The organism is Marinilabilia salmonicolor (assembly GCF_003003035.1).
Lineage (GTDB): Bacteria > Bacteroidota > Bacteroidia > Bacteroidales > Marinilabiliaceae > Marinilabilia > Marinilabilia salmonicolor_A.
Genome location: NZ_PVTS01000018.1, coordinates 57,672 through 113,970, shown reverse-complemented (window position 1 = coordinate 113,970; position 56,299 = coordinate 57,672). Strand labels below are relative to the sequence as shown.

Sequence of the window (56,299 nt, the reverse complement as noted above, 5' to 3'; positions counted from 1 at the left end):
GGTCACGAGAAGTGCTGTAAAGAATGTAAACGTAGTGTGGCATAAGGAGAAGGGTTTAATGAAAAAAGGGTTAAAACTGTTAAGTTCTAACCCTTCGTAGCGAGAGGCGGGCTTGAACCGCCGACCTCATGATTATGAATCATGCGCTCTAACCAGCTGAGCTACCTCGCCATTATTGTTTTCTTTTCTTGGCTTTGTTCAGCCGACCTTCCCGATTTTAATCGGGACGCTCTAACCAGCTGAGCTACCTCGCCATTATTGTTTTCTTTTCTTGGCTTTGTTCAGCCGACCTTCCCGATTTTAATCGGGACGCTCTAACCAGCTAAACAACCTCGCCATTACTTCCGCAAACCGTTTATTTCCGTTTTGCGGTTGCAAATGTAGGTGATTTGGTGATATTCTCCAATTTTAATACTGGAAAAAATTTCCTTTTTTTCTCCACATAACCCTAATACTCTCTATTATCGACACTTGAATACCTTATTTTTTCTGCCATACTTCTCTCCACTTTTTAACCAGCTTTTCTTCTTCATTGGTTAATTCTGTCGGAATCTCAACTTTTAACCGAAGCAATAAGTCACCATTTACACCTGATTGCCTTTGATTTGGCATCCCCTTACCACGGAGGCGCAGTGTGCGCCCGGGCTGTGTTCCTTTGGGAATGGTCACATTGACCACCCCTCCGGGAGTGTTTACCCGCAGCTTTCCGCCCAACGTTGCGGTAAAGAAGTCAACAGGAACCTCTTTTATTATATTGCGCCCATCAATTCTGTATTCTGTGTCGGACTGAATTTTAATTCTCAGATAAATATCCCCATTTTGGCCACCAGCTACTCCGGCAGCTCCCCTACCTTTAATCCGTAACTCCTGGCCCTCATAAGCTCCCGGTTTTATATTAACCCTGAGTTTTCTCCCATTCACATTCAGGATGCGGGTAGTCCCGTGATAAGCCTCGCTAACAGACAAATCCAGATCGGCTTTCAAGTCCTGTCCTTTAGCAGCACGAGAACCTCCAAACCCTGTGGTTCCGGCTCCTCCCATTCCTCCAAAAAACATATTGAAGAAATCGGAGAAACCTCCCGAGCTGCCAAACACATCTCCCATATCACCTCCAAAAGAATAGGAACGTCCACCTCCGGGCTGCCCTCCAAACTGCGACCAGTCAAATCCACCAAAACCGGCACCCTGTGATCCACCATATCCGGCGTTTTCATACTGCTTCCAATTGGAGCCCAACTGATCATATTTCTTCCGTTTTTCGGGATCCTTCAATACCTCATAAGCCTCATTTATTTCCTTAAATTTGTTCTCAGTTTCTTTATTGTCAGGATTCTTGTCAGGATGGTATTTTACCGCCAGCTTCCGATATGCCTTTTTAATCTCATCCTGAGTAGCATCTTTTGATACACCTAATGTTTTATAGTAATTCTTATATTGCATTTTGGTATGGTTTTTTCTTCAGATCAATGCAAAGTCTGCGCCAGCCTTAAGAAGAAATCAAACATCCGACAAAATGACCAAAAACACAGATAATCAGATACCTGAAGTTGACAAAATGACATCAAAACCCGACGTTCAAAAGACAGAATTATGCACCATAATTTTCCTGAAAAAAGTATCAACCGGAAAGTAACCACAGGCTTCTTTCTTTTTCTGATCATTGCTGTTCTGGCTTTCTTCATCAGCTATACCGGCATTATCCGTTATCTGCACGAAAGCCGGAAGGAAGATCCTTTAAACAAGCGCCTGATGGCCCTTAACGAACTGATGTTTCACCTTCAGGAATCCGAGGGAAAAGCAAGGAGTTACCGCATAAAAGGGATTTCAAAAGAACAAAAAGCATATCTGAGTTTACAGGACTCACTCCGTCAAAGTCTGGACAACCTGCGAAAGCTATTTGCCGACAGCTCTTACCTGGCTTATACAGATACTCTTGAAAACCTGATTAACAAAAAACACCAACAAACTCAAAACATTTTTGAACTAAGTGAAATCAACCGATATCGCCAGCGTTATGGTGAAATTGTTCCATTACTTCCGGATAGCTTAAGCATTCAAATCAATAAAATTACCTGGTCCAGCATCCACGTTGCCGATTCTGTGGAAACGATTCCATCAGCTCCTGACCAGAAAGGTTTCTTTGGCCGCATAGCCAGTTTCCTTTCGGGCGAAAAAAACGATCAGGAGGCACTGCCGGTTAAAACGCCTAACATTGCTCAAGTTGTGGATTCATCCATTACAACACGAACAATTGAAGGTCCGGCTTTGAAAGAAGTAAAACAGCAACTGCAAAAAATAGAGGAACAAGACAAACACTTTTCCAATCTCTTGTCCAGACGCGAACAGGGATTGATACTTCTGGAGAACCAACTTACCGGAACCATCAGAACCTTTGTAAAAAAGCTGGAAGAACAAGCGATTAAAGAATCAGAAAATCACCAGGCACAACTGGAGCACCTAAAAACAGACATCTTCTTAAAAGTCATCGTATTAGGGTTATCAGGTCTTTTAATCATTCTGAGCTTCATCATCCGGATTGGAAATGATTTGAAAAGAAGTCGCCGATATAAAGAAGAACTCATTGCATCCCGGGAAAAAATTGCTTCCCTTATGAAAGTAAAGGAAAAATTCCTGGCCAATATGAGCCATGAAATCCGCACCCCTCTAACCGCAATCATCGGATTCTCAGAACTCATGCAGAATGAAAGCGAGTCCGCCTCCATCATTCACAATTCCGCGCTGCATTTGCTTTCGCTGGTAAATGACATCCTGGATTATTCAACACTCCAGGAAGGCAAACTTCAGTTACAAAAAGAGCAGATTACTTCCGGCAAATTGATAGAGGAAACATACCTGACATTAAAGCCCAAAGCCGAACAAAAACATCTGGATTTCACCTACTCCGCAACCCCGAAGGATCTTGATTTTTGGGGAGATCGTACAAGGTTAAAACAAATACTCTTCAACCTGACAGGAAATGCCATAAAATTCACAGACCATGGCAGAGTCCACCTGAGTTTTACCACCCGCAACAACCAGTTGTATTTTGAGGTGAGTGACACCGGCCCGGGCATCCCAAAAGAGAAAACACAGTATATCTTTGATGAATTCAAGCAATTCACTCCTCAAAAAAATCCTGAGAAAGGCACCGGACTTGGGCTGGCCATCAGCAAAAAACTAACCGAGGCCATGGGCGGCCGGATAAGTGCAGAAAGTGAACCGGGAAAAGGAAGCATATTTCATTTTTCCATCCCTTTTCAAAAGGAGAAACAAACCACCGAAAAAAAGAACGATACCCCAGCAAAAACATTTAACGAAGGGAAAATCCTGATTGTGGACGATGACCCTCTTATTGAAAAACTGGTCAGAGGCTTTTTAGGCGAAAAAGTTCAGGTTACCGGATACAGAAGCCCCGTTGAAGCTCTAAAACACCTGGAATCCGAGCGTTTCTCACTAATTATTACGGACCTGAGAATGCCTGAAATCAATGGCATCCAATTCATTAAGAAAGTGCGCGAAAGTCATTCCACCCCTATCCTGCTGTTATCTGCAGCCGTGAATGAACATGCCTCCACAGAGGATCTGAAGAAAACAGACCAGGTCTTTATTCTGCCCAAACCATTTTCAAAAGAAGACCTTCTAAAAAGAATATCACGAATTCAGGACAAAAAAGAACCCGGAGAAAATAAAATTAAAAAAAACAACGCTTCACATTCAGATGTCCCGAATCGTCAAAGCTTCGATCTCGCCGGAGTCACTTCCTTTACAGGGGATGACATGGAGTTTCTGACTTCCATAACAGAGACATTTATTTCAGATACAAAAAAGAATCTTTCGGAATTGTCAAAACTCATTTCAGCAAAAAAACACGGAGAAATAGCTGAACACGCTCATAAAATGCAGACAGGATTCAGGCAATTTGGCATTTCCAAAGGTTCCGTAATCCTTAAAGGCATCGAAATCCTTGGAAAGAAACCGGGAAATACCCCCGAGCTGAAAAGGGGACTAAAGCGTTTGAAAAAGCACTGGAACATGGTTGAAAAAGAGCTGTCTGAAGCAATATTTGCAAAAGACTAATAATCTATGTTCAGCTTTTGCATTTTATTGTACAATGTTTTTCGATCCATCCCCAGCAATCTGGCTGTTTCACTCTTATTGTGGCGCGTTTTCACAAGAACTTCCTCTATCATCTGCTTTTCAGTTGCATTACGCGCATCCGATAAATTTAGTTCCTGATCTGTTTTTCCAGAGGGTATTTCCAGTTCAGGAGGGATTGATGCTTTTTCTACAAAATCGCCCTGAGTAAGCAAAACCGACCGACGTACAACATTGCGTAACTCCCTTAAGTTACCGGGCCATTCATAGCGTTCAAAAATCCCAAGTACGGCTTCTGAAAATCCTTCAATCTCTTTCCCAAACTCCGCTGCTGCCTTCTCCCTAAAATAGTTGGCATATTTTAAAAGATCATCACGCCTGGCCCGCAAAGGAGGCACTGAAATCTGAAACTCATTTAAACGGTGATAAAGATCCTCTCTGAATGATCCGTTCATCGAACTGTTCCTCAGGTCATCATTGGTCGCCGCAACAATACGGGCTTCAATGGCAAATTCAGTGTTACTTCCCAGTCGTCTTGCCTTTCTTTCCTGAATTGCTCTTAGCAGCTTGACCTGTACTTCATAACTTAAATTTCCTACCTCATCCAAAAAGATGGTCCCCCTGCCCACGCTTTCAAAATGGCCTGTTTTATTATCCACTGCACCCGTAAAACTCCCCTTTATGTGGCCAAACAGTTCACTGGAAGCAATTTCGGGCGTTAATGCACCACAATCAACAGCGACAAATGGTGCATCGGCATGATTGCTCAACTGATGAATTCGCCGGGCCACATACTCCTTCCCTGTGCCGCTTTCCCCCTGAATAAGCACAGCCACTTCGGTGGGGGCAACCAGCCGGATATGTTCCTCCATACGACGGGCTTCCTCCCCGTTACCGGATATATATTCAGAATTGGAAGATGGACTCTTACGATTATTCTTAAAAGCTTTGGTTACCACATGTAAAAGTTCATCAGCATTTACCGGCTTGGTAATGTATTCGTAAGCACCTTTTTTTATGGCATCCACAGCGACTCTGATTTCAGAATAAGCAGTAATCAACACCACCGGAGTATTCGAAGAAAACTGTTTACTTTTTTCCAACACATCCATTCCGGTACCGTCAGGAAGCCGGTAATCCGTTAGGACCAAATCGAAAGTTTCTTTCTTTAGATGGTCAACTGCCCCGAAAACATTCCCGGAAAGAACGGAGTCATGTCCCTTCTTTTTCAAAAAACCACTGACCATCATGCCAAATGATGTATCGTCGTCAACAATAAGAATTTTCTTTTGCATACCCTGTAAAAGTTCTTTTACAGCTTTAAAGATAATGAATTTTACCCCTTCCTCCGAATAAAGCAACAAAAAGGCGCACCCGGAAATCCGGATACGCCCTAACCTGCTTTATTCATGAATTGTTGTGATGAGATATTCAAATATTAAGAAATACAACCAACCGCAGGCAAAATGGATGCAGGAAATAATAGATTATTTTCAAATCCATTTTGTTGAGGACGGCTGTATTTCACAGGTAGTTGAACATCGTACTAAATAAATTATGAATAAAGCAGGTTCATTGCCAGAAAGGGGCCTGGTGTTAAAATTCAATTAATTAACCGCATTTAAAGTGTCAAGAAGTAAATCTATGCCTCAGGAACATAACTGTCCCCATTGCTGTTGTAAAGACCGGTCTGGTTAACACCATCAGCATCTTTTACAACAATCTTGTAGATCTTTTCTCCGGACACTTCAGCAACCTGTGCTTTTTCCACTTCAGTTCCGGGAAACTCCTTCTTGGCAGCTTCGATTACTTCTGAAGGAACTTCGCTTACCTCAATGTCGGTAAAGGTCAACTCCTGCTCAACAGCAGTTGTTACATCGTCCATAGTCATTGCAGAAACAAATGGAGTTACTGCCAAAAAAAACACACTTGTCAATACAAATAAAAATTTCCTTTTCATAACTTTTACTTTTAGGTTAAACATCTAAAATTATATTTGTTTGTTGTCTTTTGTATTGAAAAGAGTGTGCCAGGACAAAATAAGGCAACCAAAAAACACACCTAAAAATATGACTTACAGAACATAAACTCAATAATCCGGAAATTCAATACAAAGTCAGGCCATGGTAAATTGGGGAACAATATCCACACCCTGTGGAAATCTGAAACATTTATCCTCAAAGTAAAGTTCCTCCGGTTATTAGTCGCTAAAAAACTATATTTGCAGAAAGACTCATTAGTTATGGAAAAAAAGAAAATATTATTTGTTTGCTTAGGAAATATTTGTCGTTCTCCAAGTGCTGAAGCGGTTTTTAACGGATTGATTGAGCGGGACGGTCTCCAGGATTTTTTTGTGGTCGATTCGGCAGGAATCACGGACTACCATGCCGGAAGTCCTGCTGATGCTCGGATGCAAAGACATGCAATAAAAAGAGGCTACAACCTTACCAGCATAAGTCGTCCGGTTGACCCGGTAACAGATTTCAGGGAGTTTGACATGATTATCGGAATGGATAATCAGAATATTCGTGACCTGGAACAACTTGCCACCGGATCGGATGCTGTCAGTAAAATTTTTAAAATGACTGACTTCTGCAACAACTGCAATCACGACGAAGTTCCTGATCCTTATTACGGGGGTGATGAGGGATTCGAACTGGTATTAGACCTTCTTGAATCGGCCTGTAAAGGATTACTCGGATTTTTGAAAAACCAAAAATAAATCTAGGATATGAATACGGACAAGCTGACAAAGATTCTCGGTGAAGAACCTTTAAGCATGTCCTCTGTAGGAGGGGGATGCATAGCTGATTCTCAAATCATTTCCACCCGATCGGGCAAAAAATATTTTCTCAAACAGGGTTTTAGCAACGGAATGTTTGAAAAAGAGGCTAACGGACTCCGGGAGCTTGCAAGCGCCGATGTAATCAGAGTTCCGGAGGTTATACATACAAGCAAAGATTGCCTGATAATTGAATACATTAAAAACGGATCCAAAAAAAAGGACTTTTTCGAATATTTCGGCCACAAACTGGCACTTCTTCACCAACGAACAGCAGAAGGATATGGTTTCTTCGAAGACAATTTCATAGGCTCCACCCCTCAAATAAACCTGGCTTCTGAAGAAGAAAAAAACAACTGGCCCTTGTTTTATTGGAACAAAAGAATCCTTTACCAGTTTCGTTTGGCTGAAAAAAATGGTTATGCCGATAAAACCCTTACATCTCTGATTTCAAAACTGGAATCCGTATTGGAGGATATACTCAGTGCCGGAGCAGAGCCCCCGGCTCTGCTGCACGGAGATTTATGGGGAGGAAACTACATGGTAGATGAATCGGGCAGTCCTGTATTGATTGATCCCGCAGTTTATTACGGACATCGCGAAGCTGACCTTGCGATGACCAAATTATTTGGCGGCTTTTCAGAAGATTTCTACCGGGCATACCAGCAGACATATCCACTAAAGGCAGGTGCTTCAGAGCGTGAACCTGCCTATTTGCTATACCACGTTTTAAATCATCTCAATCTTTTTGGTTCAGGCTATTACGGACAAGCCATTCAGCTACTCCGTAAATTGACAAAAAAATAAGGAAAATAATCCGGGTTAAACAACAAATCCCCGGGATTCGGCCAGAATAACGATGGATTCAATGATTTCCTCATCAGACAGGGTTGCACAGTTAAAGAAAATATCGAAATAATCAATATCAGGGCGTTCTTTTTCAAAATAATTGCGGAACATAGCCCTGCGATGATCCATTTCCATGGCTTCTTTACGGGCTTCCTGAATGGTCATCCCCTGCATTTCGGCAACACGTTCTGCTCGCCAGGACAGGGGCGCCTGAATCTTAATATGAAGTGAATTGGTAAAGTTCTTAGTAATCGCTTCAGCGGCACGCCCCACAATAACAACATTACCCTCGGTAGAGGCATTGAAAATAAATTTGGCAATGGTGTTTTTGATTTTAACATCACCGGGGTAGTACTCATCAGAGAAGAACAAGGCAAGATTCTCGAAAAATCCACGCTCCCTGTATTCTGATAAATCCTCCATCATACCTGGAGAAAGTTTGAGTTCACGAGCTGATTCTTCAATAATTTCCTTGCTGATCCAGCGCCAGTCACGATTGTTCCCCTGCGCCCGATTTTTTGCAGTAAGGGTTTCAGCTAACTGCCGTGCTATCCGGCGGCCCGGACAGCCATATTCCCTTGAAATGGTAATTACCGGTCCGGGAGATTCGAAACTGGGCCCCTGAGCGGTTTTCTTCCGACCGGTGCGCTCGCGCATGTATTTTAAAAACAGATTATCCATAACAAATGTTATTTGGCAGCCCCGTCAAACCGGTAAAACTGCTATCTGCCTTTAAATTTAAAGATTTTTCCCGGAAAAATAAAATAAAAAAAGGGCAGAATATTCTGCCCTTTCCCTTTAAATCAGCATTTGCTAACCAAATCCAAGTCTATGAAAAAAATCTACAGTGCAAATATCGGTGTTTTTTGTATTAACAACACTAAAACGGGTTTAAAGCTTGTTAAACTTTTGATCTTATAAAATAAAAAAGGACAGTGAAATAATTTTCGCCTGTCCTTTTCCCTTAAATCAGCTTTGTTAACCAAATCCAAATCTATGAAAAAAAATCTATTACAAATCTAACTCACAATTCACTTAAAAACACACAATCATAGTTAAATGAAGTTAAAAAAACAACTGGAAAAGAAAGAAGAAAACTCCTTTCTTTAATCCAGTCATTTTAAATCCAAGTTTTATGAAAAAATCCCTGATACAAATATGACTAATTGAGTGTAAAATGGACAATTTGAGTAGTTAATAAAAGTTAATTGCTTCTCATTTTTTAAAATTTACACCATTTTCCTTAATAATTCCACTCTGTCAGTCCGTCTGTTCTCCCCGTTTCAAAATTTTCCGGGCTATCAAATAAAAAACAAGTAACGAAACACCTCCGAAAAGGAAAATCATGGAAATATAAGCTATCCACTCTGTCACAGAGCCTGCCAAAGCCATCAAATCGCCAACAATAAACCCAATGGCCAGACCAACCAAAAAGATTCCGTACTTCAGAGAACTCAGTTTGGCTTTATCGTCCTCTTCCTTAAAGATGGAAGCATCACGGCCTGATGAAATCAATGCCATTCGTTCCATTCTCTTGTTGCGGTAATAAGTTACCAAAACTACTATTCCGAAGATCATCCCAAAGAATGCAACGGGTACGACTATTTCTACACTATTCATAACGTTAATTTTAATTGGTTTTGCCCGTTGGACGCCACCACGTTTTAATCGGTTACAAACTGGACTCAGTTTTTTTTTAATATTAACTTGTAACCATCTTACAGGAGAAGGCGTCATACCATCACAATGAAAACCGGAGACGAAAAGCAAATAATAAAGAAGATAAAGCAGGGCGATGTGGGTGCCTACTCGATACTAATCGACAAGTACCGTCACATGGTTTATACGCTGGCACTTCAGGTTTTAAAAAACGAACCGGATGCTGAAGAAGTTGCTCAGGATACGTTTTTCAAAGCATACAAAGCTCTGGACTCATTTGAAGGACGTTCGGCTTTCTCAACCTGGATATACCGGATTGCTTACCGACAGGCCATTTCCAGATTGAGAAAAACAAAAAACAGAGAGGTACCGATAAACGAAACAACCTTTCACCCGGAGGAAAGTCAGAACCCGGGAGACATCCTGTTTGACGGTGACAGAAGCAAATTTTTAAAAGAGGCTCTGAAAAGATTAAAGGGAGATGAGGCCACCATTTTGACTCTTTACTATTATGAAGATAACAAAGTGGACGAAATTGCAGAAATTACCGGACTATCCCCTGCCAACGTAAAAGTTAAACTTTTCAGAGGCAGACAAAACCTTCACAAAATGTTGCAGTCAATTCTCAACAAGGAGGTTGATTCACTGATTTAAGGAGAAAAAGCCATGAAGAAATACAATGAAGAAATAGAAGACCGGGAAATCAGAGAGCTGTTTCATACTGAATTCCAGCCCGATCACATTCCATCCAGCGATTTCAATCGGAAGGTAATGAATCAGGTAATGGCCGACTGGGTTTCTCAACCCCGTTTTTACAAACCCATTGTGGATAAGCAAAACCGCTGGTGGATTGTCCCGGCCGTATTGGTTCTTTTTGCTTTGGGCTATATGTATGATGCGGGACTCTTCACCGGAGAAAGCCAGTTTCAATGGGTTCATAACCTCGGCGGAGCTTTCCAGTCGCTCTATTCCTGGATAGAGCCGGTTCATCTCCTGGTTTTAGGATCCACCCTTGCTGTCGGACTTTTGCTTGCTGTGGATCAGCTACTGCAAAAATTATCAAACATATAATCCTGTTCTGATTTTGGCTTTTCAATAGATCGTTAGATTATTAGAAATTAGAGGTTAGAAAAGTCATATAATACTGACGATCTGAATTTTATCAAAAATCATTTAAACTTAAAGCAATAATTGCCAGAACCTTGAAAAAGTTTAACGGATTATTGACTTTGCCAAATATCAATATATGGAGAGTGCCTTTGGTCGCCATACAATCTCAGCTTTAAACAACAAAACCAGGATTGCTCAATATCCCAGGTAAGTGATAAAGACAAAGATCAGGTGAGCCACTATACCGGCAACCACTCCCCCCAGGGTATGCGCCAAAAGAGCTTTTGACGTAAGTTCCCTATAGCCCAACGTGTCGAGCATGGCTGTGTGGGTACTCAAATAGCCACTCCAGCACATTCCCATGGCAGTAAATACAGCAATCTCGTTACCACCGGCAATACCCTGGGCAACAAAGGCTTTAACCATTGACAAGGCAGCTCCGACTGCCCCCAAAGAAGTAACCGGAAAAGCAATTAGCTCAGGATGTTCAAAACCAAACAAAAATTCAAAAACCCCTGAAAAATAACCGGCAAGGCGCGGCAACACCGGGACTCCCTCATAGGCCAGCCCCTGATAACCAACCGATGGATCACTCACCGAAAAAGTAACGACCATAATAAATGTGCTGATAACCAAAACTCCCGGAATAATTGACAATCCAAGATCAACCCCCGATTTCCCTCCATCGAGCACCGCATTCAGAAAACGTTGAAAAACGGGCCCTTTAGAATCGAAACGAACCTTTTCTAAATTTCCGTCTTTCTTTGATATTTCCTCATTTCCTTCGGGAAGTCCTTTCAAAAGATACTGCATCATGCGGGTACTGACAATCGCCCCTGCCACGGCTCCAACCAATCCAATCATGGCTCCTTTAAAGAATCCCAAACTACTCATAAAAGCAAGTACAATCAGCCCCATCCCAAAAGCGGTTCCAAAGTTTGTAAGAGAAAGTAATTCCTTTTTCTTAAAAAAACGGTTAAAATGCTTATCGTTAGCAAGACTGATAATTGCCGGATTGTCGGAAAAAAAAGTCATCAAACCTGCCAGCGAAGCAACTCCGGGAAGTTTAAAGAGCGGCCGCATAAGAGGTGCCAGCAACAACTCAAGCAAACGCACCACGCCAAATTCAATCATCAGTTTCCCTAAAGCACCGGTAAGCACAGTAATTCCTAATATAAACAACACGGTATTCATCAACAAATCATGGGCTGTCCGCATCAGGGTGTTTAACAAATTGGCCATTCCCATTTCGCTGCCCAGAAACCCGAAAAACAGCCCCGACACTAACAAAAATACTACTGCCTCATATCGCCGGCGCTCCAAAAATCCACGCTCTCTGAGTTTACTAACAGCCCCCATTTTCATCCATATTTTAATAGAAAATTTACAATTGAATCACGGTGCTAATTTAAGAGGTGACAACATCAAAAAAACAGACGATTCTCATTATTTGACAGTTCTCTCACATGAATTATATCAGCATTTTAACACACCCGGGTGCATGAACAGCCCAATCTTTTATTTAATTTTGCAGCAAAAGAGATCATTGTGATATATCCGGATACATTTGAACAAAAACTTTATTTCAATAAGATAAGAGCCTTCATAACAGAGGGCTGCCTGAGTGAGATGGGACGCGAACGTGCCGAAAAAATGACTTTCTCAAATCATTATGAGAATGTCACCAACTGGCTGAAGCAAACCCATGAAATGATGCATATCTCAGATGACGGTCGCGAAATGCCGGCCGGCAACTTCTTTGACGTTCGTAAACCACTGAAAAAACTGAGAGTGGAAGGGCTTTTTCTGGAAGTCAGCGAACTTTTTGATTTACGCAGGGCACTGGGTAGTGTAAGGGAAATTCTGCGATTCATCGAGTCGAAAGAAAAAGAGGAATTCCCTGCGCTTTACAATCTTGCCGAACCGGTAATGATCTACCCCGCCGTGCTGGACAAAATCGACACCATCATTAATAAACAAGGAGAGGTAAGAGACAATGCATCCCCGGAATTACAACGCATCCGCAGGGAAATCAAAAGTAAGCAGGGCAGTATATCGGGTAAAATGTCTGCCATACTAAAAAGGGCTCAGCAAGAAGGCATTGTGGATCCGGACGCCACCATCTCCATCCGCGATGGTCGTGCTGTCATCCCTGTTCTATCAGCCAATAAACGTAAAATCTCAGGAATCGTACAGGATGAATCGGCCACCGGTAAAACCTCTTACATCGAACCCACCGAAATTGTCGAAATTAACAACGAAATAAGAGAACTCAACTACGCCGAACGCCGTGAGTTGGTTAAAATTCTTTCTGAACTATCGGTTTTTCTCCGTCCCTACATGGAAGAGATGTTATATGCCTTCAGATTTCTGGGTATTATCGATTTTATCAGGGCTAAAGCAATGTTCGCCAGAAGGATAGACGGAACAGTTCCCAAAGTTCACCAAAAAACTGCCTTTTTATGGGAAAAGGCCATGCACCCACTCCTCTATCTTCAAAACAAGGCGGCAGAAAAACCGGTGATACCACTGGACATTGAACTAAATGAAGAACAACGTATTCTGCTTATATCCGGCCCCAATGCCGGAGGTAAGTCTGTATGTCTTCAAACAGTAGGATTACTTCAATATATGCTTCAGTGCGGCCTGCCTGTTCCGGTAAGTGAAAACTCCCAGATGGGATTCTTTAACAGCATTTTCATGGATATCGGAGACGAACAATCTATTGAAAATGACCTGAGTACCTACAGTTCCCACTTGCTGAATATGAAAAACTTCATCCGCCACTGTGATGAAAAATCACTTCTGCTTATTGATGAGTTTGGAACAGGAACTGAGCCCATGCTGGGAGGTGCCATCGCTGAAGCGGTACTGGAACAGCTCAACAATCAACAGGTTTACGGAGTCATTACCACCCATTACACCAACCTGAAACATTTTGCATCGGAAAATTCCGGCATCATCAATGGGGCCATGCTTTTTGACACCCATCTTATTCAGCCACTCTTTAAACTGGAAATGGGACAGCCGGGAAGCTCATTTGCCTTTGAAATTGCCAGAAAAACCGGGCTGCCGGAAAACATTCTGGAAAAAGCAAAAAACCGCCTGGGGGAAGAACACATCAATTTTGACAAGCATCTGCGTGAGATCATCCGTGACAAAAGATATTGGGAAAAGAAGCGACAGTCTGTTCGTGATCGGGACAAACAACTGGAAAGCATTACCTCCAGATATGAACACGATCTGGAAAAACTGAAAACCGAACGAAACAAAATATTGGAGGCTGCAAAGAAAGAGGCCAACGAAATACTTGCATCCGCCAACCGGGAGATTGAGAAAACCATCAGGGAAATCCGGGAAGCACAGGCTGAGAAAGAAAAAACAAAATCGCTTCGCAAAAACCTGAACGATTTTAAAGAGCAGGTAGAACAAACCGGCATTGATGAAGAACTGCAAAGGAAGCTGGACAAGAAAATTAAGAAAATCAAGGATCGGCAGTCAGGAAAGAAAAAAAGTAAAGAGACAGGCACCGAAACCTCATTGAAAAAAGAGTCTCCCGAAAAAAAAGCTGAACCCAACAAACCATTTGAACCGGGTGATGCAGTGCTTTTGGAAGGACAAAGTGTACCCGGACAAATCATTGAAGTCAATGGGAAGGATGCAGTGGTGGCCTTTGGGCAACTGATTACCACCATCAAAATCGTCAGGTTAAAACGCATCAGTAAAAACGATTATAAAAAATCACTCCGGCAAAGCGCAACACGCAGCAATTCCACTTACTCCGATCGTCTGAGAGACAAAAAACTGTCGTTCAGCCCGGACATAGATGTTCGTGGAATGCGTGCAGAGGAAGCCGTGACGAAAGTCCTGAATCATCTGGACGAGGCCTTACTTTGTAGTGCCGAAACAGTTAAAATTCTCCATGGAAAAGGAAACGGAATATTGCGGGAATTAATTCGTCAACATATTGCAACCTTGCCATTTGTTTCCCGTTATTATGATGAACATGTTCAATACGGCGGAAGCGGAATTACCATTGTGGAAATTTCATAGTTTGCTTGCAATCAGCCTGCATAATTTGGCTTTATCGACCATTTTTTTAACCCTGAATTGACAATTCATGTATCAACAGATCGTTAGATATTCAGAGGTTAGAGGTTAGAGGCTGGAACAATTGTATAACATTGACATTCTGAATTTCATCAAAAACATCCACTTAATTACAAAGACTTAATTTACAATACTTTAAAAAACTTAACAGACTATTGAAATATATAAGATAGGTTAAAAACCACTATTGTCCGGAGAAACTATTCCTTTTAAAAGGAGATTGTTTCGCTTTGCACGCAATGACGCTGTTCAAAAGGCTTATAGCAAAGCCCCGTCATTGCGAGTGCCTACCCCAAAAAAGTTTGGGGAATAATGTGTAAATGACAGAATTGGCTCGTCCCTGAAAGGGGCAAATTTTAATAACCCCGGGTCGATAACCCGGGGTAAGGCTGAACGATTGGAATCAGGTCCCCGAATGGGGGCCAACAATTACAACCTTGACTTTCCGGTTGTTGTAAAAATCTGTCATTGGTAACGTAGTGAAGCAATCTCAAATTTTAAACCAGACACCAATGTTTAAAAACAAAATTCTTTTTGTATCTTAACTTTTCAAGACCCAATTACTTTAGACCAAGAATTTATGTCTCTATTCCCAGGCAACTCTTTAAGAAAACCACTTTTTTTAAGGCTTTTGTGGTTCATATTGCTATTGTTTGTGCTCAAAACAGTGCAGGGAAATAATGTATCTGCCCCATCAATCTACTTCGACAATCTATCACGACAGCAAGGGCTAGTCCAATCCAACATACGGGTAATAACTCCTGATGATAAAGGCTATGTATGGATGGGATCTTCCGGAGGACTATATAAATGGGATGGTCTTATGATTTCCATTTATCAGAACGACAAGAAGGACAGTCTCTCTTTGAGCAATAACAACATAAGCGCGTTGCAACCAGCTTCCGATGGTTCCGGATTATGGATTGGCACTGTTTTCGGAGGTCTCAATTTTTTCGATTTCAACACTGCCGAATTTCACTCCTGGCTTCCGACCATATCTGACAATGACGGACAAAGATTCCTGAACAACATTGTCAGCATCAGTGAAATAAACGACTCTCTCCTACTACTTGGAACCAGCCTCCAGGGTCTGTTAAAAGTTCATCTCGACAAGAATAGAGAACCTAATGCATTTGAACGCATCACAACTACAGAAGGAGAAATGAACTTCACTGCTTTTGGCTTCCAAAAAGTGGGTAACCTCATCTATGCCGGTACGACAAGAGGGCTTTTTATTTTCGATGAAAAAGGCGCACTGCTAAAGCGAATTCAATCATTCGAAAGCGGTCCTATCACAGAAGAGTGGGTAAAAGACATTGTTCAACTATCTTCTGGAAAGATCATACTTGCCACTCACAACCGATTATGGAAATGGGATGAAAAAAAGATGACATACTCCCTCTTATCTCAGGATATGATTATTGAGCAAATAACCAGTATCACTGCAGATCACCAGGACAATATCTGGATAGGAACCGTGAATAGCGGAATCTTTAAAACCAATTCAACTGGGAAAGACATCCGGAATTACACCGCATCCGAGAAAGACGGTGCTTTGATAAACAACCAGGTTAATGATCTGGAATTTTACGGACATCAACCAATATTGCTGGCAGGGACACCCTCCGGATTATCAACCATCGATTTTCAAAAGCATATTTTCACAGGTTATGATATTCGTAAGTTGTCAGATGCACAGAATACTTCGGTGTTTTTCCTGATGAAAGATTCAAAGCATCGCACCTGGTTCTGGACCCTCGATGGTCTTTTCAGACAAAAAGGACCGAATCAGCAATTTGAAAAATTGCTGGACACCGACCATGGCAGGAAGCAAAACATTGTCATGGAAGGAGTTGAGATCAACGGAAAAATATTCCTGGCCTCCTCCGGCGGATTGCTTGAATCAAATTTAAACAATAATCATTTTACCTGGCACACCTTTTCCCATGATTCCGTTCCCCGGAATCGCTTAAACAATTTCAGCAGCATGGCAGTCACCCCCGACAACAGAATCTGGTTGACATCCCAGGCCGGAGTTGTAACTTTCAATCCCACAAACGGCACAAAATCTGTCTTCCCATTTCCGTTAGAAACCTGGGACACAGAGTTCGTGCACGTCACCGATATGGTTTTCACACACCAAAATACAAGGTGTTGGATTGGCACAAGAAATGAATTCCTCATCCACTTTGACACCGAAACCAAAGAATTCCGGAAAGTTCCGGCCATTTTGGAGAGTTCCCAAAACCGCCAGTACTCACGTGGGAACTATGTTCTTTCCATGACTGCCCAAAATGACACCTCTATTTGGCTGGCAACTTTCGGCAGTGGTCTTTTGCACCTCAACACACAAACCCTGAGCCTCAGTGACGAATATGCCAACCATACCCTTTCTACCAACACCTATGCGGTCTGTGCAGACAACCAAAACAACCTGTGGGTCTCCACCGACTACGGCATTACGCGGTTGAATATTCAAACAAAAAGCCTCCAGGAATTTGGCTTGGATGAAGGCACTTTTTGTCAGGAATTTAACGAACGGGCCGTTCACGTAACCCCCGAAGGAGAAATAATGATGGGGGGCATCAACGGATTTGTAGAGTTTGACCCGGAAAATATCAAACTAAATGAATATGTTCCTCCGGTATTTATTTCCAGTTATTTTACCGGTATTCCCAACAGTTCGATTGGAGGACAAAGCGCCATTGATATTGAAGAAATTACTTCCGAAACCATTAAAATCCCGCATGGGAGAGACAATCTTTCCATTGGAGTCTCGGTTCTGAATTTTAGTCACCCAGAGAAAAACCTGATAAAATGGAAGCTGGAAGGATTTGACTCCGAGTGGTCTGAAGCCCCGGCAGCACACATCATCTCTTACGCCAACCTTCCTCCGGGAAAGTACCAGTTAAAAGTTAAGGGAGCAAATAACCACAATGTATGGAATGAAGAGGGAGACACGCTCCAAATCATTGTCAGCGCTCCGTTTTATTACCAACCCTGGTTTGCATGGGCTTTCGGGCTGTTTGTTTTTCTTCTCATCCTGGGCATCTTTCTGATGCGCATGCAATTACTCAAACGGCAGAAAATAGTATTGGCCGGACTTGTACGTGAAAAAACCCGCAACCTCCAGAAAGCAGTTCAGGAACTCAGAGAAAGTCAGCGAAAAGTAATGCAGCAAAACCAGGAACTGGAGCTACACAGACACGACTTAAAAGAACTGGTGGCCAGCCGAACTGCCGATTTAGAGAAAGCAAAAATTAAAGCGGAGGAATCGGATCGGTTGAAGACAGCTTTTCTTGCCAACCTGTCCCATGAAATCAGAACTCCGATGAATGCCATCGTGGGTTTTTCAACGCTGCTCAACAACATGGAGCTTTCCGACAATGACAAAGCTGAGTTTCTTACTCTGATTCAACAATCGGGTGAAAACTTATTGGCATTAATCAATGACATCATAGACATCAGCAGAATAGAAACGGGTCAAATGAGTTTTCACCCAAAATTTGTGAAGCTTGGCCCTTTCCTGAGCAGCATAATGAAAACCCTGGAGTTTCAGCCTCGAAAAAGTCAGGATTTGGAACTCATTCTCGACATTCCGGAGTCCTTAAAGGAAGTATCAGTCTTTACGGATGAGCATCGGCTCCGACAGGTTATTTCAAACCTCATGGGCAATGCATTAAAATTCACCTCCGAAGGTTTCATTAAACTTTCTGTGGGCAAATTTAGCGGAAAAGACCTCACCTCTTTCATCCCAAATCTGGAAGTGGAAGATCCCCCGCACCGGGTTTTGATTTTTATCGTCGAAGACACAGGCATCGGCATAACCTCGGAGGAGCAGCAAAACATCTTCCAGCCATTTCGCAAAGCAGAAAACAACACCGAGTCTCTGTATGGAGGAATGGGATTGGGGCTTAGCATTGTTAAGAGCATCCTGCCTGCTCTTGGGGGCGACATAACGTTACGTTCCTATCCGGGCCAGGGGACCACGTTTTATTTTTACATCCCCTATAACACACGGGGATAAAAAACTGTTTCACAATCGCTTTTTACGGTTTTGGAGGTTATACAAAACCAGTGATAAACCGATGAAAAGCATTCCGGATATTTGCAAAACAGAGGGTACCTCATCAGGGATAATCAGCCAGCTAAAGAAAGCTCCGAAAACAGGGATAATAAATTTCCAGATATTCAGATCAGAGACTTTTACACCCGGCCGGTTCAGGAGGGTGAACCACAAAGAAAAAGCTGCTGCAGATAAAAAACTCAACCAGAAGAGTGAGGCATAGTATGGCCATTCAAACGCAAAACCCCGGAAGGGTTGCTCTACCAGTAAAGAAACTCCAAAAAGTGCGGCCCCGCCCATAATTAATTGAACAGAGCTCAGCCCCACGGGCGAAATATTCAAATCACTCTGTTTACTGACCAAAACATTGCCGTAGCCGGAAGCAATATTGGCCAGAACCAGCATGCCTATACCTGCCAATTGGCCAAACAGCGTATTGCCGGAGAAACTCAACCCCTTTTCGAGCGCCACCAGAACAATTCCGACAATTCCAATGGCTATGGTTCTGAACTTCCGCATGGTCAACAGATCGTTCTTCATGGTAACATGAGCCACCAGAGCCGTAAATAGCGGTTGCGAGCCGATAATAATGGCAGTTGTAGCTCCTTCAACCAGGTTTATACCCTGATAAAAAAGCGTGTACAACACAAAGGTTTGAAAGAAAGCAATCTTCAAAAATACCGGAAAGTGCGTCTTAAGGTCTTTCCATAATCTTTTCCACGATGCCACCAGCGGCAAAATCATAAGGCCCGAAAGGAAAAAACGGGTTCCCGCAAACTGCATAGGTGTCGTATATTCCAGTCCTATTTTGATCCCCACAAATGCAGTGGACCATAGCAGACAGGCCAGAATGGCCAGAAAAGTGGTACTCTTTAATTTTGAGATCATTCGCTTTATTTGTTTTGGAACTTTTTTTGCCCTAAATCGTTTACAAAGGTATATATTTGATGCTTTTTATAAGGTTTCATAAAAGATCTGTTCTTCAACAAATAGTGGGAATGATTTTTCAAACAGCTAAGAATCAAAAGAACATGGGGGCGATTTTTACCGGCAAAAAAACTTTCTTTTTAACACCAATACTGATAATTCTTCAATTATTCTTTATGTCCTTTGGCGCCCTGGCTGTCGGGGCGTTTCCCTATCCGCAGGAAATAAGGCAACCGGATGGATCGGTGCTTACAATCCGGCAGCACGGCGATGAATGGTACAACTGGACAACCACAACAGACGGTTTTCGCATTGTCAGAAACAAAAAAGGCATCTTTGAATATGCAACGCAACTAAAATCGGGTGAAATTGCAGCCTCCGGTATTAAAGCCTCCAATCCGGATAAAAGAGCCACAACTGAAATAAATTTTCTCTCCGGTACCCCCAGAAACATAGGTGTTTCACGGGAAAACTATTTAAAAAAGAGATCCTCCAAATACTCCGGAGCGTTAAAAAGCTCCATAATGAGCACCTACTTCCCTACCACCGGAAGCCCCAATCTTTTATTGATACTGGTAAACTTTGCTGACACTTCCCCCTCCTATCTGCAATCTTCTTTCGATGATTTCATGAACCTCCCGGGATACAATGGTACCGGAAGTTTTAAAGATTATTACGAGGAAGTCAGCGGGGGTAATCTGAGTATCACCACCACTGTAACCGATTGGGTTACGGTCCCCGGAAGCCATGATTATTACGGCCCGGAAGCAAAATGGAGTGAGTTTGCCCTGCATGCCATAAAAGCAGCCTCAGAGCAGGGGATTGATTTTTCACAGTTCGACAATGACGGCGACGGTGTTGTGGAAGGAATAGCTATCATCCATCAGGGACCCGGGCAGGAAGTGACCGGCAACGAAAATGATATCTGGTCACACTCATACTCTTTCTCTTCAGCAGGAATAGGAACAACCGAACGGACATTGAACGGAGTCGTTGTAGATCAATACACCGTACAACCCGAACTCAGATCTCCGGATGGTCAAATGAACACCATCGGTGTAATGTGCCATGAATTCGGACACAACCTGGGACTCCCGGATTTTTACGACATCAATGAAGACACCGACGGTCAGCACGACGGAACCGGTCGCTGGGACATAATGGCAGGTGGTACCTATAACGGTTTCCCCTACGGAGCCTCACCGGCCCACCACAATCCCTTTTCAAAAGCCGATCTGGACTGGGTAGATGTAACAGTCATTGAATCCCCCCAATCCGTCTCTCTGGAACCAGTCATCTCCTCCAGGCAGGTGCTGCGGGTCAACAGTCCGGTGGAAAATGAATATCTGCTCATTGAAAATCGTCGAAAAACAGGCTTTGATTCACACCTCTATTCAGAAGGGATGCTGGTTTATCATGCTGATGGCAACCTGATTGCTGACAGAAGATACTCAAACACCATCAATATAGACCACCATCAGGGGTTTTATCCCATTGCGGCCAATCATATCATCAATGATGCCTCCTGTCCTTTCCCGGGAACAGCCAATGTTACGGAGCTCACAGACACCAGCGATCCGGCCATGACTACGTGGAGCGGTGAAGGATTCAACCGGAGCATCACGGGAATTACACAAGTCAGCGAAACCATACATTTTGATTTCATGTCTTTCCAGGATGGTTCTCCACTTACCTTTTCAGCAGTAGGGACAGATGACAAAAGCATTTCTCTGAGCTGGACTCCGGGAATACAGGACAATTCTGAGCTACCTGTTTTGCTGGCATGGAACACATCCGACACATTTGGAGTGCCCGTGAATGGCACCACATACAACCCGGACGATGCCATAGAAGGAGGAGGAACTGTTCTTTATTATGGCAACTCGGTTCAGGAATTCATCCATGATAACCTGAATGCCTCCTCAGAATACCATTATGCCATCTGGAGCGACAAGGGCACTACCTATTCTCAAAGCCTGAGGAGCAGTGCCACCACTAAATCGGCCCCTGTTTCAACATTTCCCTGGCAGGACGATTTCGAAGCCGGACTTCAAAACTGGAGACAGGAATTTATTTCCGGAACCAACAGTTGGGACTTTACCACACTTTACGTCTCAGAAATGGCTGTACCGGCATACTCGGGAAGTGCATATACATCTTTTTTTCAGAAGACTTCCATCCCCAAAACAACCCGTCTCATATCCCCGGTTCTCAATCTGGAATCGGGAGAAAAATACACTTTGAAGTTCAGACACCTGCAACCCTTATGGGCACCCGATCAGGACGAACTAAGGGTTTTAATCCGACCATTGAGCACCGGAGTTTGGGAAGAACTGGTTCACTACACCGATGACATTGGGGAGTGGACAGCCCGTGCTCTGGAACTTCCCTATTCAGAACCATGTGAAATAGCTTTTGAAGGCATCTCCAATTACGGATACGGAATTGGTCTCGACATGGTGGAAGTGATGAACAGTACAGCTTGTCAGGCAAAGCCCGATATTGCCCCTGCGAACATAGCGACATCCAATATCACCAAAATTTCGGCCGACCTCTCATGGACCCGCGGAAATGGTGATGCCCTGATGATCCTTGCACGCAAAGATGCCAACATTGTTGATTTACCAGCCAACGGAACCACTTATACTGCCAACGCAGAGTTTGGAGCAGGTGACAACATCGGAAACAACACTTACGTCCTTTACAACGGACCGGGAAATCAGATCTCGCTTTCAGGTCTGGAGCACACCACAGACTATTACCTTCAGTTTTATGAATACAACGAAAGTAATTTGTGTTATCAGCTCAATCCTGCAACTTACATACTATCCACAGAAGATGTCTTTTACGACATTACCTTTGAGGTACATGATGAAGCAACCAACCCTCTGTCGGATGCCGGTGTAATATTTGAAGGAGATACCATTCTCACAGATGCAACCGGTAAAATTACCCGGCAGGTAAAACACCATGAGAAATTCACACACGTGGATGTAAGTGCAGATGGGTTTTACGGAAAATCAGCCCGGTTTATTCCTTCTTCCTCACAAACAATTACACTGGAATTGTCGCCCTTCACACCATTGGCCCCAACATCTCTGACAGCAACTGTTGACTATAAAACCGTCAATTTACAATGGGAACCTGTCATTAATGAAAACTTTGAAAATTATCAGAGTTTCTCCACCAGTATTACCGGATGGACTTTTGAAGACAGGGATCTGGCGCCCACCTATGGCATCTACACACTTACCTGGCCCAATGAGCAAAATCCCATGGCATATATGATACTGGATGTCTATGATGAGAATCTGCTGCAGATGGAGTACAACATCACTGCATGGTCGGGCAGCAAAGTACTGGCCGCATTTGCCGCACAAGGTACACAAAGCGATGACTGGCTGATATCTCCTCCGTTTAAAGTTAAAGAGGGAGATTTCTTCTCTCTCGTTGCCAGAACACTGGCAAACGCCTCAGGTACTCAAACATGGGGCAATGAAGTTATTGAGATCAAAATCAGACTTGCCGGTGAATCCGCCTGGACATCTCTCTCCGGAACAGACTTTTCGGTACCGGTTTCCTGGACACGCTTTGAATACAGCCTTGCCGACTTCATCGGACAAACCGTTGAAATAGCAGTTCAAAACAAAGGAACGGATACATTCATACTACTCCTGGATGACATTATTGTAGGGCCCGAGCAGGGTGCATTGGATACAGACCCCACGCCTGTCTTCCCTGTATCACCAAAAATCAGCAAAACCCCCAGGGCAGATAGGGAAATAAGCAACAAAGAGCAAACAACCGCAAGAACACAAAAATCAAACACGGATCCCATTCCCATGTTCTATTCCGGAAACATTGAATACGCTGTTTACAGAGACCATGTTGAGATCGGGCATCGAACCGGATTTGCCAATATAAACTTTAGCGAGGTGCTGGATGGCCTCTCAGATTATGAATATAAGGTAAAAGCACTTTACCCATATACAGGCATGGAATCGGAGTTCTCGAACGTGGTATGGGCAGAAACAGGATATACCATCACATTTGAAGTAAAAGATGATACGGGAGTTGCTATTCAGGGAGCCAGTGTAAATTTCAATAACACAACAAAGACAACAGACGAAAACGGAAAGGTCGTCTTTACTAAAGTCCCCATAAGAACAGGAATGGAATACGTTATTTCAGCTCTGGAGTTCAATGATTATCAGGACACCGTAAATACCACATCCAACAGCACGATTAACGTAACAATGGCAGTAGCCAGTTCAAGTATTCAACAGGAATCATCAGAAAAGATTACCGTATTTCCAAATCCTGTAAAATCAAAGGCTACCATCCAACACCTTCCAAACACTGTTTTTAACATTTCACTTTTTGATCTAACGGGTACACAGGTCGAGCAAAAACAAATCCGTGGAGGTGAGCCGGCAGAATGGGACTTCTCAAACTATAAGGCGGGCATATACATGATGATACTTCAGTCCGAAACAGGAGCGGTTCAACGATTGAAGATCATCAAACAAAGAGAATAAAAAAAAGCCCTGCAGTTTTGCGGGGCTTTTTTTGAGCCAATGACGGGAGTTGAACCCGTGACCTCTTCCTTACCAAGGAAGCGCTCTACCACTGAGCTACATCGGCAACATCAATTATCAATTACTCTTTTTGAGCGAAAAACGGGACTCGAACCCGCGACCCCGACCTTGGCAAGGTCGTGCTCTACCAACTGAGCTATTTTCGCGTTATATCAATATTTGTTGTGATCTCCTGTCGGGCTTTCCCTGTCAGGCGGTGCAAAAGTATAAAAAAAATGTTTTCCGCAAAATGGATTTACCATTAAAATTTACTCAAAAAAGAAAAAAACCATTGCAAACGTTTTTGCAATGGTTTTTCATTTATGGAGAGCAGAAATAAATTTTATTTTTAAGTCACTGGATATCTAAGAATTACCTTCACACAGCCAGTTCTCAACGCTTCAAAAAAAAGGAAGCATCTTCAAAGACAGCGTTAAAAGCTTTTTCCACCTTCTCTTTAATGGAAAAATCATTCATTGGAAAGGGCATCTCATGCGAATATTTAAAATCAAAATCAGCTACAGCAACATTGGTGCACTGCCCTTTACAAAAAGTATTATATATGGCCTGTCCGGGAATTACCTTATCCAGAGAAAGCCCCAGTGCCTTAATCCTGTGGGCAAGCGACTTCAGCCTCCCTTCACGCTCCGTGCGCAGATAATTAAATGAGATCATAGACCTGAAAACATCAAAAACAGAGTTCCCAAAGGGTTTGAGCAAATCAAATAATTTACCGGAGGACTTTCGGCCCTCAAAATTCTTCACAAATTCGGACAATGATTCGTAAGCTTTATTGTCCAGGATGGTTTTGGAGCGTCCGTCCATCTGATCAAAGGTGGAACCACCACAAAAGAGAAATGCCTTACTGGAACAGAAAAGATTGTCAGGATTAGACATCAAAAGAATTTCAGTAACCAGGGCGCCGATGGAATAAGAAAAAAAGTCAACTTCCGTTCCTTTCGGGAACAACGGGTGGTTCCCGGACGAGATCTCCCGGGTAAGTTTCACCAAATCCTGAATGCTCTGCAGCCCTGATGAGATAAACACCTCGGGAGTTTTATCAAGCCTGTTGCTCAAAGCAACATTTGCAAATGAACTGTTTTGAATAGGACCAAAGAAGGTTTTACGTTGACGAACAAACTCACTCATCTGTCGTGGATAGGCCCAGGCTTCGGGAGAGCGATTCATGTGATTTGCCAAAGGAAACAAAATCACCGGGGCTCCCGTCCATTCTGCAAGTTTATAGGCCCAGGCAAGATATTTCCCCCACTTACGCTCGTTCAACCCGTGCAGAAGGACAATAGCATGAGCATCCTTCTTTTTCGTTACCGGCTCAAAAACAGCATACCTAAAGAAACGATTGCAACTGTTGCCGGACAAGAAATTCCCATAAGGAGAGACTCCGGATGATGCATCATCCGGAAAACCTTCATATTGCGATTCGAAAGGATAAGTATGAAACACCACCTTTTGATCCAATCTGCCAAACGTATGCCTGAGATCAAACTTACTTAATAGTGTTTCCTGCAATTCAAAAAGCAATTCCATAAATCAAAAGGTTGTTTTTTACAATCATTACCTGACTACAAATAAACATCAAAAAAGAACACATCCGCTCCCAATGTAGTCACCAACGGCAGTTTGGGATAACTGACAAAGGCGATGGGGTGAATGCATGACTTGTGGGATGAATGAAAAGGACCAGATTAAAAAAAGAAATCATTTTCCTAAAAAGAAAGGCTGGTAGAAAAAAGATCACTATTTTTGAATCATCAAAAAGGGCTAAAAAATTTTTCTGAACAAATCAAAAACGTGAATGCTTTTGCGAATACAAAAAAGAGATTCATGTAATCAATTTAAAAAATCTGACAAATATCATTAATTTAGCCCCCGTTTTGATAGAAAACAATTAAATATAAAACGGATGCAAAGGAGGCCAAAACTAATACCCGATTATTTTGTCACCAAAAAGAATACCATATTACAGGTATTGTTTGCAACCCTTTTTGCTTATATTTTCATCAATATATACCGCCCGTTTGGATCGGGAGAATGGTACAACATCAGCTCTGCCGAGTTTGTTTTTTATTCCGGGCTGCTGGTAATAGCCGGAATGCTGGTGGTTTTGCTGAGCAGGGTACTCCTGATGTTCCTGATAAAAAAGAAAAAGCCCGTTACCATTCGTTATTACATACTGATGATTGCCGGAGAAATACTTCTGATGGCTGCCATGTATGCTTTTCTGGAAAAGTTTACCATGCATGATCCGCGAAGTTTCGGTTTCCTCTTTTATCTGGCACTTCAGAACACCGCTCTTATACTATTGATTCCTTATGTGATTTCATTGCTGTTTTTTGCATGGAAAGAAAAAAGCATAACGCTTAACAATCTTTTAAATCAGGTCAGGCATTCCTCAAATTTCATCTCATTTCATGATGACAAAGGAATTCTGCGCATCTCATTAAAGCTTGAAGATTTACTTTATCTGGAGTCATCCGACAATTATGTGTCCATCAAGTATCTTCACAACAATCAACCTAAATCGGTTCTAATCCGCAATACGCTGAAGAATATTGAAAAGAAATTCGAAAACTCTACCCTGCTCAGATGTCATCGTTCCTACATTGTTAACACAAAAAGGGTGAGCATGGTCAAGAAAGAGGGCACAGCTATGAGGCTTTTAATTGAAAGCCCCAACAGTGAAAAAATACCGGTCTCAAGAGGATACCAAACCCTGGTAAAAGATTTTTTTGATCAAAAACACAAATAACCTGAAACCTGAAAACAAATGTACAAAGTAGTAATTGTTGATGATGAACCCGGTGCATTAGCCGTTTTAACCAAAATGATAAATGATTATTTCAATTTTGAAGTCATCGGAAAATTTTCCTGTGCTGAGAACCTGGTCGATGAAATAGCCCTGTTAAGACCCGATGTCCTTTTTTTGGACATTCATCTTGGTACGAAATCAGGGGTGGATATCGCCAAAAAACTTTACAAAAACCGCTGCTCTACCCAGATTGTTTTTGTTTCAGCCTATGATCAATATGCACTGAAAGCATTTGAATACAACATTATTGATTACATTTTAAAACCGGTAAGTCCTGATCGATTGCAGAAATGCATCGAAAAAATTGAAAAAACTTTCTCATCACGGGGTACAGAACAACCATTACCGGAAAACAACACCCCCCAAAAGGAGCATCAACTTATACGATTTAATACCCAGTCGGGCTTTCTGCTGGTAAATCCAAAAGATATCGTCTTTTTAGAAGCAGACCACGTTTATACAAAGATTGTGATGGAAAAAGAGAGTGACCATTACGTGGCTCAAAACATCGGTAAAATCCTGTCCACCATCAATTCAAACGACTTTCTAAGAATCTCACGCTCACATGTTATTAATACTTCCTTTTTAAGAGAAGTCAACCGTACTCAAAAAAAATGCATCATGTTTAACGGTAACAAGGAAGTTGGATTAAACATCTCAAAGTCGGGAATGAAAATACTGGATGAGTATTTTGGTTGAAATTCGTTCGTTGGTCCAAACCTGCCATTCAGAAAACAAAACATATCATTCAGAAAACCACTGACTTTTCGCTTTTTTTCCTCAAAATAATCGCTCATCTTTGACTCCTGTAATGCAAGAACCCAGCCCTTGAATCCGGACGACCGGCTCATTTCTTTTCTTTCAAAATCCCAATGGGGATAATGGGGAACATGGTCTTAAAGGGAAAGCAGTCATGGTTGTCCGGATTTTCTATTAAAAGGGTCTTGCAGAGTACAACAAATGAGCATAAATGATTTAAAAGGTAATCTGCTTACCTGAAAATATAAATGGATTTGCTTCACTGCAAGCCCAACCCTAAAAAAACCGGGTAGTCTTTTGTTTCTTTCTTCTATGTATGTAATGGGGTATAAACATCTTAGCACTAACAAAAGCTGCCCGGTTTTTCTTTTTCCCTCTTCTCTTCCGGTTCAAAAACCAGAGTTCGTAAAAAAGCGAACATTTTCTCTCTGTCATTGCTTACCTTTGCAGTTCAATAAATCAATAAGAAAGGTATGGCAGACACGCATGAAACCGGATATAACTTTCAGCCGCTAAAAGGGTATGAGCATTTTGAGGCCACCACGCAAATAATTCTAAAAGAAATAATGGCCCGAAACATCCCCTTTGAGGTTCTGGACGACAAGAATAACCTGATAGCAGTCACCTACAACAATAAAGAATACATCATTCATGAGGGCACAATCTCAGATGCCAACAGCCTTATTGCCTATTGGATTTCCAATGATAAATGGATGACCAAACAGTTTCTTAGAAGAAAGGGCATCAGTCACGCCAAAGGTCTATTGCTACACTCCCAATCCGAAGCAGCAAGAATTACAAACCTGAACTATCCGTTAGTTGTAAAACCAATGGATACTGATCATGGAATTGCAGTAAGCACCAATCTTGGCACACTGGAAGAGGTAAATACAGCGGTGAAAGATGCCTTCAGATTCTCAAAAAAAGTAATCGTAGAAGAGTATCACCCCGGTCAGGAATACAGATTTCTGGTCATTGACAACCAGTTACGTGCCATTGCTTTCAGGGAACCGGCCAATATCACCGGAAACGGAACAGAATCCATTGAAGAACTGATAGAAGCAAAAAACAAAAATCGCGGAGATGATTACACCCATCCGCTTCTAAAAATAAAGCCGGATGGAGAGATATTGCGCCACTTGAAGAAACAGGACTTATCGTTACATTCCATCCCTGAAAAAGGGCAAAAAATATTTTTAAGAAAAAACTCCAACCTCAGCACAGGAGGAGACAGTATCGATGTCACTGATGAGATGCCCAGCTACTACAAAGAAGTGGCAGTAGAAGCAGCGCAGGCTGCAGGGCTCAAAATTGCAGGCATCGACATCATCATAAAAAACCTGCAGGAAACCCCATCCCCACAAAATTATATTGTTGTGGAACTCAATGCACCGGCCATGCTCTCCATGCACGATTTTCCTTACATTGGCAAAAACCGCGAGGTTGAGAAGTATGTGCTGGATGCCATTTTAAATTCCAAATAAAGCATTAACGAATGGCAACAAAGAAAGAGATACCTATTTTGAAAAAACAGCAACTCATAGATTATTTGGCCGCAGGAAATAAAGAGCCGAAAGATTGGGGGATTGGAACCGAACATGAAAAGTTTCTATACCAGAAAGACAATCTTCAAAGGCTCGGCCACAGCACAAAACCGGGAATAAGCCAGGTGATGGAGCTTATGGCCAAAGAGGGCTGGACCACCATCCGGGAAGACGACAAAATTATTGGACTTGAAAAGGACGGAGCCTCTATTACCATTGAGCCCGGCGGCCAGTTTGAGTTATCAGGCAAAAATTTTCACAACATCCATCAAACCTATGGTGAGACCCGCAAACACTTCGAAGATCTGAGCAAAATCTGCAAAGAAACCGGGGCTGTAACCCTGGCCCTGGGATTTGACCCACTATGCAGGCGCGAAGAGATGCAATGGATGCCCAAAGAGCGTTACCGGATTATGAAAGCTTACATGCCCACCAAAGGCAGATTGGGACTTGACATGATGACGCGAACGGCCACCATTCAGGTTAACCTCGATTATCAAAACGAGCAGGACATGATCCGAAAGATGAGAATTGGCCAGGCGTTGCAGAGCACCGCAACGGCTCTGTTTGCCAACTCCCCGTTTACAGAAGGACGCCCCAACGGATATTTAAGTTACCGCGCTCAGGTATGGGAAGATACCGATCCGGATCGATGTGGTTTTCTGCCATTTATTTTTGATCAGAGTTTTGGTTTTGAGCGATGGGTGGACTATTTGCTGGATGTTCCCATGTATTTCATCCTCAGAGATGGTCAGTACATTGACAGCGAAAAAATGACCTTTCGAGATTTCATGGCCGGAAAACACCGGCTCACCCCAACTATGGAAGATTGGGAAACTCATATTTCCACCGTTTTTCCGGATATCAGATTGAAGAGATTCATCGAAATGCGGGGTGCCGATGCCAGTTGTGTTTCACACATTGCAGCTCTTTCAGCCTTTTGGGTGGGACTTCTTTACGATGCGGACGCACTGAATGAAAGTTATGAGATCATCAGCAAATGGGATATAGACACCCTCCGTGAAATGAGAGACAAAGTTCCGGAACTCGGCCTGAAAGCATCAGCAAAAAACCTAAAAATCAGAGATATTGCACTTCAGATGCTGAAAATATCAGAGGAAGGACTTTCCCGCCGGTCTAAAAAACTGGGTATCGAAAATGAGAGCCGATACCTTACTCCCATCATGGAAATTGCGGAGTCGGGGACTACACAGGCAGAAAGACATCTGCAAAAATACAGAACTGAATGGGATGGTGACTTAAGTCGCCTGATGCAATGCTGGCCACAAGCGGAGCCCATGCAGGAGAAGTAAGCCGGTTATTGCCAAAAATCAATAATTACCATCGTATGCGCTCGAAATTATTATTTCTGATTAAATATATGCACCGTTTCAGATGGTGGTACACCGGAGGATTTATTTTCCTGGGACTCACCATATGGACGTCGGTGACCATTCCCGAATTCATCCAAAAAAGCATTGACATCATCTCTAATGGAGAGCCTTCAAATCGGGACAGTTTCTACAACTACGTACTGATTATTCTGGGCCTTGCATTGGTTTTAATACTGGTACGCACCCTTTCCAGAATTCTGTTTTTCGTTCCCGGACGATTGATTGAGAAACAACTAAAAGGAGAGATGTTCAGGAAACTCTCCTCGTTCGGCAAAGATTATTATGACCAAAACAGCACCGGCTCCATCATTTCACGCATCAATAATGACATCAACGGAGTGCGGATGATTACCGGCTTTGGGTTACTGCAAACGGGTAATATTATCTTTTCCTTATCGCTAACTCCCTATAAAATGTGGAATCTCTCACCCGCTCTTACACTTTATTGTGTGATTCCAATGGTGATAGTTTTTATCATTGTACGTGTGGGCATGGTAATAATGGTAAAAAACACCCACAAACGGATGGATGCCCTGCAAAAACTATCGGGCAAAACCATCTCCTTTTTGTCCGGTAACGGTGTCATAAAAAGTTACAACATCCATCGTTGGGCAGAAGATAAGGTTGAAAAAGAGAACGTGTCGTTGTTCAAATACACCATGCGTATTACCTGGATAAGAGCCTTCATACTTCCATTGCTGGGTAATCTGGAGCAAATTTTAAAAATAGTGGTCCTTTTTGCCGGGGGCTTATATGTCATCCAGGGCAAATTTACCATTGGCCAGCTCACCGAATTCATTGCCTACTCGGCACTTCTCACACAACCTATCATGGGGCTGGGATGGGTTCTCACAGTTTTTCAGCAGGGCTTTGTGGGAATTTCGAGTCTTCAGACCATTATGGACCGAAAAGGCACAGACGATGACAAAAAACCATTACCTGTGCAGCACCAAAAAAACCTGTTTAAGAATAGCATCACACTCAAAAACCTCACTTACACCTATCACAACGGAGACCATCCCACCTTGCGAGACATCTCATTCACCATAAAACCGGGACAGGTGGTAGGCATAACCGGAAAAGTAGGAGCAGGAAAAACCACACTTATCAATTTAATCAATGGATACCTGCGCCCCGAACCCGGTCAGCTCTTCTTTGATGATAAAGATGCAAACAAGCTGCATGCAGAAGACATCCGTTCGGTGGCCAAAACAGTTACACAGGAAGTTTTTCTATTTTCTGACAGCATCAAAAACAATGTCACTTTTGGGGCACAAAAGGCCGAACATACCAATATCTTTAATGATGTCATATTCAAAAGTGCCTTTTCGGATGAACTGGCACGTTTTCCAAAACAGGAAGAAACACTCGTTGGAGAAAAGGGCATCATGCTCTCGGGGGGGCAGAAACAGCGCATCAGCCTTGCCCGATCTCTTTATACTCCCAGCAAACTGCTTATTCTCGATGATGTATTCTCGGCGGTGGATACTGATACAGAACGTTTTTTGATCAAACAGATCTTTGAACAGCATCCGGCAGAGAGCTTGCTGGTGGTATCCAACCGAACCAGCGTATTAGAAAAAACAGACTTCACCATTGTACTGGACGAGGGACAAATTGAAGCCATCGGAACACATGAAGAGCTGATCAAAACATCGGCATTCTATCGGGATACCTGGCAGTTGCAGAAATAAAGGATTGAGGAATGAGGGTTGAGGAGTGAGAGTTAAGGATTGAGAAAAATAGAAAATTGAACTATGGCCAAAATATTAACAAATAAAGACTGGAGCCTGATCAAAAGATTCGGACGCTATTTTGTTCCACATAAAAAATGGCTCATCGTCAGCTTGTCATCCATTCCTGTCACCACCACCGCAAGTATTTTATTTTTATGGCTGGTTGAGCGAATCATCGACGATTACATTGTTCCCGGAGACGTCACAGGCCTAAAAACTTATGCTTTGTTCCTTGCGGGAGTTTTGTTGCTAAATCTTTTATTTGACGGGGTGTACAGTTACACCTTTTCCAAGGCAGGCGGACTGGCCATTGTGGATATGCGTCGTGAATTATTTGGCAAAGCCATCCGGTTTCCTATGAGGTATTACGACAAACACCCCATCGGGGTAACCCTCAGCCGCCTTACCAGCGACATGGAATCCATCAGTGAATCTTTTGCCGCAGGAATTCTTGGACTTTTATCCGAAAGCATAAAAACCACCGCCCTGGTAGGTTACCTGTTTTATCTCAACTGGCGCTTAACGCTGGTTTTACTGATAGTAGTACCACTCATAGTTCTGGTAATGCGATATCTGCGCAGAAAAATAAGAGCCGCCTACGATGAATCGCGAACAAGCCTCGCCAAATCGGCAGCTTATCTTCAGGAATCACTGAATGGTATGAAAACCATCCAGCTCTACAACGCAGAAGATGAGGCATGGAACAAATACAACAATCTTAACCAAACCTACTGCAATGCCCAGAATCGCTCCAATGTGTACGATTCGGCGTTGTATTCCATTGTAGAAGGCATTACCTCGGTGGCCACAGCTTTAGTGCTGTTTTACGGTGCCATTCAGGTATGGGATTATGGTTATACCATGGGAGTGCTGGTGGTTTTCATCACCACCCTGGGGCGACTGTTCATCCCGGTGCGTCAGTTTGCACAGCAAATATCCACCATCCAGAGGGCCCTGTCCGCTTTGGATCACATCAGTCATCTTTTCGAGCAGGAAACAGAAGAAGTTGAAAATGAAACCAAAAAAGAAGGATCTTCCGAACTCAGGGAAATCCGCTTTGAAAATGTTTCATTCCGTTATTCCGAAGATGCTCCCGATGTTTTAAAAAATATCTCATTTACCCTCCGGAAAGGTGACCGGATTGCACTGGTGGGCACCACCGGATCAGGAAAATCAACCATAATCCGCCTGCTTACCAAAACTTATACCGGATACAGAGGCTCCATCCAAATAAATGGACGGGAACTGAGAGATATCCCTTTGGCAGAAATCAGAAATATGATGGCACTGATGCAACAGGACATTTTTATGTTCAACGATTCCATCCGTTTCAACATAGCTCTGGGAAGAGAATACCTTACCGAAGAAGACATCCAAAAGGCAGCTTCATTTGTTTATGCCGATCATTTTATCAATCAGTTGCCCGGCAAAATGGAGTATGTCATTCAGGACAACGGCGACAACCTTTCCAAAGGTCAGGGGCAGCTCATCTCTTTTGCCCGTGCCATCAGTGGAAACAATGAACTGATTATTCTGGATGAGGCAACCAGCGCAGTGGACTCTCTTACTGAGAATTACATCCAGAAGGCAATCGAGAATATTTTCTCCTCACGCACGGTGATTGCTGTGGCACACCGCCTAAGCACCATCAAACACAGTGATCAGATTCTTGTGCTGGAACAAGGCCGGATCATTGAACGTGGCAACCACGATGAGCTTGTCAGTCAGGGAGGAAAATATGCCGGTCTGGTCAAAACATGGGAGGAGAAAAATACAGACTCTTCTTTATCAGAATAGATTCCCTTCAATTTTTTTTTATGGATAATTCCACTATATTGTAACCAGAAAACCAAAATAATAATTACGATGGCAGACAATTTAGAAAAAATTGAGCTTGAGTACATTCTCAACACCTCGCCGGCAATACTTTTCAACCGGCTGGCCACCCCAAGTGGTCTTTCAGAGTGGTTTGCCGACAATGTAAATGTAAAAGGGAAAATTTTTACATTTATATGGGAAGGAAGTGAACAACAAGCCGAACAAACCCTGCGCAAAGAAAACAAAATGGTCAGATATCAGTGGTTGGATGAAGGGATGGAAGAGATCTGGTTTGAATTCGACATCAATGTGGACGAACTAACCGGAGATGTGGCACTGATTATTACCGACAACGTGGAACCCGGAGACAAAGAAGACACCATCGAACTTTGGGATCAACAGATAGATGTATTAAAACACGGGTTGGGTTCTTCCTAACCTGTTCTTCAAGGTTTTTCCGCAATCTCAGTGAATAGAGGAGTTGTATTCAAATAATATACAAAGCAGGCTGTAAAATACTACTTGTTTCATTAACTTTGCATTCAAAATGTGGTACATATTTTGAATGCTTTTTTTTGCTTTCACCTTTCCGACCGTAGGAAGTTATCCATACCAAGCCCATTGCAAAAATTAAAAAAGCACACAATTAATACAGATGAAGAAAGTCCACCTGTTTATTCTCAAAAGTTATCTCGGCCCGTTGCTGATGACCTTTTTTATCTCCATGTTCATCCTGGTCATGCAGTTTCTGTGGCGCTATGTTGATGATTTGGTGGGAAAAGGACTGGAATGGCATGTATTATCAGAGCTGTTGTTTTACGCCTCTCTCCAGGTGGTTCCCATGGCACTTCCGCTGGCCATACTGCTGGCCTCCTTAATGACTTTCGGGAATCTTGGGGAAAACTATGAGCTGACCGCACTCAAATCTGCAGGAATATCTCTGCAAAGAATAATGTTGCCGCTGATTATCCTTACGGTTCTCACCTCTTTTGGAGCCTATAAATTTTCAAACAATGTTCTTCCGGTTGCTAACCTGAAGCTGGTATCCATTCTTCACGGAATCAAGGAAACACGTCTGGAACTGGACATCAAAGAAAACGTATTCTATCAGGGTGTCGATGATTTCAGCATTAAGGTAAAGAAAAAAGACCCTTCCAAAAACATGCTTTACGATGTGATGATCTATGATCATCGCGACCGTTACGCCCGTAACAGCAATGTTACCCTTGCCGACTCAGGAAAACTGCTCATGTCGGACGATAAAAAATTTCTAAAACTGATTCTCTATAACGGAGTGCGCTACGATGAAAAGGTAGGACTTGAAAAAAACAGCCGAAACAAGCAGGACCATCTATTCAGAACCGATAATTTTGATACCCAGACAGCCATTATTCCATTGAAGGGCTTCGATTTCTCCAAAACAGACGAAAACCTTTTCAAGCATAGTGACCGCATGAAAACCCTGGAACAGATCAATCACGATCTGGATTCCATAAACGGGGAAAAAGATAAATTTGTAAATAATCTGGAATCACGTTCCCGATCATTCTATTTCTCTAAAATCAGACATAGAACCCGAAAAACCTCAACCAATCCTGATAATAATCGAGATTTCTCGGAAATAGACTCCACCAAAGCAATAAATATTGACAGTGTATTTCAACAATTGAGCAACAGTCGGAAACAAATGGTCTATGATATGACATTGCGTCAGGCCAGAAATACGAAAAGCACCATCGATGAGCGAATGAAATTCATCGAACGTCAGGACATCAACCTGAGAAGACACCAAATGGAAATGCACAGGAAATTCACTTTACCCTTTGCCTGTCTGATATTTTTCTTTATCGGAGCCCCTCTTGGAGCCATCATTCGCAAAGGGGGACTCGGAATGCCGGTGGTTATCTCAGTACTCTTTTTTGTAGCTTACTACATCATCGACACCATGGGAGCCAAGCTTGCCCGTGAAGGCATATGGCTGGTTTATCAGGGTATGTGGCTTTCATCCGCAGTTTTACTGCCGCTGGGAGTATTTCTGACTTACAAATCAGCCACCGATTCTGCCATCATGAATTCTGACGCCTATGTCATCTTCTTCCAGAAATTCCTGGCCCGGTTTAAGCGAAAAAAGAAATGGAAATAGTTCCGGAATAAAAATATCTCTTAGCGTTTTTTACACTTCATTATCTGGTTTAAATGACATCCGGCATTGTGGCTGACAATTATTTGTGTAATTTTGTAATCTTTAAATGACAATTTTTTCAAAGCCATGGGCAACACTTCCGACATTCAACTAAATACAATTGATGAAGCCATAGAAGCATTCCGCAAAGGGGAACTGGTTATTGTGGTAGATGACGAAGACCGCGAAAACGAAGGAGATTTCATTACCTCCGCTGAACTGATAACCCCTGAAAAGGTAAATTTCATGGCCAAGCATGGGCGTGGCCTCATTTGTGCGCCACTGCTGGAAGAGCGCTGCAATGAACTGGAGTTGGAATTGATGGTGGGAAAGAACACTTCACTTCACGCTACACCTTTTACCGTTTCTGTGGACTTATTGGGAAACGGCTGTACCACGGGCATTTCTGCATCCGACAGGGCTAAAACCATAAAAGCACTGAGCGACCCTGCTACAAAGCCCGAAGACCTGGGAAGACCCGGACATATTTTCCCGCTCAAAGCAAAAGAAAGAGGTGTGCTTCGGAGATCCGGACATACCGAAGCCACTGTGGATCTTGCCAGACTTGCAGGGCTCTCCCCTTCGGGCGTGCTGGTAGAAATCATGAATGATGATGGCACCATGGCCAGACTTCCACAGCTGATGGAAATCGCCAAAAAGTTTGACCTGAAAATCATTACCATAAAGGACCTGATTGCCTATCGACTTCAAAAAGAAAGCCTGATTGTAAAAGGAGTGGAAGTGCATTTACCCACTGCTCACGGAGACTTCCAATTCATCCCTTTTAAACAAAAATCCAATGGATTGGAACATATGGCTCTGATTAAAGGTTCCTGGGATGAAGATGAGCCCATTTTGGTAAGGGTGCACTCGTCGTGTGCCACCGGCGATATCTTCGGATCGTTACGTTGTGAATGTGGCGAACAACTTCAAAAAGCTATGGAAACCATAGAAAAAGAAGGTAAAGGAGTCATTGTTTATATGAATCAGGAAGGCCGGGGAATTGGCCTGATGAACAAAATTAAAGCTTACAAACTGCAGGAAGAGGGTCGCGATACTGTTGATGCCAACACCGACCTGGGATTTGAAGCCGATGAACGCGATTATGGCGTGGGAGCCCAGATTCTGAGAGAATTGGGAGTCAAAAAAATGCGGTTGATGACCAACAACCCGATTAAACGCATCGGGCTGGAGGGATACGGACTCACCATTGTGGAAAACATCCCCATTGAAGTGGAGCCAAACCCCTACAATGAGTTTTATATGCATACCAAGAAAGAACGGATGGGGCACAACCTCAAATTTTTCAAATATATGGATCGTCCTGCCAATTTTAAGAACAAGAAGTGAGTTTTAGAAATTAGTCAGTAGTCAGTAGCGAATAAGACGAAGCTTTTCCGGAGAGTAAAACCCACAACCGTACGCTCCATCTGAACGAGGTTATATCCAAACAATAAATTCTTTACTGCCGGCTTTTGCCGGCATTTTTTATGGAGTTTTCTCTCTCAGCAAAGGCCACATTTTTTTCTTATTTTTGTTCAAAATACAAAAATTATGCAGAATTTAAGAATCGTATTTATGGGAACTCCGGACTTTGCCACGGAGAGCCTGAGGGCATTGCTGAGTGCCGGAGCCAACATTGTGGGGGTCATCACAGCTCCCGATAAACCGGCGGGAAGAGGAAGAAAACTCAAACCCTCACCGGTCAAAGAGTTTGCTTTAGAAAACGGATTAACAGTTCTGCAACCCGAAAAGCTTAAAGATCCGGTATTTCTCGAAGAACTGAGGGCCTTAAAAGCAGATCTGCAAGTAGTGGTGGCTTTCAGAATGCTGCCCGAAGTGGTCTGGAATATGCCCCCAAAAGGGACTTTTAACCTTCACGCTTCTCTCCTTCCCGAATACAGAGGGGCTGCACCAATTAACTGGGCGGTTATCAATGGCGAAAAGAAAACAGGAGTGACCACCTTCTTTCTAAAGCATGAAATTGACACAGGAGACATCATTTTTCAGGAGGAGGTCCCCATTTCCAAAAAAGACAATGCTGGAACAGTGCACGACAAATTAATGGAAATTGGCGCCAGCCTGGTAGTAAAAACGGTAGAGGCGGTAGCCGGAGACAACATAAAACCGGTGCCCCAACCACAAAAAGAATTGAAACCGGCACCAAAAATATTTAAAGAGGATTGCCGAATCGACTGGAATGCCGACAGTGAGGAGATTTACAATCTGATAAGGGGACTCAGTCCTTACCCGGCAGCCTGGACAGAGCTGGTTTTGCCTGATGGCACCACAACATCAGTAAAAATCTTTGAAACAAAAGAAAACGATTCTGACGGGCTCAAAGCCGGTGAACTATACAGTGACAATAAAAAGCTTATTCTTGCAGGTACTGCCGGAGGGGCTCTGAAAATTCATGAACTTCAGATAGCCGGTAAGAAAAGAATGAAAGCAGAAGATTTCCTGAGAGGACATAAATTAGAGGAAGGTGCTCGCTTTGAATAGAATAAAACAACAGGGAGGCAGAAAAAATCTGCCTCCCTGTTCTCTTTAGAGTCCGTCTATAAACTAAGTAAAGTTTCTCAAGTTCGCTTTTTCTGTTCAGAAGGTTCCGCTTACAAAGCCTGCCCCGATTTTTCTTCGGGGGCTTGCCATTAGCAGAAATGCGGAGTTTACTTGAGTAAATGAGCAATTCCCGCTAATGGCATAACGCAGTAAACGGGGCTTTATGGACAGAAACTCCTTAGTCTTCATCATGGTAAACAAATGTCACCTTATGACCCTTGCCCTGATTGTTAAAAATATTATTGAAAAATGCGGCTGCCGCCTGAATTTTGATCGTTTCTCCACGTTTATTTACCACATCCCAGTATCTCACAATTTCGTACTCATTTTTGATAAACATATCGTGAGCCGTTTGTAACTTTTCATGCATCTCAGTCGGAACAACCGATGTAAAATGTTTTCCCTTGAGCTCTCCCGGTTCATAACCGTAAATCTCATTGTACCGTGGATTCACATGTGTGTAATAGCCCTTATCATCTGTCACACAGATACCGAGAATTCCCTCTGAATCAATTATTTCCTGTGCATTTTGCGGATTTTCGGTAATTTCCGCTTTAATCTCTTTGGTTCGGTGAATGTTGATTCGTCCCATATTCAAATTTATTTTAAAGATTACCTATTTAATGTTTGTCCATAAAGTACCATTTACTGCGTTATGCTTGCCCGAAAATTCCTCATTCACTCAAGTAAACTCCGTACTTTCGGGCTTCGCAAGCCTTGTAACTGGCACTTTCCTGACAAACACATGACTATAAACAAATTTTGTTTAGTTCATAGACATACACTTTTATTTATATAATTAGATAACCTGATCAGGGCAAAAATGTTCAACAAACAACCAGTTTTGTTTTACAAAACCTACCTCAATTTTATCCTGTCACCCGGTCGGGGTTCTTTCCCCTCCGGCATTTCATTAATTTTATAGAGGCTCTTCATTTTGACTCCATAAATTTGAGAAATCTCAAACATGGTTTCATTTTCACGCACCAAATGGGTTTTATGATTGGGATGCGCATTTTTTCTTTTGGGCTGAATATAGAGATACTTATAATCAGTCACCTTTCCGCGCTCGGCACCCAGATCGTTATATCGGGGCAGTTCCCAGTCTCTGAGACCAAATTCTTCGGCAATTCCGGAGAAGGTATCCGACGATTGAACCTTCACATACTTCACACCATTGTTGTAGTGTACCTCATGCCGGGAAAACGGATCTATTTCGTGCGTTCCGACAGAAATCTCCCGCTCTCCGGAGCGTCTCCATGCTGTTTGGCGCCCCCCTTCCTCATCGAATAGATGAAGTTGATACTTCTCGATGATATCAATCAAACGTTTGGCATAATTTGGATCTGTGGCATAACCTGCCTTTTTCAAGCCTTTGGCCCAACCTTTATAATCAGTGGTTTCAAGCTCAAAAAGAGCAGCATAACGGGAGCGACCTGTCAAAAACTTCGCATGATCGGCATAAGAATCATAAACGGAGTTGTATTTCCGGAAACATTCATTTCTTCTGTCATCGTGGTGATAAACTTTCTCTCCTGTCCACTCATGGCACTTAATACCAAAATGGTTGTTGGCCTCCACAGCAAGCCGGCTGTTCCCATTGCCCGATTCGAGCATCCCCTGCGCCAGCGTAATACTTGCCGGAACTCCTGTGCGTTTCATATTCATCACAGCCCATTCATTATATTTCTCGATATAATCTTGGGGGGAAAGACGGGAAGAAGATTGCCCTGACAAAGTTGCGAAAAAGAAAAAGGACAAAAAACAGCTCAAAAACACTCTTAACGACATATTCAATAAATTTCGTAAACCCTTGAAAGGGTAATAGTTTCCCAAAAAAATGCAGCAACAAATATATATAAAATCATTGGTGTCCTATTAAAAAATTGAGATTGCTTCACTAGGTTACCAATGACAGATTAGGTGCGGCGGACTCTGATCCGCCGTTAGAGACGAAACAGCGGATCGGCTTCGGCCTTGCCGCTTTCCCACAAAAGAATCGGCCGCGCCTTGCTCAACTGATAACCTTTCCTATAATCTTAACATTGAGCATCTCAGCTTATCAATTTCGCATTAGGCCTCAAAAAATAATTTGGGTAGTCATTCGCAATGACCGGCCTTTACCTAAAATAAACCTCTGATTAAACCTTTAAAACACGGTCATTGCAAGCAGAGCGAGGCAAGCTTCTTTCGAAATCATTAGATTTTTCTTCATAATGGTAGCTTGATCACAAAATGCCTCTTGGTGTGTTGAACAAAAACTACTACTTTTAAGAAAAAAACTTTATGTCCGAAAAAACACAGCAAATCTTTAATTTTCCATTCGAAGAGTTTGAATCATCCTCCGCACTCAACATCAGTGAAAAAGAGTTGGTGGAAAAGGCAGAAGAAATAGCAAAAGGGGCATACGCTAAATATTCTAACTTCAGTGTTGGTGCAGCGGTACTCCTTGAAAACGGAACAATTGTTACAGGAAGTAACCAGGAAAATGCTGCTTATCCCTCAGGACTATGTGCCGAAAGAGTGGCGTTGTTTTATGCCTCTTCACAATATCCCGACACGCCCGTTAAAGCCATTGCTGTAACTGCCTTACGAAACAAACAACCACTTGATGAGCCGGTCCCGCCGTGTGGCAGTTGTCGCCAGGTATTTGTGGAATTGGAGAAGCGATTCAATCAACCTTTTGTTGTATTAATGGCAGGAAAGAAAAAAATCATCAAAATTGAAAAGGCAAGCTGGCTGTTACCATTTAATTTTCAATCAGACTTTCTTTAATCCGGTGTTCTATTCCTCCATCTCTTTGAGGACTTTCTCCACCTCTTCTTCTGTGTTTTTTAATTTACTGCGACAAAAGCGTACCAGTTCCGACACGCGTTTAACTTTATCAGACAATTCGTCAACATCCAACTCTTCATTTTCCATTTTCGCGAGAATTTCTTCAATCTCGGAAATGGCCTGATTATAAGTCAGTTTTTTCTGTGCCATTTTCTATTGTATTAATTATTTCTTGTTCAATCTTACCTTCTCCACTTTTCCGGTCAATTCCCCGTCGTAAAACCTGGTATTTACCGTATCTCCGGTATTTATTTCCGCTGCACTTTTCACCAGCTTTCCACCGGCATAAGTGAGGGAATATCCTTTTTTCAAAAGTTTTTCCGGATCATTGAGTCTGGAAGCATTATCCAGGTAATTAATTCGTTTCTCTTCAGCAGCAAATCTTCTGCCGGGCAAAGAATGAAGACTAACCCGGTATTGCTGCAATGCCAGTCTTTGTTGTTTTATCAGTTGTCCCCCAAAATCAAAAACTTTCTCCTTCAACCGTCCCAGCTGATTACTTTCAAAACCCATTCTCCGGGATACCATAACCGGCAATCTCCCCACCACGCGTTCCAGTTTATTTGCTCGTCGCTGCAAGTCCATTTTCACATTGGGAACATACGAAGCAGCAATATGCTCTGCACGCTGTTTTTCAGCCTGAATCAAATCTCTGGCCATTTCGGCAACCTGCAGCGCTTTTTCATCCACACCAGACAAGAACTCTCCGGCCTGCTCAATCAGGAATGCCGCAACAGCTGTCGGTGTCTTCAATGACGTATTCGCTACCAGATCGGCCACAGATTCATCCCTTTCATGACCAATTCCGGTAAGCACAGGAAGAGGAAACTGGGCTAAATGATAGGCTACCCAGTAACTGTCGAAACACAACAAATCGATGGTTGCCCCTCCTCCCCTTATCAGTACAACGGCGTCGAAGAAGTCAACATAATCAAAAATCCGGTCAAAAGCCTCAGCAATAGACTGTTCAGCACGATCTCCCTGCATCACCGCAGGAAACAAATGATGATAAAACTTAATTCCGTAAGGATTGCTTTCCAGCTGATTAATAAAATCGCCATACCCCGCAGCAGTGGGAGAAGAAATAACAGCAATTTTTTGGATAACATCAGGAAGTTCCAGGTCTTTATTCATCTCTAATACACCCTCTTCTTCAAGGCGCATTAAAACCTCTCTTCTTTTTCGGGCCAGGTCCCCCATCGTATAAGAGGGATCTATATCAGTAATAATCAGACTCAGGCCGAAAACCTCCTGAAACTGGACAGTTACCTTCACAAGAACCTTAAGACCGCTACTTAATGCCTGCCCGGTGGAAGACTCAAAATAGGCCTTAAGCATACGATAGTTCTGAGCCCAAATTATTGCCCGGGAACGCGCCAGCAACTGATTACCTGCATCGTCTTTTTCAATTAAATCAAGGTAACAATGACCGGTACGATTGACACGCAATTCGCCAATCTCGGCTTTCACCCAGATGGAATGCATCATGGCATCGTCGAGAACACCTTTGATTTTCTGATTTAACTGAAATAAAGTGATGGCTTCCTGCCCCATGTCCCTGATATCTTAACGCAAATACTCTTCCGGATTTCCCATAAAATTTTCCGGATCTTTCAATTTCTTCCGATTCTCTTCATAACGCTGAAACTCCTCCATTTCCTTCTCTGTCAGGAGATGCTCATTTTGAACAATCCCCTCTTCATAAAGCAATGTAAAACTTTTACGTCCCAAAGCATCATAAAAAATCCAGGTACTGTCGCGCAGATTGTTTTCATAAAATCCCTCAATCTCTTTCTGCCCGTTTTCAAAATAGACAGCGTAGGGACCGTGCAGGTTTCCCTCGCGATAACTGATCTTAACGCGGAGCGTTCCATCAGGGTAATAACGCTTTTCAATCCCTTGTTTCTCCCCCTTTTCATAGGTCACTTCTGCTGCAAGTTCCCCCGTATCAAAATAGATCTCTGATCTCCCGGCTTTTTCATCAAACTGAAATTCCTCTTTGGCTTTCAGGTTGCCCTCCATATCATAGAAATGCCAGACACTGTCCTTTTGCATATTGAGGTAAAAACCTTCGCCCAACAGATTTCCGCCTTCAGAGTAGAATTTCCCTTTTCCACGATTGGTGTTTTCATCAAACACAATCTCCACATACTTATTCCCGTTCTTGTAGTACCTGACCAGGGTATCCACCGGTTGATCATCTACAAAGCGGGCTTTGTAGGCCGGGGTGCCATTGGGATGATAGCGCATCCAGTCGCCCTGCCTCCGGCCTTTTTCATCGCGACGGTTTTCATATTTCTGTTCTCTCTTCTCCTTCTTTTGAACCGCTTCCGGTTTCTCAAAAAGTCCTACCTGAGCTTGAACTGACGGAAACATCAGCAGCAGGAAAAAAAGTATAAATAGTTGACGAATCATATTCTGGTTTTTCTAATCACTATACAATTATTGTGCAAATGAAGTTTTGCTGACACAAAAGTATCAATTGTTACTGAATAAAAAAGAGCCTAAAGCTTGGGGCCTGGTGCAAAGGGACTGGAGCGTAATGAGAGATAAGGGGAGATAGCTGGTAGCACTTGGCTCTTAGCTGTTAGGGCAAATAGCTGGAGGGGTATGAAATTGGTACAATGCTTATCATGGTGGATCAGCCGTGGCGGGGCGACAGTTTGGTAACAATGGTATTTCAAAGAATAGAAATGACCGTTGACATTTTGCACACTACCAACGGTTACAATTTAACGTAAGCAAAAAAGGCTGCCCAACGGACAGCCTCTTTTTGATTAAAACAGCTCTCAAAAATGTTGAGATATATGTGGGGATTATTTGACTTCTTCAAAGTCAACGTCGGTCACCTCATCATCGTCACCACCTTTTTTACCTGACTGGTCACCACCGGCTTGCTGTTCGCCGCCGGGCTGCTGACCGCCCTGAGCTTCCTGACTGGCATTGTACATCTCCTGCGATGCAGCCTGAAAAACTGTATTCAGTTCCTCGGTAGCCTTGTCAATGGCAGCAACATCCTGGCTCTTATGAGCTTCTTTCAGTTTAGCCAAAGCATCTTCGATGGGCTTCTTCTTTTCAGCCGGAATCTTATCTCCAAACTCTTTCATTTGCTTCTCGGTCTGGAAAATCAAACTGTCAGCAGCGTTGAGTTTGTCAATTTTCTCCTTGGCCTGCTTATCTGTTTCGGCATTGGCTTCAGCCTCTTCCTTCATACGTTTGATTTCGTCCTCAGACAATCCTGAAGAAGCTTCAATACGGATGCTTTGCTCTTTTCCGGTAGCTTTATCCTTCGCACGCACATGCAGAATACCGTTGGCATCGATATCGAAAGTCACTTCAACCTGAGGTGTACCACGAGGTGCTGGTGGAATTCCGTCGAGGTGGAAGCGACCAATGGTCTTGTTATCCTTGGCCATGGGGCGCTCACCCTGCAATACGTGAATTTCAACTGATGGCTGGTTATCAGCAGCTGTGGTAAAGGTTTCTGACTTTTTAGTCGGAATGGTTGTATTAGACTCAATCAACTTGGTCATCACACCACCCATGGTTTCGATACCCAGTGACAGCGGAGTCACATCAAGCAGCAATACGTCTTTTACTTCACCGGTAAGAACACCACCCTGAATAGCAGCTCCAACAGCAACCACCTCATCGGGGTTAACCCCTTTTGAAGCTTTCTTACCAAAGAAATCTTCCACAACCTTCTGAATAGCCGGGATACGGGTAGAACCACCTACCAAAATCACTTCATCCACATCGGAAGCAGTCATTCCGGCATCTTTCAGAGCCATTTTACAAGGCTCGAGCGTACGCTGTACCAGATTTTCCGTCAGCTGATCAAATTTTGAACGTGACAAAGTTTTCACAAGGTGCTTGGGGACACCATCCACCGGCATAATATATGGCAGGTTGATTTCAGTGCTTCCTGAACTTGACAGTTCAATCTTGGCTTTCTCTGCAGCATCTTTCAAGCGCTGAAGTGCCATAGGATCTTTTCTCAAATCCACACCTTCATCACTCTGGAACTCATCAGCCAGCCAGTTCATAATTACATCGTCGAAGTCGTCACCACCCAGGTGTGTATCACCATTGGTAGATTTCACTTCAAAAACACCGTCACCCAACTCAAGGATACTGATATCAAAAGTACCACCACCAAGGTCGAAAACGGCCACTTTCATGTCCTGACCTTTTTTGTCAAGTCCGTAAGCCAACGAAGCAGCAGTAGGCTCGTTGATGATACGGCGAACTTTAAGTCCGGCAATCTCACCGGCTTCCTTGGTTGCCTGACGCTGAGAGTCATTAAAGTAAGCAGGAACAGTAACAACAGCCTCAGTAACCTCCTGTCCCAGGTAATCTTCAGCAGTTTTCTTCATTTTCTGAAGTACCATTGCCGAAATTTCCTGAGGAGTATATTGACGATCATCAATCTGTACACGAGGAGTATTGTTCTCGCCCTTTACTACTTTGTAAGAAACTCTCTTCACCTCATTGGGGATATCGTCATAGAGATCGCCCATGAAGCGTTTGATAGAATATATTGTTTTTTCGGGGTTGGTGATTGCCTGACGCTTGGCCGGGTCACCTACCTTACGCTCACCATTCTCCACAAATGCAACAATCGACGGAGTGGTACGCTTACCTTCACTGTTGGGTATTACAACAGCTTCGTTACCTTCCATCACTGAAACACATGAGTTGGTTGTACCTAAGTCAATTCCAATTATTTTTCCCATTGTGTAAATTATTTTTTCGTTCTAAATTTTTTCAAAATCTGCATCTTCTAAATCAAAGCCTGTGCCAATCCACTTTCATCAGGAAAAGATGTAATTCTGACACAACAGGATACAAAAACACCCGAATCGTGTCAGGATTCGGGTGACAAATCGGCAGAGTAATGAAATACTTGAGACCTGTATTTCATCAACAGAACAATTCAATAATATACTTATATCTTCCAAGAGGGATTTCATCCCTTAAACCCTGACCTACTTTAGTTCACGATATAATATCTTTTGGCGTTCATGATTTCCGCTGCGCTCCAATTCTTGTCTTGATACAAGAAAGTAGGCAAAGAAACTATTTCATGATTATTGCTACACTCAGCATTGTTCAAGCAAGCTTGACACTGCTTTCGCTAAACGCAATAATTCAAGACTGCACCAGTTTTCGCTCTAAAAACTACGGTTCTTTTATAGAAATCGTCAAAACTCATCTCGTTTGCTGCACTCACGAGATTCAAACAGAGACGATTTTGCGATAAAACAACCTTGTTTTTAGGCTTACCTGCCAATGTCACTTCCCTTCAAGCCAGTGAATACTTTTTTAAATATTCAACATTAAAAAAAAACTACAAAAATCCAATCTGTCATATTGGACTTAACAGATTTCACTATTGATACAGTGAATCAACCGATTCATTGAACTGTTTTTTACCTTTTCGGTCGTCAGCAATAGAACATGGGCCGGAAAGACAGCCGCCCTCACAAGCCATTACCTCAATGAAGTTCCCGGGTGCTTTTCCGCGGGCATAGGCTTTCAGCATATTCAGTGATTTTTTATCCAGCCCGTTGATCACCACCTCTTTGATGTAAACATCCTCACCTGCCTTTTTCACTGCGTTGGTCACTCCGTTACTCATTGCAAATCCACGGGCTTCACGCGGAACTTGCACCAGGTCGGCCTCTTCAGGCATATTTCTCACATCAATGCCCATTCCTTCGAAGATGGCATCCAGTTCTTCAAAGGTAAGCACATAATCCACCAGTCCTGAGTCTTTGGCTTCTTTGCGCTTGGCCACACAGGGGCCTATAAAGACGGTTTTGGAATCGGGAAAACGCTCTTTGGCCAAACGGGCTGAGAAAATCATCGGAGATGGTGTTTCACTTACCAGCTTTTTCATGGCAGGAATGTGCTTATTGACCGCCTCCACATAACTGGGACAACAGGAGGTGGTCATCAAAGAACATCCCTCTTCCAGACGCTCACGAAACTCAGCCGCTTCCTCACGGGCTGTCATATCGGCGCCTTCTGCCACCTCTGCCACATGGGCAAAGCCAACCTCTTTGATGGCATTTATAACCTGACCGGGTTTCACCCCATACTGACCATGCAGGGCCGGAGCCACCATGGCTGTCAGCTTTCCACCGTTTTTTATGTGACTCAAAACATCAATTACCTGAGAAATTTCGAAAATGGAGCCAAAAGGACACGCATTGATGCATCTGCCACAAAGGATGCATTTCTCCTCATCAATCTCTTCCACTCCCTGCTCATTCTTTTTGATAGCTCCTACCGGACAGGCTTCCTCGCAGGGAACAGGGACATATATAATGGCATGATAGGGACAGGCTTTGTGGCAGATTCCACAACTGATGCAGTCTTCTTCCACAATCTGTGCTTTCCCTGCCGCATTTATAATAATGGCATCTTTGGGGCAGTTCATCTGGCAGGAACGGGCTACACACCCGCGACAAAGATTACTCACCACATAATTGACCTTCACACAACCGGTACAGGCCTCATCCACCACTGTCAATGTGCTGTTATTGCTTGCCTCCTCGCGCTGAAGAGCAACACCGGCATACTCCGAAAGAGGAGTCAGCTCATCATTCTCATCATCGGGACTAAAACCCAGCAAAGGCATGGTTTTGTATTTGATGACTGCCCGTTCTTTGTGCACGCAGCATCGTCGCTGAGCACCTTTCTCCTTGGGAGCCATCTCCAGCGGGATACGGTCAATATTTTCGGTAAGCTGATCTTCTTTCATCAATCTGGTGAGTCGCGCAAGAATCTCACGACGAATCACCATGGTGTTTTGGATGTAGGCCATAAACTAAAAAGGGATTTTTGGATTTATCAGGTCGCAAAAATAGAGATTAATAAAGAAAAGGTTCTGTAACTGCTGTTAAAAAAGAAAAATTTCTTTAATCACCATCAAAACATTTCTCCCCACTGCCTCACCCACTCAAACAAACAGACACTGGCTGCGTGGGAGACATTCATCGATTTTATCGTTCCATGCATGGGAATATGAACATTTTGCTGATTACGGAAATTCACGCCGAAAGGAATCCCCGAACGCTCACTCCCCACCATCAAAGCCATTTTGACAGGCAGCTTTACAGAAAACAGATTAGAAGAGCCGGGGGTAGTTTCGAGAGCAAGAAATGTATAATCTGCAGGAACCAGCTGATCCACCTCCTCAGGCAAACAATAGCGCCAGTTAATATTTTTGGCTGCCTGACCTGCCACATATTTCATTTTTGCCGTTTTAAAGGTGGCTTCCTCTTCATTCTTAACAAACAAAACCAGGCGGCAGCCTACATTGGCAGCCAGCCGAAGCAGATGTCCGGCATTTTCAGGAGTCTGAAGATGCCAGGCAATAAGTATTGGGGCCGCTTCTTCGGCGAAAGGCTTGTAGTGATTGTCGGTAAAGAATTTGTTGGCCTGATTCAAAAGAGTTCTGAGTTTTGTGTTTTGTGTTCGGGGTTTTGAGTTAGGCTTCTTCATCCAGTGAATAATAATCTTCCCGGGTGATTGGCGTGAACTTTTTAACTTTCGAGGTGGCAAAATTCATCCGTTTGAGATGTAAATAACCTGTCTCAAAAGCATTTTCCAGACTATCTATTAATTCATTGTTGTCCATTACAATTACTTAGTGCTTCATAAGATTACCCGAAAATACTTAAAACCCTCAACTCTTCAACCCCATCTCTTTCCCTTTTCTTAACATAAACGCCCGGGCTTCATCATAATCGTTGTGAATTTCCCCCTCCAGGATGGCTTCTTTAATGGCAGACTTGATTTCACCAACTGTCTGACAAGGTGGCAGATTAAAAGTTTTCATAACTTCTTCGCCGGAAACAGGAGGTTGAAAGTTTCGTACGCGGTCTTTTTCCTCTATCTCTTTCAGCTTCTGACGTACCAATTTAAAATTGCGAAGGAACTTGCGCACTTTTACTTCATTTTTGGAAGTAATATCGGCCTCACAAAGTGTCATCAGACTGTCAATATCGTCACCAGCTTCAAAAAGCAGCCGACGTACAGCCGAATCGGTCACTTCATCTTCGCTCAGCACGATGGGACGCATGTGGAGCTCCACCATCTTCTGCACAAATTTCATTTTATCATTCTGTGGCAGCCGCAGTCGTTTAAAAATTTTAGGAACCATTTTCATCCCCACAAAATTGTGCGCATGAAAAGTCCATCCAAGTTTTGGATCAAACCGCTTGGTACGGGGCTTGGCAATATCGTGCAGCAATGCGGCCCAACGAAGCCATAAATCATCAGAATAGGGAACCAGTTGATCAAGGACTTCGAGGGTATGATAGAAATTGTCTTTATGTCCGATTCCTCTCACTTTCTCTACCCCTTTCATATCCTGTAGTTCAGGCAGAATCATAGGTAGCAGACCCGTTTTCTCCAAAAGCTTAAAACCGAGAGAGGGCCTTTCAGACATCATCATTTTATTGAGCTCCTCGGCCACACGCTCCATGGAAATTATTTGGAGCCGGTCTTTCTGGGCCACTATTCCTTCATAGGTTTTGTCTTCGATACGAAATCCCAGCTGTGTGGCAAACCGGATGGCACGAAGGATTCTCAGCGGATCATCAGAAAAAGTAACCATCGGATCCAGCGGAGTTCGAATAACACCTTCTTCCAGATCTTTCAGCCCCCCAAAAGGATCCACCAGTTCTCCAAAACTCTTTTCATTCAGAGAAAGCGCCATGGCGTTGATGGTAAAGTCACGCCGGTTCTGATCGTCTTCCAGTGTCCCGTCTTCCACAATGGGTTTGCGGCTGTTGCGCTGATAAGATTCTTTGCGGGCACCCACAAACTCAATATCCATGCCCCGGTATTTGAACATAGCAGTGCCGAAATTCTTAAAGACACTTACTTTTAATCCTCCCAGTTCTTTGGCAACCTCACGTGCCAGGTCAATACCGCTGCCGACCACAACCACATCAATATCGGTGGTCGGTCGTTTCAAAATAAGATCTCTTACAAAACCGCCAATAACATACGCCTCATTCCCATTCTCGTCAGCAACCTGGGCAATCGTTTTAAAAACCGGTGATTTTAAGTGTTCCTTCATAAGCCTTCACTTCCCCGCCAGGAGGAGTATTATATTATAATTATCGTAATAAGAATTTGTAAACACACAAACATCTTAGTAACTTGAATGTTTATCAATTAAAAGTTCTTTAAAATTCTGAGTACACTCAACCTGACAAATTTAAAATTTCAGGCTAGCGAGAAACGTGACAAAATTACAATTTATATCCCAATAAGACTAAGGATTAAGAAGGCTCATTTTTTTGGCACGGGGATTGTATGGATATATTTACAAATTTAGATATTTTGAATTTATCGAGAGAATTATTAATTTTGTACCAATATTTAAAGCACAAGAATTATGGTTGAATTTTTGACAAAAGAGACGTTTAAAGAGAAAGTTTTTGATTTCGAAAACAATAAAGACTGGAAGTTTGAAGGTGAAAAGCCTTGTCTTATCGACTTTTATGCTGACTGGTGTCAGCCTTGTAAAATGGTAGCACCCATTTTGGAAGAACTTTCAGAAGAATATGACGGAAAAGTAGATATCTACAAAATCGACACAGAAGATCAGCGTGAGTTGGCCGGTATGTTCGGTATCCAGAGTATTCCTTCATTGCTTTTCGTACCTACCGAAGGACAGCCCCAGATGGCACAAGGCGCATTGCCCAAAGACACTTTTGAGCGCGCAATTAAGGATGTATTGAAAGTTGAAAAGTAATTTTCGGCTTTCTTAAAAGAAACAGGAGATTTTCAGACATGAGGAAAAAATTATCAGTATTTCTTTTTTCGGCAATTTTGCTTTTTGCCGGAGTTCAAAAGATTAGTGCCACAGAGCCGTCGGAGGGGAAAACTTCAGAGAGTGGAGTTATTACACTGGATAAAGCAGCCTTTATCTCTCAGGTGTTCGATTATGAAAATAACAGCAACTGGGATTACAAGGGAGACAAGCCTGCCATATTAGACTTTTATGCTGACTGGTGCGGGCCTTGTCGTAAACTTTCTCCGCTTCTGGAAGAACTACAGGGCGAATATGCAGGAAAACTGCAGGTTTACAAGGTAGATACTGAAAAATCGAAGGAGTTGGCTGCCGCTTTTGGCATTCGCAGTCTTCCCACCATCGTTTTTATCCCCATGAATGAAGAACCAAGAGCTGTACTGGGCTACGTACCAAAAGAACAGCTCACCAAAATGATTACCGATATTTTAAAAGTATCGAAATAATTTTATTCCTGATTTGATTATTATTTGTCGAAACAAAAACCGGTGCCGTTAGGTGCCGGTTTTTTTATTGTATAAAGTGTGGATGTGTAAATGCAAAAGATGAAGCCCCGGCAGGGGTGACACCCAAATTAAAAAGTAAAATGTAAGTAGCTGCTTTTAAAGGATAAATTATTAAATTTCGTACCGATAAAAAGATTAGAAGAAAATTTTTCGCCACAATTTTCAACCTCACACCTCATACAAATGGAAGAAAACCAGAATAAAACAGCCAATTACGCACTATTAGAGGAACGACTGAAGCGACTTGACCAGAAAAACTTTGACTGGTCGGCCTGGAAAAAAGGCACCTTACTGGTACTTGAAAAAGTGTTCGGGAAAGAGAGTTTATACGTTAAAGAACTGGAGAACACCGACTATCATTACAACAGCTGGTCGCTACGTGATACAGCCGGAAGTGAAGACCCGGTGAAAGCAAGCGTTCGGGAACTGCTGAATATTTGTCTGACGGATGCTGAGCACAGCCAGAAGACCAAACAAGCTCCTCCCAAAGATGAAAAGCAAGCACAAATAAAGGAAATCATCAACCAGTTTCTGGATCATGCCACATTGGCAGAAATAGAAAAAATTGCTAAAAGTGAAGTTCCGGCAATGTCGAAAGAAGAAAAGATTCAGAAAATTTTAACGGAGAAAATTCCTAATTATCAAACTGCATTGCTGGCAAAAATCCTGATACAAGTGATTATGTAATTTTGCAAAAAACGGCTCCCCCGCTCGATTATTTTGCAGGAGAGCAGAAATAATTACATTCTTTCAGGCACGTCAATACCCATGAGCCACATGCCTTGTTTAATGGTTTGCCCGACAGCATGACTCAATGTGAGGCGCAATGACCGCTTGGCTGCATCTTCTTCAAAAACAATAGGCGATTCATGGTAAAACTGATTAAACTCTTTTGCCAAATCGTAAACATAGTTGGCTACAATGGCAGGACTGTAGGATTCTCCTGCATCTTTTACCACGTTGGGGAAATTCCCGATTAGCTTAATCAGACCCGCCTCTTTCTCAGTTAATGCAATATCTGCATCCACTTTTAAAGCAGTATCGATGCCTTTCTCACCCGCTTTGCGGAAAACAGATTGAACCCGGGCATAGGTATATTGTATAAATGGCCCTGTATTGCCATTAAAATCAATCGATTCACGTGGATCGAAGGTCATGTTTTTCCTGGGATCCACTTTCAGAATAAAGTATTTGAGGGCAGCCAAGGCAATGGTACGATAGATCCGCTCGGCCTCCTCATCGGTATAACCATCCAATTTGCCCAGCTCTTTGGACATCTCCCGGGCAGTATCAATCATTCCTGCTACCAGATCATCGGCATCAACCACGGTTCCTTCACGTGACTTCATTTTGCCTTCGGGCAATTCCACCATACCATAGCTAAAATGCACCAGGTCTTTTCCCCATTCAAAACCGAGCCGATCCAGAAGGATAGAAAGTACCTTGAAGTGGTAATCCTGTTCGTTACCGACCACATAGACCATCTTGTCGATTTTGTAGTCTTCGAAACGCATTTTGGCAGTCCCGATGTCCTGGGTCATGTAAACGGAAGTCCCGTCGGAACGAAGCAAAATCTTCTCATCCAAACCGTTTTCAGAAAGATCGGCCCATACACTGTTGTCATCACGACGGTAAAACAGCCCTTTTTCCAGTCCCTTCAGAACCATGTCACGACCAACCGTATAAGTCTGAGATTCGTAATATATTTTATCGAAATCGACCCCCAAAGCTTTGTAAGTCTCATCAAACCCGGCATAAACCCAGTCATTCATGGTTTTCCAAAGAGTGACCACTTCTTCATCACCGGCTTCCCAGGCACGCAGCATATTCCGGGCTTCTTCCATCAGCTTCGATTCCTTCTCTGCTTCTTCTTTGGAAAGGCCCTTCTCCTGCAATGCACTAAGTTCTTTCTTTAACTCCTGATCAAACTTGACATAAAAATCTCCCACCAGGTGATCGCCTTTCTTGCCGGTTGTCTCAGGTGTTTGTCCTTCGCCCCATTTCTGCCATGCCAGCATGGACTTACAGATGTGGATTCCCCGGTCATTCACGATATTGGTTTTCACCACTTTCCTACCTGTTGCCGCACCGATGCGTGAAAGGGAATATCCCAACAGATTGTTCCGAATATGCCCCAGGTGAAGCGGTTTATTGGTATTGGGTGACGAATATTCAATCATCATCAATGGGCTTTCGTCATCGGCCCGGGTAAATCCGAAATTTTCATCAGCTACCACCAGCTCAAGAATATTGAGCCAGTAAGAATGAGACAAAGACAAATTCAGAAACCCTTTGATTACCTCAAAAGAGGAGATTGAAGAGAGTTCACTTTTCAGGAATTCGCCGATATCCTTGGCAGTTTCTTCGGGCTTCTTTCGTGAAATACGCAAAAGAGGAAAGACCACCACCGTAAAATCACCGTTTTGATCTTTACGTGTAAGTTCCAGAGGCACATTGTTGGCGTCAAATTCGGTCCCGTATAATTCACTTATGGCCCGGGCTACGGCCTCCCTAATCTGCTGTTCGATTCCCATTATTATGAATGATTTTATTTATTCCGGTTTTTTTAATTTTTATCTCCCCTTAATTAATCCGGTCAGGCAGAAGTATAAAAGGCAGAAGGCAGAAGAAAAAACTTCCTGCCCCTCCCTAAATTGTTCCAAAAAGTGAGTGCAAAGATAACAAAACGCAAAGAAAGTAGAATAGTATGATTTGTAAAGAATATTATAGGAAAACACCTGCCCCGTCCTAAATATTGGAAAGCAAGAATTTTGCTCTATGCCCTATTCCCCATGCCCTTTGCACTATTCCCTACTCCAAATAAGTATAACCATACAAACCTGACCGGTAATTGGACAAGAATTCTTTCCCTTCTTCGGCTGATATCACGCCTTTCTTAACAGAAGACATCACCCAGGTTTCCACTGCACGCACCATTTTCTTAGGACTGTACTGCACGTATTCCAGCACCTCGGCTACGGTTTCTCCATCAATAATCTGGTCAATGTTGTAACCATTTTCATTGACGGAAACATGCACCGCATTGGTGTCTCCAAACAGATTGTGCATATCACCCAGGATTTCCTGATAGGCTCCAACCAGAAAAACCCCGATGTAGTACGATTCACCCCGCTTCAACTTATGTACCGGCAGGTAATAGGAGAAATTCCGGGTGGATATAAAGTTATCAATTTTGCCATCGGAGTCGCAGGTTGCATCCTGCAAAGTAGCCACGCGTTCGGGTTTCTCGTTCAATCGATGAATGGGCATCACAGGAAAAATCTGATCGATGGCCCAACTGTCGGGTAGCGACTGAAACAGCGAGAAATTACAGAAATATTTATCAGCCAGAAGCTTTCGCAGATTCGATAGCTCATCAGGAACATGCTTCAGTTTCGAAGCCATACTCTCTACCTCACGGGCTACAGACCAAAAAAGGCGCTCCACCTGAGCACGTGTGCGTAAATCAATCAGTCCAAAACTAAAACGATCCAACGCTTCTTCTCTGATCTGTTGAGCATCATGCCAGGTCTCAAGCATTCGTGGCTGATTCAGCGTATCCCAAAGAGCATACATATCTTTTACCAACTCATGATCATCCTCCTGAATTTCTTCCTCTTCATCCCACTGGGGAACAGAGGTTGATTCCATCGCCTCAAAGATCAGCACTGAGTGGTGTGCTGTAAGTGAGCGTCCGGACTCCGTAATGATGTTGGGATGTGGTATTTCGTGCCGGTTACTGGCTTCCACCATGGTATAGACGGCATCGTTCACATATTCCTGGATGCTGTAATTGATACTGCTCTCGCTATTGGCTGAGCGGGTTCCGTCGTAATCGACTCCCAGACCGCCACCAATATCCACAAACTCTACGCTGAATCCCAGTTTGAAGAGCTCTACATAAAACTGGGCAGCCTCTTTGAGGGCACTTTTAATACGGCGGATTTTATTTACCTGACTGCCAATGTGAAAATGAACCAGCCGCAGGCAGTCCTTCATTTTTTGTTCCTCCAGGTAATCGAGTGCTTCGATCAATTCACTGGAAGTAAGTCCGAACTTACTCACATCACCACCCGAATCTTCCCACTTACCGCTTCCGGTACTGGCGAGTTTAATGCGAATC

General features: G+C 43.0%; 42 protein-coding genes and 3 tRNA genes (1 of these 45 running past the window's edge). 22 read left to right on the top strand and 23 right to left on the bottom strand.

The features are described 5' to 3' along the window. Positions 1-97 precede the first annotated feature (97 nt). Together BY457_RS15920 and BY457_RS15915 are read right to left on the bottom strand one after the other, a co-directional pair. Positions 98-171: transfer RNA gene (locus BY457_RS15920), tRNA-Met, on the bottom strand. A gap of 309 nt (positions 172-480) precedes the next feature. Next, positions 481-1,440, bottom strand: a complete 960-nt coding sequence (locus BY457_RS15915) for a DnaJ C-terminal domain-containing protein (RefSeq protein ID WP_106154315.1) — start codon at positions 1,438-1,440, stop codon at positions 481-483. A 150-nt stretch (positions 1,441-1,590) separates the two neighbouring features. On the opposite strand from BY457_RS15915, the gene BY457_RS15910 reads away from it, so the two are divergent. After that, positions 1,591-4,077: an ATP-binding protein gene (locus BY457_RS15910; RefSeq protein ID WP_106154314.1), complete on the top strand. Its 2,487-nt coding sequence runs from the start codon at positions 1,591-1,593 to the stop codon at positions 4,075-4,077. On the opposite strand, the gene BY457_RS15905 is transcribed toward BY457_RS15910, so the two are convergent. Continuing rightward, positions 4,074-5,390 carry a sigma-54-dependent transcriptional regulator gene (locus tag BY457_RS15905; protein WP_106154313.1) on the bottom strand — a complete coding sequence of 439 codons (1,317 nt, stop codon included), beginning with the start codon at positions 5,388-5,390 and terminating at the stop codon, positions 4,074-4,076. The genes BY457_RS15910 and BY457_RS15905 overlap by 4 nt on opposite strands. 347 nt (positions 5,391-5,737) lie before the next feature. Further along, positions 5,738-6,055 carry a hypothetical protein gene (locus tag BY457_RS15900; protein ID WP_106154323.1) on the bottom strand — a complete coding sequence of 106 codons (318 nt, stop codon included), beginning with the start codon at positions 6,053-6,055 and terminating at the stop codon, positions 5,738-5,740. A gap of 282 nt (positions 6,056-6,337) precedes the next feature. Between BY457_RS15900 and BY457_RS15895 the strand changes: the two genes are divergently transcribed. Both BY457_RS15895 and BY457_RS15890 read left to right on the top strand, forming a co-directional pair. Then, positions 6,338-6,817, top strand: a complete 480-nt coding sequence (locus BY457_RS15895; RefSeq protein WP_106154312.1) for a low molecular weight protein-tyrosine-phosphatase — start codon at positions 6,338-6,340, stop codon at positions 6,815-6,817. A 9-nt stretch (positions 6,818-6,826) separates the two neighbouring features. Further along, positions 6,827-7,684, top strand: a complete 858-nt coding sequence (locus tag BY457_RS15890; RefSeq protein WP_106154311.1) for a fructosamine kinase family protein — start codon at positions 6,827-6,829, stop codon at positions 7,682-7,684. Positions 7,685-7,699: 15 nt separating this feature from the next. On the opposite strand, the gene BY457_RS15885 is transcribed toward BY457_RS15890, so the two are convergent. Both BY457_RS15885 and BY457_RS15875 read right to left on the bottom strand, forming a co-directional pair. Beyond that, positions 7,700-8,407, bottom strand: coding sequence for a cytidylate kinase-like family protein (locus BY457_RS15885; protein WP_106154310.1), 708 nt, complete (start codon positions 8,405-8,407; stop codon positions 7,700-7,702). A gap of 579 nt (positions 8,408-8,986) precedes the next feature. Continuing rightward, the gene (locus BY457_RS15875; protein ID WP_106154308.1) at positions 8,987-9,346 is read right to left on the bottom strand and encodes a DUF6249 domain-containing protein; all 360 of its coding nucleotides are present in this window, start codon (positions 9,344-9,346) and stop codon (positions 8,987-8,989) included. A gap of 126 nt (positions 9,347-9,472) precedes the next feature. Between BY457_RS15875 and BY457_RS15870 the strand changes: the two genes are divergently transcribed. Continuing rightward, positions 9,473-10,039, top strand: coding sequence for an RNA polymerase sigma factor (locus BY457_RS15870; protein WP_106154307.1), 567 nt, complete (start codon positions 9,473-9,475; stop codon positions 10,037-10,039). 12 nt (positions 10,040-10,051) lie between these two features. Next, on the top strand, positions 10,052-10,456 hold the full coding sequence (locus BY457_RS15865; RefSeq protein WP_106154306.1) for a hypothetical protein: 405 nt from the start codon (positions 10,052-10,054) through the stop codon (positions 10,454-10,456). A gap of 234 nt (positions 10,457-10,690) precedes the next feature. Here the strand turns inward: BY457_RS15865 and BY457_RS15860 are convergent, their stop codons facing one another. Continuing rightward, a complete protein-coding gene (locus BY457_RS15860) occupies positions 10,691-11,854 on the bottom strand; it encodes a CD0519/CD1768 family membrane protein (protein WP_106154305.1) in 1,164 nt (387 codons plus the stop codon). A 189-nt stretch (positions 11,855-12,043) separates the two neighbouring features. Between BY457_RS15860 and BY457_RS15855 the strand changes: the two genes are divergently transcribed. Both BY457_RS15855 and BY457_RS15850 read left to right on the top strand, forming a co-directional pair. After that, positions 12,044-14,548, top strand: a complete 2,505-nt coding sequence (locus BY457_RS15855; protein WP_106154322.1) for an endonuclease MutS2 — start codon at positions 12,044-12,046, stop codon at positions 14,546-14,548. A 724-nt stretch (positions 14,549-15,272) separates the two neighbouring features. Beyond that, complete coding sequence (locus BY457_RS15850; RefSeq protein ID WP_258176770.1) at positions 15,273-18,632, top strand: sensor histidine kinase; 3,360 nt, start codon at positions 15,273-15,275, stop codon at positions 18,630-18,632. A 9-nt stretch (positions 18,633-18,641) separates the two neighbouring features. Here BY457_RS15850 and BY457_RS15845 read toward each other — a convergent pair whose 3' ends face one another. After that, on the bottom strand, positions 18,642-19,559 hold the full coding sequence (locus tag BY457_RS15845; protein ID WP_106154303.1) for a DMT family transporter: 918 nt from the start codon (positions 19,557-19,559) through the stop codon (positions 18,642-18,644). Between the two features lie 110 nt (positions 19,560-19,669). Here BY457_RS15845 and BY457_RS15840 point away from each other — a divergent pair, with 110 nt between their 5' ends. Then, complete coding sequence (locus BY457_RS15840) at positions 19,670-24,136, top strand: M6 family metalloprotease domain-containing protein (protein ID WP_258176769.1); 4,467 nt, start codon at positions 19,670-19,672, stop codon at positions 24,134-24,136. A 34-nt stretch (positions 24,137-24,170) separates the two neighbouring features. Here BY457_RS15840 and BY457_RS15835 read toward each other — a convergent pair. From BY457_RS15835 to BY457_RS15825, 3 genes are all read right to left on the bottom strand, one after another. After that, positions 24,171-24,242: transfer RNA gene (locus tag BY457_RS15835), tRNA-Thr, on the bottom strand. A 27-nt stretch (positions 24,243-24,269) separates the two neighbouring features. Beyond that, positions 24,270-24,342, bottom strand: a tRNA-Gly gene (locus tag BY457_RS15830). 226 nt (positions 24,343-24,568) lie between these two features. Continuing rightward, positions 24,569-25,723, bottom strand: a complete 1,155-nt coding sequence (locus BY457_RS15825; protein ID WP_106154302.1) for a DUF6051 family protein — start codon at positions 25,721-25,723, stop codon at positions 24,569-24,571. A 376-nt stretch (positions 25,724-26,099) separates the two neighbouring features. Between BY457_RS15825 and BY457_RS15820 the strand changes: the two genes are divergently transcribed. From BY457_RS15820 to fmt, 10 genes are all read left to right on the top strand, one after another. After that, a complete protein-coding gene (locus BY457_RS15820; protein WP_106154301.1) occupies positions 26,100-26,945 on the top strand; it encodes a LytR/AlgR family response regulator transcription factor in 846 nt (281 codons plus the stop codon). 18 nt (positions 26,946-26,963) lie between these two features. Continuing rightward, positions 26,964-27,704, top strand: a complete 741-nt coding sequence (locus tag BY457_RS15815; RefSeq protein WP_106154300.1) for a LytR/AlgR family response regulator transcription factor — start codon at positions 26,964-26,966, stop codon at positions 27,702-27,704. 533 nt (positions 27,705-28,237) lie between these two features. Then, a complete protein-coding gene (locus BY457_RS15810) occupies positions 28,238-29,248 on the top strand; it encodes a glutamate ligase (protein ID WP_106154299.1) in 1,011 nt (336 codons plus the stop codon). 11 nt (positions 29,249-29,259) lie between these two features. After that, entirely contained in the window at positions 29,260-30,621 is a 1,362-nt protein-coding gene (locus BY457_RS15805; protein ID WP_106154298.1) for a glutamate--cysteine ligase, read from the top strand. Positions 30,622-30,689: 68 nt separating this feature from the next. Further along, positions 30,690-32,396: an ABC transporter ATP-binding protein gene (locus BY457_RS15800; RefSeq protein ID WP_258176768.1), complete on the top strand. Its 1,707-nt coding sequence runs from the start codon at positions 30,690-30,692 to the stop codon at positions 32,394-32,396. 63 nt (positions 32,397-32,459) lie between these two features. Then, complete coding sequence (locus BY457_RS15795; protein ID WP_106154296.1) at positions 32,460-34,235, top strand: ABC transporter ATP-binding protein; 1,776 nt, start codon at positions 32,460-32,462, stop codon at positions 34,233-34,235. 69 nt (positions 34,236-34,304) lie between these two features. Next, positions 34,305-34,694 carry an START-like domain-containing protein gene (locus tag BY457_RS15790; RefSeq protein WP_106154295.1) on the top strand — a complete coding sequence of 130 codons (390 nt, stop codon included), beginning with the start codon at positions 34,305-34,307 and terminating at the stop codon, positions 34,692-34,694. 217 nt (positions 34,695-34,911) lie between these two features. After that, the gene (locus BY457_RS15785) at positions 34,912-36,399 is read left to right on the top strand and encodes an LptF/LptG family permease (RefSeq protein ID WP_106154294.1); all 1,488 of its coding nucleotides are present in this window, start codon (positions 34,912-34,914) and stop codon (positions 36,397-36,399) included. Between the two features lie 126 nt (positions 36,400-36,525). Then, the gene (locus tag BY457_RS15780) at positions 36,526-37,788 is read left to right on the top strand and encodes a bifunctional 3,4-dihydroxy-2-butanone-4-phosphate synthase/GTP cyclohydrolase II (RefSeq protein ID WP_106154293.1); all 1,263 of its coding nucleotides are present in this window, start codon (positions 36,526-36,528) and stop codon (positions 37,786-37,788) included. 204 nt (positions 37,789-37,992) lie between these two features. Then, positions 37,993-38,940: a methionyl-tRNA formyltransferase gene (gene fmt / locus BY457_RS15775; protein ID WP_106154292.1), complete on the top strand. Its 948-nt coding sequence runs from the start codon at positions 37,993-37,995 to the stop codon at positions 38,938-38,940. 238 nt (positions 38,941-39,178) lie between these two features. Here the strand turns inward: fmt and BY457_RS15770 are convergent, their stop codons facing one another. Both BY457_RS15770 and BY457_RS15765 read right to left on the bottom strand, forming a co-directional pair. Then, positions 39,179-39,592, bottom strand: a complete 414-nt coding sequence (locus tag BY457_RS15770; protein WP_106154291.1) for a PAS domain S-box protein — start codon at positions 39,590-39,592, stop codon at positions 39,179-39,181. Positions 39,593-39,858: 266 nt separating this feature from the next. After that, positions 39,859-40,668 (bottom strand): glucosaminidase domain-containing protein, encoded by an 810-nt coding sequence (locus BY457_RS15765; RefSeq protein WP_106154320.1) that lies wholly within the window; start codon positions 40,666-40,668, stop codon positions 39,859-39,861. A gap of 618 nt (positions 40,669-41,286) precedes the next feature. On the opposite strand from BY457_RS15765, the gene BY457_RS15760 reads away from it, so the two are divergent. Next, positions 41,287-41,775: a cytidine deaminase gene (locus tag BY457_RS15760; protein WP_106154290.1), complete on the top strand. Its 489-nt coding sequence runs from the start codon at positions 41,287-41,289 to the stop codon at positions 41,773-41,775. Positions 41,776-41,784: 9 nt separating this feature from the next. Here the strand turns inward: BY457_RS15760 and xseB are convergent, their stop codons facing one another. From xseB to BY457_RS15725, 8 genes are all read right to left on the bottom strand, one after another. Beyond that, positions 41,785-41,985 carry an exodeoxyribonuclease VII small subunit gene (xseB, locus tag BY457_RS15755; protein ID WP_106154289.1) on the bottom strand — a complete coding sequence of 67 codons (201 nt, stop codon included), beginning with the start codon at positions 41,983-41,985 and terminating at the stop codon, positions 41,785-41,787. A 15-nt stretch (positions 41,986-42,000) separates the two neighbouring features. Further along, a complete protein-coding gene (gene xseA, locus BY457_RS15750; protein WP_106154288.1) occupies positions 42,001-43,389 on the bottom strand; it encodes an exodeoxyribonuclease VII large subunit in 1,389 nt (462 codons plus the stop codon). Between the two features lie 12 nt (positions 43,390-43,401). Further along, positions 43,402-44,250 (bottom strand): toxin-antitoxin system YwqK family antitoxin, encoded by an 849-nt coding sequence (locus BY457_RS15745; RefSeq protein WP_106154287.1) that lies wholly within the window; start codon positions 44,248-44,250, stop codon positions 43,402-43,404. Positions 44,251-44,651: 401 nt separating this feature from the next. Continuing rightward, positions 44,652-46,571 carry a molecular chaperone DnaK gene (gene dnaK, locus BY457_RS15740; protein WP_106154286.1) on the bottom strand — a complete coding sequence of 640 codons (1,920 nt, stop codon included), beginning with the start codon at positions 46,569-46,571 and terminating at the stop codon, positions 44,652-44,654. Between the two features lie 656 nt (positions 46,572-47,227). Beyond that, positions 47,228-48,667, bottom strand: coding sequence for a monomeric [FeFe] hydrogenase (locus BY457_RS15735; protein ID WP_106154285.1), 1,440 nt, complete (start codon positions 48,665-48,667; stop codon positions 47,228-47,230). A gap of 104 nt (positions 48,668-48,771) precedes the next feature. Beyond that, entirely contained in the window at positions 48,772-49,347 is a 576-nt protein-coding gene (locus BY457_RS15730; RefSeq protein WP_106154284.1) for a TrmH family RNA methyltransferase, read from the bottom strand. After that, complete coding sequence (locus tag BY457_RS19065) at positions 49,334-49,483, bottom strand: hypothetical protein (RefSeq protein WP_181256508.1); 150 nt, start codon at positions 49,481-49,483, stop codon at positions 49,334-49,336. The genes BY457_RS15730 and BY457_RS19065 overlap by 14 nt, the downstream gene beginning before the upstream one ends. Positions 49,484-49,531: 48 nt before the next feature. Continuing rightward, positions 49,532-50,932: a CCA tRNA nucleotidyltransferase gene (locus BY457_RS15725; protein WP_106154283.1), complete on the bottom strand. Its 1,401-nt coding sequence runs from the start codon at positions 50,930-50,932 to the stop codon at positions 49,532-49,534. Positions 50,933-51,253: 321 nt separating this feature from the next. On the opposite strand from BY457_RS15725, the gene trxA (BY457_RS15720) reads away from it, so the two are divergent. The 3 genes from trxA (BY457_RS15720) (at position 51,254) to BY457_RS15710 (ending at position 52,863) form a co-directional block, all read left to right on the top strand. Next, positions 51,254-51,613, top strand: a complete 360-nt coding sequence (gene trxA, locus BY457_RS15720) for a thioredoxin (protein WP_106154282.1) — start codon at positions 51,254-51,256, stop codon at positions 51,611-51,613. A gap of 38 nt (positions 51,614-51,651) precedes the next feature. Further along, complete coding sequence (trxA, locus tag BY457_RS15715; protein ID WP_106154281.1) at positions 51,652-52,116, top strand: thioredoxin; 465 nt, start codon at positions 51,652-51,654, stop codon at positions 52,114-52,116. A 243-nt stretch (positions 52,117-52,359) separates the two neighbouring features. Next, complete coding sequence (locus tag BY457_RS15710; RefSeq protein ID WP_106154280.1) at positions 52,360-52,863, top strand: hypothetical protein; 504 nt, start codon at positions 52,360-52,362, stop codon at positions 52,861-52,863. A gap of 53 nt (positions 52,864-52,916) precedes the next feature. On the opposite strand, the gene argS is transcribed toward BY457_RS15710, so the two are convergent. Both argS and speA read right to left on the bottom strand, forming a co-directional pair. Next, positions 52,917-54,710: an arginine--tRNA ligase gene (gene argS / locus BY457_RS15705; RefSeq protein ID WP_106154279.1), complete on the bottom strand. Its 1,794-nt coding sequence runs from the start codon at positions 54,708-54,710 to the stop codon at positions 52,917-52,919. Between the two features lie 277 nt (positions 54,711-54,987). Next, on the bottom strand, positions 54,988-56,299 hold the 3' portion of the coding sequence (speA, locus tag BY457_RS15700; protein WP_106154278.1) for a biosynthetic arginine decarboxylase. The gene runs 581 nt beyond the window's last position; only the last 1,312 of its 1,893 coding nucleotides appear in the window; the start codon falls outside the window, past its right edge — the gene reads right to left on this strand; it ends in the stop codon at positions 54,988-54,990.

Coding starts and splice junctions, on each gene's coding strand:
- BY457_RS15915 (WP_106154315.1), bottom strand. CDS start 1,440: ATGCAATATAAGAATTACTATAAAACATTAGGTGTATCAAAAGATGCT.
- BY457_RS15910 (WP_106154314.1), top strand. CDS start 1,591: ATGCACCATAATTTTCCTGAAAAAAGTATCAACCGGAAAGTAACCACA.
- BY457_RS15905 (WP_106154313.1), bottom strand. CDS start 5,390: ATGCAAAAGAAAATTCTTATTGTTGACGACGATACATCATTTGGCATG.
- BY457_RS15900 (WP_106154323.1), bottom strand. CDS start 6,055: ATGAAAAGGAAATTTTTATTTGTATTGACAAGTGTGTTTTTTTTGGCA.
- BY457_RS15895 (WP_106154312.1), top strand. CDS start 6,338: ATGGAAAAAAAGAAAATATTATTTGTTTGCTTAGGAAATATTTGTCGT.
- BY457_RS15890 (WP_106154311.1), top strand. CDS start 6,827: ATGAATACGGACAAGCTGACAAAGATTCTCGGTGAAGAACCTTTAAGC.
- BY457_RS15885 (WP_106154310.1), bottom strand. CDS start 8,407: ATGGATAATCTGTTTTTAAAATACATGCGCGAGCGCACCGGTCGGAAG.
- BY457_RS15875 (WP_106154308.1), bottom strand. CDS start 9,346: ATGAATAGTGTAGAAATAGTCGTACCCGTTGCATTCTTTGGGATGATC.
- BY457_RS15870 (WP_106154307.1), top strand. CDS start 9,473: ATGAAAACCGGAGACGAAAAGCAAATAATAAAGAAGATAAAGCAGGGC.
- BY457_RS15865 (WP_106154306.1), top strand. CDS start 10,052: ATGAAGAAATACAATGAAGAAATAGAAGACCGGGAAATCAGAGAGCTG.
- BY457_RS15860 (WP_106154305.1), bottom strand. CDS start 11,854: ATGGGGGCTGTTAGTAAACTCAGAGAGCGTGGATTTTTGGAGCGCCGG.
- BY457_RS15845 (WP_106154303.1), bottom strand. CDS start 19,559: ATGATCTCAAAATTAAAGAGTACCACTTTTCTGGCCATTCTGGCCTGT.
- BY457_RS15840 (WP_258176769.1), top strand. CDS start 19,670: ATGATTTTTCAAACAGCTAAGAATCAAAAGAACATGGGGGCGATTTTT.
- BY457_RS15825 (WP_106154302.1), bottom strand. CDS start 25,723: ATGGAATTGCTTTTTGAATTGCAGGAAACACTATTAAGTAAGTTTGAT.
- BY457_RS15820 (WP_106154301.1), top strand. CDS start 26,100: ATGCAAAGGAGGCCAAAACTAATACCCGATTATTTTGTCACCAAAAAG.
- BY457_RS15815 (WP_106154300.1), top strand. CDS start 26,964: ATGTACAAAGTAGTAATTGTTGATGATGAACCCGGTGCATTAGCCGTT.
- BY457_RS15810 (WP_106154299.1), top strand. CDS start 28,238: ATGGCAGACACGCATGAAACCGGATATAACTTTCAGCCGCTAAAAGGG.
- BY457_RS15805 (WP_106154298.1), top strand. CDS start 29,260: ATGGCAACAAAGAAAGAGATACCTATTTTGAAAAAACAGCAACTCATA.
- BY457_RS15800 (WP_258176768.1), top strand. CDS start 30,690: ATGCACCGTTTCAGATGGTGGTACACCGGAGGATTTATTTTCCTGGGA.
- BY457_RS15795 (WP_106154296.1), top strand. CDS start 32,460: ATGGCCAAAATATTAACAAATAAAGACTGGAGCCTGATCAAAAGATTC.
- BY457_RS15790 (WP_106154295.1), top strand. CDS start 34,305: ATGGCAGACAATTTAGAAAAAATTGAGCTTGAGTACATTCTCAACACC.
- BY457_RS15785 (WP_106154294.1), top strand. CDS start 34,912: ATGAAGAAAGTCCACCTGTTTATTCTCAAAAGTTATCTCGGCCCGTTG.
- BY457_RS15780 (WP_106154293.1), top strand. CDS start 36,526: ATGGGCAACACTTCCGACATTCAACTAAATACAATTGATGAAGCCATA.
- fmt (WP_106154292.1), top strand. CDS start 37,993: ATGCAGAATTTAAGAATCGTATTTATGGGAACTCCGGACTTTGCCACG.
- BY457_RS15770 (WP_106154291.1), bottom strand. CDS start 39,592: ATGGGACGAATCAACATTCACCGAACCAAAGAGATTAAAGCGGAAATT.
- BY457_RS15765 (WP_106154320.1), bottom strand. CDS start 40,668: ATGAATATGAAACGCACAGGAGTTCCGGCAAGTATTACGCTGGCGCAG.
- BY457_RS15760 (WP_106154290.1), top strand. CDS start 41,287: ATGTCCGAAAAAACACAGCAAATCTTTAATTTTCCATTCGAAGAGTTT.
- xseB (WP_106154289.1), bottom strand. CDS start 41,985: ATGGCACAGAAAAAACTGACTTATAATCAGGCCATTTCCGAGATTGAA.
- xseA (WP_106154288.1), bottom strand. CDS start 43,389: ATGGGGCAGGAAGCCATCACTTTATTTCAGTTAAATCAGAAAATCAAA.
- BY457_RS15745 (WP_106154287.1), bottom strand. CDS start 44,250: ATGATTCGTCAACTATTTATACTTTTTTTCCTGCTGCTGATGTTTCCG.
- dnaK (WP_106154286.1), bottom strand. CDS start 46,571: ATGGGAAAAATAATTGGAATTGACTTAGGTACAACCAACTCATGTGTT.
- BY457_RS15735 (WP_106154285.1), bottom strand. CDS start 48,667: ATGGCCTACATCCAAAACACCATGGTGATTCGTCGTGAGATTCTTGCG.
- BY457_RS15730 (WP_106154284.1), bottom strand. CDS start 49,347: ATGAAGAAGCCTAACTCAAAACCCCGAACACAAAACACAAAACTCAGA.
- BY457_RS19065 (WP_181256508.1), bottom strand. CDS start 49,483: ATGGACAACAATGAATTAATAGATAGTCTGGAAAATGCTTTTGAGACA.
- BY457_RS15725 (WP_106154283.1), bottom strand. CDS start 50,932: ATGAAGGAACACTTAAAATCACCGGTTTTTAAAACGATTGCCCAGGTT.
- trxA (WP_106154282.1), top strand. CDS start 51,254: ATGGTTGAATTTTTGACAAAAGAGACGTTTAAAGAGAAAGTTTTTGAT.
- trxA (WP_106154281.1), top strand. CDS start 51,652: ATGAGGAAAAAATTATCAGTATTTCTTTTTTCGGCAATTTTGCTTTTT.
- BY457_RS15710 (WP_106154280.1), top strand. CDS start 52,360: ATGGAAGAAAACCAGAATAAAACAGCCAATTACGCACTATTAGAGGAA.
- argS (WP_106154279.1), bottom strand. CDS start 54,710: ATGGGAATCGAACAGCAGATTAGGGAGGCCGTAGCCCGGGCCATAAGT.